The 55073-nt window shown below is 60.8% G+C and carries 58 protein-coding genes, 1 tRNA gene and 1 riboswitch (2 of these 60 cut by a window edge); of the genes, 43 read left to right on the forward strand and 16 right to left on the reverse strand.

Annotated elements, in window-relative coordinates:
* The 3 genes from DCO57_RS14640 to DCO57_RS14650 all read right to left on the reverse strand — a co-directional run.
* A protein-coding gene (locus DCO57_RS14640; RefSeq protein ID WP_116699650.1) for a circularly permuted type 2 ATP-grasp protein crosses the window boundary here: on the reverse strand, positions 1-91 show its 5' end (the start). Its footprint begins 1334 nt before the window's first position; the window shows 91 of its 1425 coding nt (coding positions 1-91); the start codon lies at positions 89-91; its stop codon lies beyond the left edge, outside the window.
* A gap of 65 nt (positions 92-156) precedes the next feature.
* Positions 157-354: a hypothetical protein gene (locus tag DCO57_RS14645; protein ID WP_116699651.1), complete on the reverse strand. Its 198-nt coding sequence runs from the start codon at positions 352-354 to the stop codon at positions 157-159.
* Between the two features lie 319 nt (positions 355-673).
* Complete coding sequence (locus DCO57_RS14650) at positions 674-1624, reverse strand: OmpA family protein (RefSeq protein ID WP_116699652.1); 951 nt, start codon at positions 1622-1624, stop codon at positions 674-676.
* Between the two features lie 311 nt (positions 1625-1935).
* Between DCO57_RS14650 and DCO57_RS14655 the strand changes: the two genes are divergently transcribed.
* A complete protein-coding gene (locus DCO57_RS14655) occupies positions 1936-3468 on the forward strand; it encodes an acyl-CoA carboxylase subunit beta (RefSeq protein ID WP_116699653.1) in 1533 nt (510 codons plus the stop codon).
* 3 nt (positions 3469-3471) lie between these two features.
* Here the strand turns inward: DCO57_RS14655 and DCO57_RS14660 are convergent, their stop codons facing one another.
* Both DCO57_RS14660 and DCO57_RS14665 read right to left on the reverse strand, forming a co-directional pair.
* Complete coding sequence (locus tag DCO57_RS14660; protein ID WP_116699654.1) at positions 3472-3786, reverse strand: hypothetical protein; 315 nt, start codon at positions 3784-3786, stop codon at positions 3472-3474.
* Positions 3787-4042: 256 nt separating this feature from the next.
* Positions 4043-4519 carry a hypothetical protein gene (locus tag DCO57_RS14665; protein ID WP_116699655.1) on the reverse strand — a complete coding sequence of 159 codons (477 nt, stop codon included), beginning with the start codon at positions 4517-4519 and terminating at the stop codon, positions 4043-4045.
* Positions 4520-4741: 222 nt separating this feature from the next.
* Here DCO57_RS14665 and DCO57_RS14670 point away from each other — a divergent pair, with 222 nt between their 5' ends.
* The 7 genes from DCO57_RS14670 to DCO57_RS14700 all read left to right on the forward strand — a co-directional run bounded on the left by DCO57_RS14670 (position 4742) and on the right by DCO57_RS14700 (position 12607).
* Positions 4742-6754, forward strand: a complete 2013-nt coding sequence (locus DCO57_RS14670; RefSeq protein WP_116699656.1) for an acetyl/propionyl/methylcrotonyl-CoA carboxylase subunit alpha — start codon at positions 4742-4744, stop codon at positions 6752-6754.
* Between the two features lie 136 nt (positions 6755-6890).
* Entirely contained in the window at positions 6891-7544 is a 654-nt protein-coding gene (locus DCO57_RS14675; protein WP_116699730.1) for an HAD family hydrolase, read from the forward strand.
* 77 nt (positions 7545-7621) lie between these two features.
* Positions 7622-7804, forward strand: a riboswitch (FMN riboswitch).
* A gap of 79 nt (positions 7805-7883) precedes the next feature.
* A complete protein-coding gene (locus DCO57_RS14680) occupies positions 7884-8798 on the forward strand; it encodes a DMT family transporter (protein ID WP_116699731.1) in 915 nt (304 codons plus the stop codon).
* Between the two features lie 297 nt (positions 8799-9095).
* Positions 9096-9383 carry an acylphosphatase gene (locus tag DCO57_RS14685; RefSeq protein ID WP_116699657.1) on the forward strand — a complete coding sequence of 96 codons (288 nt, stop codon included), beginning with the start codon at positions 9096-9098 and terminating at the stop codon, positions 9381-9383.
* Positions 9384-9619: 236 nt separating this feature from the next.
* The gene (locus DCO57_RS14690; protein ID WP_116699658.1) at positions 9620-10840 is read left to right on the forward strand and encodes an NAD-dependent epimerase/dehydratase family protein; all 1221 of its coding nucleotides are present in this window, start codon (positions 9620-9622) and stop codon (positions 10838-10840) included.
* A gap of 6 nt (positions 10841-10846) precedes the next feature.
* Positions 10847-11713 carry a glycosyltransferase gene (locus DCO57_RS14695; RefSeq protein WP_116699659.1) on the forward strand — a complete coding sequence of 289 codons (867 nt, stop codon included), beginning with the start codon at positions 10847-10849 and terminating at the stop codon, positions 11711-11713.
* The gene (locus DCO57_RS14700; protein ID WP_116699660.1) at positions 11714-12607 is read left to right on the forward strand and encodes an NAD(P)-dependent oxidoreductase; all 894 of its coding nucleotides are present in this window, start codon (positions 11714-11716) and stop codon (positions 12605-12607) included. It begins immediately after the preceding gene.
* Here the strand turns inward: DCO57_RS14700 and lipB are convergent.
* Positions 12592-13308: a lipoyl(octanoyl) transferase LipB gene (lipB, locus tag DCO57_RS14705; RefSeq protein ID WP_116699661.1), complete on the reverse strand. Its 717-nt coding sequence runs from the start codon at positions 13306-13308 to the stop codon at positions 12592-12594. The genes DCO57_RS14700 and lipB overlap by 16 nt on opposite strands.
* Positions 13309-13403: 95 nt before the next feature.
* Here lipB and DCO57_RS14710 point away from each other — a divergent pair, with 95 nt between their 5' ends.
* From DCO57_RS14710 to mgtE, 5 genes are all read left to right on the forward strand, one after another.
* Positions 13404-13670 carry a FliM/FliN family flagellar motor switch protein gene (locus tag DCO57_RS14710; protein ID WP_116699662.1) on the forward strand — a complete coding sequence of 89 codons (267 nt, stop codon included), beginning with the start codon at positions 13404-13406 and terminating at the stop codon, positions 13668-13670.
* Between the two features lie 121 nt (positions 13671-13791).
* Positions 13792-13878, forward strand: a tRNA-Leu gene (locus tag DCO57_RS14715).
* A 198-nt stretch (positions 13879-14076) separates the two neighbouring features.
* On the forward strand, positions 14077-14646 hold the full coding sequence (locus DCO57_RS14720) for a hypothetical protein (RefSeq protein ID WP_116699663.1): 570 nt from the start codon (positions 14077-14079) through the stop codon (positions 14644-14646).
* A gap of 53 nt (positions 14647-14699) precedes the next feature.
* On the forward strand, positions 14700-15032 hold the full coding sequence (locus DCO57_RS14725) for a YARHG domain-containing protein (protein WP_133192685.1): 333 nt from the start codon (positions 14700-14702) through the stop codon (positions 15030-15032).
* A gap of 245 nt (positions 15033-15277) precedes the next feature.
* Complete coding sequence (gene mgtE / locus DCO57_RS14730; protein ID WP_116699665.1) at positions 15278-16693, forward strand: magnesium transporter; 1416 nt, start codon at positions 15278-15280, stop codon at positions 16691-16693.
* 36 nt (positions 16694-16729) lie between these two features.
* Here mgtE and DCO57_RS24070 read toward each other — a convergent pair whose 3' ends face one another.
* Complete coding sequence (locus DCO57_RS24070) at positions 16730-17419, reverse strand: MarR family transcriptional regulator (RefSeq protein WP_116699666.1); 690 nt, start codon at positions 17417-17419, stop codon at positions 16730-16732.
* A gap of 149 nt (positions 17420-17568) precedes the next feature.
* Here DCO57_RS24070 and DCO57_RS14740 point away from each other — a divergent pair, with 149 nt between their 5' ends.
* From DCO57_RS14740 to DCO57_RS14790, 11 genes are all read left to right on the forward strand, one after another.
* Complete coding sequence (locus DCO57_RS14740) at positions 17569-17994, forward strand: organic hydroperoxide resistance protein (RefSeq protein WP_116699667.1); 426 nt, start codon at positions 17569-17571, stop codon at positions 17992-17994.
* Positions 17995-18197: 203 nt separating this feature from the next.
* Positions 18198-18623 (forward strand): VOC family protein, encoded by a 426-nt coding sequence (locus DCO57_RS14745; RefSeq protein ID WP_116699668.1) that lies wholly within the window; start codon positions 18198-18200, stop codon positions 18621-18623.
* Positions 18624-18681: 58 nt separating this feature from the next.
* The gene (locus DCO57_RS14750; RefSeq protein WP_116699669.1) at positions 18682-19395 is read left to right on the forward strand and encodes a GH25 family lysozyme; all 714 of its coding nucleotides are present in this window, start codon (positions 18682-18684) and stop codon (positions 19393-19395) included.
* Between the two features lie 88 nt (positions 19396-19483).
* Positions 19484-19885 (forward strand): MerR family DNA-binding transcriptional regulator, encoded by a 402-nt coding sequence (locus tag DCO57_RS14755; RefSeq protein WP_116699670.1) that lies wholly within the window; start codon positions 19484-19486, stop codon positions 19883-19885.
* Positions 19885-20328 (forward strand): PaaI family thioesterase, encoded by a 444-nt coding sequence (locus tag DCO57_RS14760; protein ID WP_116699671.1) that lies wholly within the window; start codon positions 19885-19887, stop codon positions 20326-20328. The genes DCO57_RS14755 and DCO57_RS14760 overlap by 1 nt, the downstream gene beginning before the upstream one ends.
* Positions 20329-20331: 3 nt before the next feature.
* Positions 20332-20778, forward strand: coding sequence for a GNAT family N-acetyltransferase (locus DCO57_RS14765; RefSeq protein ID WP_116699672.1), 447 nt, complete (start codon positions 20332-20334; stop codon positions 20776-20778).
* Positions 20779-20805: 27 nt separating this feature from the next.
* Positions 20806-21978 (forward strand): isovaleryl-CoA dehydrogenase, encoded by a 1173-nt coding sequence (locus tag DCO57_RS14770; RefSeq protein WP_116699673.1) that lies wholly within the window; start codon positions 20806-20808, stop codon positions 21976-21978.
* Positions 21979-22063: 85 nt separating this feature from the next.
* Entirely contained in the window at positions 22064-22756 is a 693-nt protein-coding gene (locus DCO57_RS14775) for an SDR family NAD(P)-dependent oxidoreductase (protein WP_116699674.1), read from the forward strand.
* 283 nt (positions 22757-23039) lie between these two features.
* Entirely contained in the window at positions 23040-23447 is a 408-nt protein-coding gene (locus DCO57_RS14780) for an ACT domain-containing protein (protein WP_116699675.1), read from the forward strand.
* Positions 23448-23658: 211 nt separating this feature from the next.
* Positions 23659-24516, forward strand: a complete 858-nt coding sequence (locus tag DCO57_RS14785) for an adenylate/guanylate cyclase domain-containing protein (RefSeq protein WP_116699676.1) — start codon at positions 23659-23661, stop codon at positions 24514-24516.
* Between the two features lie 230 nt (positions 24517-24746).
* The gene (locus tag DCO57_RS14790; RefSeq protein ID WP_116699677.1) at positions 24747-25361 is read left to right on the forward strand and encodes an ATP-dependent Clp protease proteolytic subunit; all 615 of its coding nucleotides are present in this window, start codon (positions 24747-24749) and stop codon (positions 25359-25361) included.
* A 132-nt stretch (positions 25362-25493) separates the two neighbouring features.
* On the opposite strand, the gene DCO57_RS14795 is transcribed toward DCO57_RS14790, so the two are convergent.
* The gene (locus DCO57_RS14795; protein ID WP_116699678.1) at positions 25494-25895 is read right to left on the reverse strand and encodes a Clp protease ClpP; all 402 of its coding nucleotides are present in this window, start codon (positions 25893-25895) and stop codon (positions 25494-25496) included.
* A gap of 373 nt (positions 25896-26268) precedes the next feature.
* Between DCO57_RS14795 and DCO57_RS14800 the strand changes: the two genes are divergently transcribed.
* The gene (locus tag DCO57_RS14800; protein ID WP_116699679.1) at positions 26269-27078 is read left to right on the forward strand and encodes a YdcF family protein; all 810 of its coding nucleotides are present in this window, start codon (positions 26269-26271) and stop codon (positions 27076-27078) included.
* Positions 27079-27317: 239 nt separating this feature from the next.
* Positions 27318-28565 (forward strand): adenylate/guanylate cyclase domain-containing protein, encoded by a 1248-nt coding sequence (locus DCO57_RS14805; protein WP_116699680.1) that lies wholly within the window; start codon positions 27318-27320, stop codon positions 28563-28565.
* On the opposite strand, the gene DCO57_RS14810 is transcribed toward DCO57_RS14805, so the two are convergent.
* The 3 genes from DCO57_RS14810 to DCO57_RS14820 all read right to left on the reverse strand — a co-directional run bounded on the left by DCO57_RS14810 (position 28451) and on the right by DCO57_RS14820 (position 31260).
* Positions 28451-29206, reverse strand: a complete 756-nt coding sequence (locus tag DCO57_RS14810; protein ID WP_116699681.1) for a DUF599 family protein — start codon at positions 29204-29206, stop codon at positions 28451-28453. The two genes, DCO57_RS14805 and DCO57_RS14810, sit on opposite strands and share 115 nt — an antisense overlap.
* A 514-nt stretch (positions 29207-29720) precedes the next feature.
* Positions 29721-30263: a hypothetical protein gene (locus DCO57_RS14815; RefSeq protein WP_116699682.1), complete on the reverse strand. Its 543-nt coding sequence runs from the start codon at positions 30261-30263 to the stop codon at positions 29721-29723.
* 112 nt (positions 30264-30375) lie between these two features.
* Entirely contained in the window at positions 30376-31260 is an 885-nt protein-coding gene (locus DCO57_RS14820; protein WP_116699683.1) for an SDR family oxidoreductase, read from the reverse strand.
* A 120-nt stretch (positions 31261-31380) separates the two neighbouring features.
* On the opposite strand from DCO57_RS14820, the gene DCO57_RS14825 reads away from it, so the two are divergent.
* The 3 genes from DCO57_RS14825 (at position 31381) to DCO57_RS14835 (ending at position 33598) form a co-directional block, all read left to right on the forward strand.
* A complete protein-coding gene (locus DCO57_RS14825) occupies positions 31381-31815 on the forward strand; it encodes a DUF1489 family protein (RefSeq protein ID WP_116699684.1) in 435 nt (144 codons plus the stop codon).
* Positions 31816-31938: 123 nt separating this feature from the next.
* A complete protein-coding gene (locus DCO57_RS14830; protein ID WP_116699685.1) occupies positions 31939-32679 on the forward strand; it encodes a VWA domain-containing protein in 741 nt (246 codons plus the stop codon).
* 211 nt (positions 32680-32890) lie between these two features.
* Positions 32891-33598 carry a DnaJ domain-containing protein gene (locus DCO57_RS14835; RefSeq protein ID WP_116699686.1) on the forward strand — a complete coding sequence of 236 codons (708 nt, stop codon included), beginning with the start codon at positions 32891-32893 and terminating at the stop codon, positions 33596-33598.
* Positions 33599-33615: 17 nt separating this feature from the next.
* On the opposite strand, the gene DCO57_RS14840 is transcribed toward DCO57_RS14835, so the two are convergent.
* On the reverse strand, positions 33616-35223 hold the full coding sequence (locus tag DCO57_RS14840; RefSeq protein WP_244287949.1) for a D-alanyl-D-alanine carboxypeptidase: 1608 nt from the start codon (positions 35221-35223) through the stop codon (positions 33616-33618).
* Between the two features lie 643 nt (positions 35224-35866).
* On the opposite strand from DCO57_RS14840, the gene DCO57_RS14845 reads away from it, so the two are divergent.
* The 3 genes from DCO57_RS14845 to clpA all read left to right on the forward strand — a co-directional run bounded on the left by DCO57_RS14845 (position 35867) and on the right by clpA (position 39383).
* Positions 35867-36199, forward strand: a complete 333-nt coding sequence (locus DCO57_RS14845) for a phasin family protein (protein ID WP_116699688.1) — start codon at positions 35867-35869, stop codon at positions 36197-36199.
* Positions 36200-36596: 397 nt separating this feature from the next.
* The gene (gene clpS / locus DCO57_RS14850) at positions 36597-36929 is read left to right on the forward strand and encodes an ATP-dependent Clp protease adapter ClpS (RefSeq protein WP_116699732.1); all 333 of its coding nucleotides are present in this window, start codon (positions 36597-36599) and stop codon (positions 36927-36929) included.
* Between the two features lie 12 nt (positions 36930-36941).
* Positions 36942-39383, forward strand: coding sequence for an ATP-dependent Clp protease ATP-binding subunit ClpA (gene clpA, locus DCO57_RS14855; protein WP_116699689.1), 2442 nt, complete (start codon positions 36942-36944; stop codon positions 39381-39383).
* An 81-nt stretch (positions 39384-39464) separates the two neighbouring features.
* Here the strand turns inward: clpA and DCO57_RS14860 are convergent, their stop codons facing one another.
* Entirely contained in the window at positions 39465-40172 is a 708-nt protein-coding gene (locus tag DCO57_RS14860; RefSeq protein WP_116699690.1) for a hypothetical protein, read from the reverse strand.
* A gap of 317 nt (positions 40173-40489) precedes the next feature.
* Between DCO57_RS14860 and DCO57_RS14865 the strand changes: the two genes are divergently transcribed.
* The 4 genes from DCO57_RS14865 (at position 40490) to DCO57_RS14880 (ending at position 43092) form a co-directional block, all read left to right on the forward strand.
* Positions 40490-41194 carry an SDR family oxidoreductase gene (locus tag DCO57_RS14865; protein ID WP_116699691.1) on the forward strand — a complete coding sequence of 235 codons (705 nt, stop codon included), beginning with the start codon at positions 40490-40492 and terminating at the stop codon, positions 41192-41194.
* Positions 41195-41285: 91 nt separating this feature from the next.
* Positions 41286-42047 carry an AzlC family ABC transporter permease gene (locus tag DCO57_RS14870; protein WP_116699692.1) on the forward strand — a complete coding sequence of 254 codons (762 nt, stop codon included), beginning with the start codon at positions 41286-41288 and terminating at the stop codon, positions 42045-42047.
* Positions 42044-42406 (forward strand): AzlD domain-containing protein, encoded by a 363-nt coding sequence (locus DCO57_RS14875; RefSeq protein ID WP_116699693.1) that lies wholly within the window; start codon positions 42044-42046, stop codon positions 42404-42406. The genes DCO57_RS14870 and DCO57_RS14875 overlap by 4 nt, the downstream gene beginning before the upstream one ends.
* Positions 42407-42441: 35 nt before the next feature.
* A complete protein-coding gene (locus DCO57_RS14880; protein WP_116699694.1) occupies positions 42442-43092 on the forward strand; it encodes a glutathione S-transferase in 651 nt (216 codons plus the stop codon).
* A gap of 17 nt (positions 43093-43109) precedes the next feature.
* On the opposite strand, the gene DCO57_RS14885 is transcribed toward DCO57_RS14880, so the two are convergent.
* Together DCO57_RS14885 and DCO57_RS14890 are read right to left on the reverse strand one after the other, a co-directional pair.
* Positions 43110-43553: an HIT family protein gene (locus DCO57_RS14885; RefSeq protein ID WP_116699695.1), complete on the reverse strand. Its 444-nt coding sequence runs from the start codon at positions 43551-43553 to the stop codon at positions 43110-43112.
* Between the two features lie 178 nt (positions 43554-43731).
* Positions 43732-45213: a protein adenylyltransferase SelO gene (locus tag DCO57_RS14890; RefSeq protein WP_116699696.1), complete on the reverse strand. Its 1482-nt coding sequence runs from the start codon at positions 45211-45213 to the stop codon at positions 43732-43734.
* Between the two features lie 398 nt (positions 45214-45611).
* Between DCO57_RS14890 and DCO57_RS14895 the strand changes: the two genes are divergently transcribed.
* Both DCO57_RS14895 and DCO57_RS14900 read left to right on the forward strand, forming a co-directional pair.
* Entirely contained in the window at positions 45612-47579 is a 1968-nt protein-coding gene (locus DCO57_RS14895; RefSeq protein WP_116699697.1) for a DNA/RNA non-specific endonuclease, read from the forward strand.
* Entirely contained in the window at positions 47563-49644 is a 2082-nt protein-coding gene (locus tag DCO57_RS14900) for a C1 family peptidase (RefSeq protein ID WP_116699698.1), read from the forward strand. Before DCO57_RS14895 ends, DCO57_RS14900 begins: the two co-directional genes overlap by 17 nt.
* 107 nt (positions 49645-49751) lie before the next feature.
* Here DCO57_RS14900 and DCO57_RS14905 read toward each other — a convergent pair whose 3' ends face one another.
* Positions 49752-50669, reverse strand: a complete 918-nt coding sequence (locus DCO57_RS14905) for a hydrogen peroxide-inducible genes activator (protein ID WP_116699699.1) — start codon at positions 50667-50669, stop codon at positions 49752-49754.
* A gap of 111 nt (positions 50670-50780) precedes the next feature.
* Between DCO57_RS14905 and DCO57_RS14910 the strand changes: the two genes are divergently transcribed.
* The 5 genes from DCO57_RS14910 to DCO57_RS14930 form a co-directional block, all read left to right on the forward strand.
* Positions 50781-51425: a peroxiredoxin gene (locus DCO57_RS14910; RefSeq protein ID WP_116699733.1), complete on the forward strand. Its 645-nt coding sequence runs from the start codon at positions 50781-50783 to the stop codon at positions 51423-51425.
* A gap of 332 nt (positions 51426-51757) precedes the next feature.
* Positions 51758-52201, forward strand: a complete 444-nt coding sequence (locus DCO57_RS14915; RefSeq protein ID WP_116699700.1) for a DNA starvation/stationary phase protection protein — start codon at positions 51758-51760, stop codon at positions 52199-52201.
* A gap of 171 nt (positions 52202-52372) precedes the next feature.
* Positions 52373-53245 carry an MBL fold metallo-hydrolase gene (locus DCO57_RS14920; RefSeq protein WP_116699701.1) on the forward strand — a complete coding sequence of 291 codons (873 nt, stop codon included), beginning with the start codon at positions 52373-52375 and terminating at the stop codon, positions 53243-53245.
* Positions 53246-53548: 303 nt separating this feature from the next.
* The gene (locus DCO57_RS14925; protein ID WP_116699734.1) at positions 53549-54367 is read left to right on the forward strand and encodes a PhnD/SsuA/transferrin family substrate-binding protein; all 819 of its coding nucleotides are present in this window, start codon (positions 53549-53551) and stop codon (positions 54365-54367) included.
* Positions 54364-55073 carry the 5' portion of a HAMP domain-containing sensor histidine kinase gene (locus DCO57_RS14930; RefSeq protein WP_116699702.1) on the forward strand. It continues 742 nt past the right edge of the window, so only the first 710 of its 1452 coding nucleotides appear in the window; the start codon lies at positions 54364-54366; the stop codon falls past the right edge of the window. Before DCO57_RS14925 ends, DCO57_RS14930 begins: the two co-directional genes overlap by 4 nt.

Here is a 55073-nt window from a genome sequence, read left to right on the forward strand (position 1 = left end):
CTTCCAGCCATTGGGCCAGTCTGGCATAGGCCTGTCGCGGCTCGCCAGTGTCATCGAGCATTTCGTTGAAGAAAGTACGTTCTTCCGCCATTGCCTCCCCTTCACAGGTGCATGCTTCTTGAGCAATCATCGCAAGAATTCATGCCGTGTCAAAGATCAATATGACGGCGTGCTGCCCTGTATTTGGGCAAATTGCGGAATTTTCACAGATAAACTGTTGTTCTGATTGTGTTTTTCAATTCTGCTATCGCTGTCGACATATGCCGTCATCATGTCATTTTCCGGGGGCGGCAGGATCATTTCATGGAAGAGCATCGGCAGATATACGGTGGGTCCGCCGCCTGTTTGCATCATGCCGGTACATGTCATGCCGACGCGCGAATCTCGCAGCGACCCGAAGCTCTTAGCCGGTGCTGATCGATGCCGGAGAGGCTGTTCCGGCCGGGCAGGGGGAACGCCCGCAGCCAGGGTCTGCACAGTCGATGGGCAGCCCGGCCCGCCTGGATCCGATCCACAGGAGCCAGGTGCTGACGTCGCCGGTTTGGCCGGAAAAGTCACAAGACAAGCATGCCGCGTTGAACTGACTTCAGGAAATGGCCCGAAGGCATTTGCGATGCAAACGCTGCCTCGGGTGTCTTCCTGAAGTCATGAATTCGCCTGAAGGCCGCACGCTTTATTTCATATTCGCTCTGCCGACCGATATAACGGACACATCGCCATATTTGCGCCCGGTCCAGACATGGAGCCCTGTGCCAACTCCCAGCATGGGAATCGTATAGAGGCCCTTTTTCACGAACCCCTTGTTCTTGGTGATTTCGATCGCCGCATGGCTGAGTTCTTCGTATTTGTCCATGGTGGTAACAATTTTGTCGATGCCTCTGATGCCTTTCAGGACATCGCCAAGCTTGCCGCCAATAGCAAGATCCAGGTCCCAGTCGGACCATTCGCCCTTCTTGTTGAATTCGTGTGCTGACTTGACGCCATGGGCCACCACGACGATCGCACCGACGCTGCCGCCAAGTCCGCCGCCAAGCTTCCAGCCCTCAGCCATCAGATCCACATAGTCGACAAATCCGCCATCATCCGCGCTGGCGCGGTAAAGGCGCGCATTCCAGTTGTAGCGCCCGAGCGCGACAAGATCACCGGAGTGGCTCTCCCCGATGCCGACCCACAATGTCGAGGCCGTCCTGGGTTTGGGCTTCATTTTTTTCGGTGTCTTGATGACCTTGGGGTTGGGCGGCGTCGGAATGGCGTGCACGTAAATCATGACGGCACGAAACTGGCCGTCCTCGACACCGTCTTCCTGCCCCATATCCTCTGCCAGGGATTCTCCGAGACCATCGACCAGATCAAATGGAAAACTGGATTGCAGGCATTCCTCGAGAAAGATCCTGACAGCCTCCGCCCGCTTCATTGACAGGGCCTTGTTGAAGGAGGCTTTTCCGCTTCTGCTGGAAAGTCCCACGAGGCTTATGCTGCCATTGCCTTTCAGGAGCGGAACGACGTTCCTCCTGAGCCAGCTCTTGTGTTCCTCCTTGAGGTTTGACTGGCTGACATCAAAAAACTGCAGGCGGGCGAGCGTGACAGCGCCTTCACAGTGGTCAACCACGAATGTTCCGGGCATGAAGCTACTCCGACATGAACGAGGCCTTTGCCTGACCCGATCCTTTCGGGACTCTCAGCCGGCACGGCCTGATGAAATCAATTGGTGCAAATGGAAATTGCATGGTGCGTAATGGAGTGACGCTACGACAGAACTGACGCAAGGCAAAGCGGATCTTGATCGTGATCTGGATGAAAGCGCCACGAATGTGATGGAGGTCACCTTCGAGTTCTTCCCGGACCGAACGTAGTTTTCCCATAAGCCCATGTGCTGACTATGTTCTCGTGGGAAGATCGTGCTAGGCGTCAGAAAGCTAGATTTGGGAGTCCCGCATGAAAGAAGTTCTGGCTGAATTGGAAGAGCGCCGGGCGACGGCACGGCTGGGCGGCGGACAGCGCCGCATTGACGCACAGCATTCCAAAGGGAAGCTGACTGCGCGCGAACGCATTGAAATCCTGCTGGATGAAGGCTCGTTCGAAGAGTTCGACATGTTCAAGCAGCACCGCTGTACCGACTTCGGCATGGAAGAACAGCATATCCCCGGCGACGGTGTGGTGACGGGCTGGGGAACGGTCAACGGCCGCACGGTCTATGTGTTTTCCAAGGACTTTACGGTCTTCGGCGGATCGCTCTCCGAAACCCACGCGGAAAAGATCACCAAGCTGCAGGACATGGCCCTGCAGAACCGCGCGCCGATCATCGGCCTGTTCGATGCGGGCGGTGCCCGCATCCAGGAGGGGGTCGCGGCGCTGGGCGGCTATGGCGAAGTGTTTCAGCGCAATGTGCTGGCCTCCGGTGTCATTCCGCAGATATCGCTGATCATGGGGCCGTGCGCGGGCGGTGACGTCTATTCGCCCGCCATGACCGACTTCATCTTCATGGTGCGGGACACGTCCTACATGTTCGTCACGGGGCCGGATGTGGTGAAGACGGTGACCAACGAGACCGTGACGGCGGAAGAGCTGGGCGGCGCGTCGGTGCATACGACCAAGTCCTCCATCACGGACGGCGCCTTCGACAATGACGTGGAAGCCCTGCAGGAGATGCGCCGGCTGATCGACTTCCTGCCGATGAACAATCTGGCGGATCTGCCGGAACTGACCCATTTCGACGATCCGGAGCGGATGGACATGAGCCTCGATACGCTTATTCCGGACAATCCGAACAAGCCCTACGACATGAAGGAGCTTGTCCTGAAGACGGTCGATGAAGGCGACTTCTTCGAAATCCAGGGAAGCTTCGCGAAGAACATGCTCACCGGTTTCGGACGGGTGGAAGGCCGCACCGTGGGCATCATCGCCAACCAGCCGATGGTTCTTGCCGGCGTTCTGGATTCGGACGCGAGCCGCAAGGCCGCCCGGTTCGTGCGGTTCTGCGACTGTTTCGGCATTCCGATCGTCACCTTCGTGGATGTGCCGGGCTTCCTGCCGGGCACCGCTCAGGAGTACGGCGGGCTCATCAAGCACGGAGCGAAGCTGCTGTTCGCCTATGCGGAGGCAACCGTGCCGAAGATCACGATCATCACCCGCAAGGCCTATGGCGGCGCCTATGACGTGATGAGTTCCAAGCACATCCGCGGCGATATCAACTATGCCTGGCCGACCGCGGAAATCGCGGTGATGGGGGCCAAGGGAGCCGTTGAGATCCTGTACCGGTCTGAACTGGCCGACAAGGACAAGATCGCCAAGCGGACGAAAGACTACGAGGACCGTTTCGCCAATCCCTTCGTGGCCGCCGAGCGCGGTTATATCGATGACGTGATTCGGCCGCATTCGACCCGCCGCAGGGTGGCCCGTGCCCTGGCATTGCTGCGCTCGAAGAAGGTGGAAATGCCTTGGAAGAAGCACGACAACATTCCGCTTTAGGCGTCAGTCCCAGCGATTGAAGCCGCCGCGCGGAAACAGGGGCTCCTTGCACTCATAGGCAACCGGGCATTTGGGATGGTCGCGCGTCGGACCATACTGGACGAAGAGCTGCTGGTTTCGGTCGCAGTAGCTGATGTTCGAGACAAACATCGAATAGGTGTACTGGCCGGTGGTGAACACCACCGCGCCGTGCTGGCGGACCAGAGACTGGGCCTGGGCGCAGGTCATGGTGCGAAGATCGGGACGTTGCTGTGCGGTGCCCGGCTGACAGGTCCCTGCCAGCGCGAGTGCGGCGATGAATAGATGGCTTGTGCGCATGTTGGCCTCTCCTGGCTCCGGGGGCGGGCCGGAAGGCGACTTCCGGTCAAAGCCTTGCGAAAGTCGGATCCGTCGGATCGTTCCCCTGATCTGGCAATATGGAGAGTGTGCGGCAGGTGGTGCGGCGAAAATGTGATCGGAACCACATTCTGCCCGTTTTGACCGGTGAAAAGCGGCCCCTAGCCACTTGCCGGACCGCAATTCCACCGCGCCTTGCCGGCTATCCTGGCCGTTGCTGATCTGGCAGTCCGTCCGTTCAGGACCCGGGGTGTCTCTTGTCCCAGTCGGTCGGACATACGGGGCCCGGCATGATCTCCCGCGCACCGCGCAGAGAAAAACCGGCATAGCGCTCATCCTGGAACTTGACGGCCAGCGAGCGAGCGGACCGGAGCTTGTGCCAGACATAATCGAAGCTGTCGGCGCAGGTCGCGCAGCCGCTGGCGATATAGCCCTGCTTGTTGACCGGCAAATCCAGGATTTCCTGGTCCATGATCAGCTTGACCCGGGTGTCGGGGGGCGGTGTCGAGCCGTCGATCAGGATATGAAGAATCGTTCCATTGACGTTGCGTTCGGGATGACACCAGACAACGAAATTCGACCCCTGATTATTCGTTGTCCAGTAACGGGTGAACCCGTTGATCTCGCCGCTATTCCACTTTTCCACGGTTGCAGCTTGCGCCATTCCGGACAGTAAACTGGCTGCCAAAAGAGAAATTGTAGCAATGTTCTTCATCTTCAAATAATCTCCTTCGGTATTTATAACTATATATTTATTAATAATCAGATAAAAATCGAAGGGGTTTACTCCGTTTCCTGCCGGGTTCGAAGTCGGAAACCTTTGCCGTGCGCGCGTGAACGGCCCTATCCGCATTATCACGTCTCGCCCTTTGGATAAGTTGCGCAGCCGGAACCTCCGTCCTACAACTTTGAAAACGCTCCAGCTGGGTGGAAACGCATGTTCTCGAAAATTCTTATCGCCAACCGCGGTGAAATCGCCTGCCGGGTCATCAAGACCGCACGCCGGATGGGTATCAGGACGGTGGCGGTCTATTCCGATGCCGACCGTGACGCGCTTCATGTCGAGATGGCCGACGAGGCGGTGCATATCGGCCCGGCCGCGGCGGCGGAATCCTATCTCGTGCCTGAGAAGATCATCGCCGCCTGCAAGGAAACCGGGGCGGAGGCCGTGCATCCCGGCTACGGTTTCCTGTCCGAGCGGGCCAGTTTCCCGGAGGCTCTCGCCAGGGAGGGGATTGTCTGGATCGGCCCGCACCCGCGTGCCATCAAGGCAATGGGCGACAAGATCGAGTCCAAGAAATTCGCCAATGCGGCAAACGTCAGCACGGTTCCCGGCTTTCTCGGGGAGATCGACTCTCCTGACCATGCGGTCAGGATTGCCGAGGACATCGGCTATCCGGTGATGATCAAGGCCTCCGCCGGTGGTGGCGGCAAGGGCATGCGGATTGCCTGGAATGCGGAAGAAACGCGCGATGGCTATGTCCGCTCGAAATCCGAGGCGGCATCCTCTTTCGGCGACGACCGGGTGTTCATCGAAAAATTCATCGAAAATCCCCGGCACATCGAAATTCAGGTGCTTGGCGACAAACACGGCAACGCGATCTATCTGGGCGAGCGGGAATGTTCGATCCAGCGGCGCAACCAGAAGGTCATCGAGGAAGCCCCGTCGCCGCTTCTGGACGAGGAGACCCGCCGGAAGATGGGCGAACAGGCCGTGGCCCTGGCCCAGGCCGTCGATTATGACAGCGCCGGGACGGTCGAATTCGTTGCCGGACAGGACAAGAGCTTCTTCTTCCTGGAAATGAACACCCGCCTGCAGGTCGAGCACCCGGTCACGGAACTGATAACCGGCGTCGATCTGGTGGAGCAGATGATCCGCGTGGCCGCCGGGGAAAAGCTCGCCCTGGCGCAGCAGGATGTGAAACTGAACGGCTGGTCCGTTGAAAGCCGCATCTATGCGGAGGATCCCTACCGCAGCTTCCTGCCGTCGATCGGCCGTCTTGTGCGTTACCGCCCGCCGGAGGAAATGTCCGGCGACGGCCTGACGATCCGCAATGACACCGGCGTTGTCGAGGGATCGGAGATCTCGATGTTCTACGATCCGATGATCGCCAAGCTGGTGACCCATGCGCCGACCCGGGAAGAGGCGGTCGATGCCATGAGTTCGGCGCTCGATGCGTTTTACGTGGATGGGATCCAGCACAATGTGCCGTTCCTCACCGCGCTGATGAACCATCCGCGCTGGCGCTCCGGACAATTGTCGACCAGTTTCATCGCCGACGAATACCCGGACGGCTTCTTCCCTGCCGTTCCGGATGCGGCCGCCTATTCGGTGCTTGCCGCAGTGGCGCTTTCCATGGGGGCTCTTGAAAGGGAGCGGCTGGATCATCTTCCCGGGCGCCTGCGGCCGCATTCCGGCGCCCTGCGGGAAGACTGGGTTGTCAAGCTGGACAAGACCTATGTGCCGATCCGCCTGGCGGCCGGTTATCCCGGAACGCCGGTCGAACTGGATGTGGCGATCGGCGACGGTCCCGTGACGACGGTGGAAGCCGACTGGGCGCCGGGCGATCCGCTCTGGTCGGGCAAGGTCGGCGCGCGGCCGGTGACCGTTCAGGTGCGTCCCGTGACCGGCGGGTACCGTCTCGACTGGCAGGGATTTTCGGTGGTCGCCAAGGTGATGACGCCGCGCGTTGCGGAGCTGGATCAGCTGATGCCGGAAATGGTTCCGCCGGACACCTCGAAAATGCTGCTTTGCCCGATGCCGGGCCTTGTGGTCTCCATCGCGGTTTCCGAAGGCCAGGAGGTCAAGGCCGGCGAGCAGCTTGCCGTTGTGGAAGCCATGAAGATGGAAAATGTGCTGCGGGCCGAACGGGACTGCACCGTCACGGCCATCAAGGCCGAGGCCGGCGACAGTCTGGCCGTGGACGCGGTGATCATGGAGTTTTCCTGACCCCTGCCTTCATTGACAGGCAGACGACGGAAAAGATATGGCAACGGCCTGCAGTTTCCCGCTGCGGGCCGTTCGCGCTGGTCGGATCGTCCTGACGTCGCATCGGCATGCCCCCGAGCCTTTTCCAGGAGCCATGATGGCGTTCACGACCCTGCTGTTCGATCTGGACGGCACCCTGACCGATCCCTTCGAGGGCATCACCCGTTCGATCCGCTACGCGCTGGAGAAGATGGGAGCGCCGGTACCTGCAGCCGAAGAGCTGCGCTGGTGCATCGGTCCGCCTCTGCCTGAAAGCTTCCGGGTGTTGCTGGGGACCGACGATCAATCGCGACTGGCTCAGGCCGTCGCCTTCTACAGGGAACGCTACACGGTCACCGGCCTTTTCGAGAATGCGCTGATCGAGGGCATTCCGGAAACGCTCGCCCGGCTGACCGCCGCAGGGTATTGCCTGCATGTGTGTACCTCCAAGCCGCATGTCTATGCGCGACGGATCGTCGAGCATTTCGGACTGATGTCCTATTTCGGCAAGGTGTATGGATCCGAGCTCGACGGTACGCGCTCGGCCAAGTCGGACCTGATTGCCCATATCCTTGAGCAGGAGGCGGTCGGCGCCGCGCAGGCCGTGATGATCGGCGACCGCAAGCATGACCTGATCGGCGCCAACGCCAACGGCGTCGCCGGTATCGGGGTGTTGTGGGGCTATGGCAGCCGCGAAGAGCTGGAAATGGAAAACCCGATGCTGATTGTCGAGGAACCTGAAGAGATTTCGCGCCGGCTGATTGCCGGCTGAACCGATGCGGCCGGAAATGGCCCCTTGAATTTGGAATTGCATTTCAGCATTTTCAGCGATACTGAAAATATTGTGAGAGCAGTTCTCGGGGCGGGGTGAAATTCCCCACCGGCGGTATCAGGGAAACCTGGAGCCCGCGAGCGCCAGAAACCTTTCGGGGGGCATGGGTCAGCAGATCCGGTGAGAGGCCGGAGCCGACGGTTGAGGTGCAATCCTTCACGAAGGAGGGCGCCCGAAAGTCCGGATGAGAGAGAACTTGGCTGCGGCCCCGGCAACGGGATGGCAGGCGCAGAGTCTTTTGAGACTGTTCTGGATGTGCAACTGGAACGGAATCGGGCCATGATCGCTGCCTTGTCGAAATCATCGCAAAGACCCTTGCAGGCCGCTCTGGCCATGATCGGAGCAGGGGCGTCCTTCGCGCTTGTCAACGGTGCCCTTCAGGCCGCCACCATGCAGTTGGGTGTGTCGTCCACCTCCGCCGCCTTCTGGCAATATGCGCTGGGCCTTCTGGTGGCCTTGCCATGGGTGCTGAGGCGCGGGCCGTCGTCATTGAAAACCAGACAGATCGGCTGGCACCTGTTGCGCGCAGTGCTTGCGGTGATCGGCATCCAGATGTGGGTGGCCGGTCTGGCGCGGGTGGAGATCTGGCAGGCCATCGCGCTGGTGATGACCTCACCCTTCTTTGTCATCATCGGTGCGAAACTCTTCTTCGGGGAGCGTGTGGGCGCGGTGCGCTGGCTTGCGACCGTAGCCGGGTTCTCGGGCGGCATGGTCATTCTGGAGCCCTGGAACGAGGGCTTCGCCTGGGGGGCGATGCTGCCGGTGGCCGCGGCGGCCTTCTGGGCGGGAACCTCGCTGGTCACCAAGAAGCTCAGCGAAACCGAAAATGCCGATTCCATCACTGTCTATCTGCTGCTGCTGCTGACACCGGTGAACGCTCTGCTGGCGCTGGGCGAAGGGGGCATCGTGCCGTCCGGCGAAGCCTTCTGGCTGCTCGTCGGAGCCGGTGTTCTGACGGTGATCGCCAATTATCTGCTGACCCTTGCCTACCAGAAGGCCGATGCGGCCTTCGTGCAGCCGTTCGATCATCTGAAATTGCCGCTGAACATCGCCGTCGGCTTCCTGGCTTTCGGATTCGCTCCCTCCGGCGCCTTCTGGCCGGGGGCGCTGGTCATCGTCGGAGCGTCGCTTCTGGTGATGCTGGACGAACAGAAACGGGCGGCTCGCCAGTCGGCGGCCGCCGGCAAGGCCTGAGGGAGCCCTGCGGGAATGCCGGCCGCCCGCCGCGGAAAGATTTGAAAAGCAACCGCATTTCCGGCACTTTCGCATTCCGGTGCATGTCGCGTTGAATTGAATTCAGGAAATGGCCCGAAGGCATATGCGATGCAGAGGCTGCCTCGGGCGTCTTCCTGAAGCCATGAAACCGTTCAAACGCGACACGCTCCAGATGCCGTGCCACAGGCCTCAAGCCGTTTCATCCACATTCATGAGGCTGTACCCTGTGGTCATGCTTATAGCTTTCGCTTCGGCGATCCGTGACAGGAGATCGCGATGACAACAGATCCATTGACCGTTCACGTGGCGATTGAAGGTCGCGTGCAGGGGGTCGGCTATCGCGCCTGGTGCGCGGATGAAGCGGCGGCGCGCGATCTTTCCGGCTGGGTCCGGAACGTGACTGGCGGGGCAGTGGAGGCGGTGTTTACCGGCCCGTCCGATTCGGTGGTCGACATGCTGGATGCGCTCTGGCACGGCCCGCCTTTTGCCCGGGTGAGCCTGATCAGGGATCTCGAGGCGGCCGAACCTGCAAGCGGGGCCTTCGCGGTCCGGGAGTCGGCATGAGGCTGGAGATTTTCCCGATGCTGAGCATCGCGCATCCGGGCGGGAAATTCCCGAGTTGTTGAAATGGCCGGCCGTCAAGCTGCGCAGAATTTGCGGGTTCCGGCTGCCTTTTGTGTAACAATTGCCTTGTTCTGCTGTTGTGTTGTCATTGAATTATCGCAATATTCTGTTCTGACACATGGAACAATCCAGGCTGTTTCATCTGTCATCCGCAGCGTAATTCAAGGAGAATTCTGGTGAAGATTGCGATTCTCGGTGGCGACGGTTTTGTCGGTTGGCCAACCTCCCTGCACCTGTCCGACAAAGGCCACGAAGTTCACATCATCGACAATCTCAGCCGCCGATGGATCGATGCCGAGCTCGGGGTGCAGTCGCTGACGCCGATGGATTCCATTCAGGAACGCACGCGGATCTGGAAACAGGAAACGGGAAACACGATCCGGTTCCACCTGATCGACATCGCCCGGGATTACGAGATTTTCAAAGGCTGGCTGGCGGAAAACCGGCCGGATGCGATCATTCATTTCGCCGAGCAGCGCGCCGCGCCCTATTCGATGAAATCGGACCAGCACAAGAACTACACCGTCAACAACAACGTCAACGCCACTCATCATCTGCTGAACGCCATGGTGGAGCTCGGTCTGGACGCGCATCTGGTCCATCTGGGCACGATGGGGGTCTACGGATATTCCAGCGTCGGCGCCGCCATTCCGGAAGGCTATCTGAGTGTCGATGTCGAGACACTGAATGGTGACAAGGCGGCGCAGGAAATTCTCTATCCGGCAAATCCGGGCTCGATCTATCACATGACCAAATGCCTGGATCAGCTCCTGTTCCAGTTCTACGCGAAGAATGACGGTCTCAGGGTCACCGATCTGCATCAGGGGATTGTCTGGGGCACACACACGCAGCAGACCCGCCGTCACGAACAGCTGATCAACCGCTTCGACTATGATGGCGACTACGGAACGGTTCTCAACCGCTTCCTCATTCAGGCGGCAATCGGTTATCCGCTCACGGTGCATGGAACCGGCGGCCAGACACGCGCCTTCATCCACATTCAGGATTCGGTGCGCTGCATCGAGCTTGCACTGGAAAATCCGCCGGAAAAGGGCGACCGGGTCAAGGTGTTCAACCAGATGACGGAAACCCACAGGGTGCGCGATCTGGCGGAACTGATCTCGGGATTGACCGGGGCGAAGATCGCCTATTTGCCGAACCCGCGCAAGGAAGCGCCCGAAAACGATCTGGTGGTCGAAAACCGGCAGTTCCTGGAGCTCGGGCTCGATCCGACAACCCTGAAGGATGGTCTCCTGAGCGAAGTGGTGGATGTGGCCAGGACATTCGCCTACCGGGTCGACCGCAGCCGGGTGCCGGCGGTATCCGCCTGGACCAAGGAGATCGCGGAAGAGATCGAGCGCGATCCGGAGCATCCGCGGCTCAAGTCGGTCTCCTGAAGACTCATGAGCGACACCCCCGAGTTCGACAGGCCCCCGGCCAGCGCATTCGCCTATGTGACGCTGGTGACCAATCGGGATTACGTTCTGGGCGCCAGCGCGCTTCTGCGCTCGCTCCTGCGCTCAGGCACCGGCGCGGATCTCGTTGTTCTCTACACGCCGGGTGTCGATGAGCAGGATCTGGCGATCCTGAAGCCGTTCGGACCGCGGCTCGGCCGTTGCGACCGGCTGCCGACTTCCGCCGGCTTCAACGAACGCCACGAACGCGGTCGCCTGCATGCGGCGGCCCCGTTCACCAAGGGCGGCAAGCCGGTGTTTCACACGCCGCTGGACAATTTCGTGAAACTGCGTCTCTGGCAGCTCTCCGAATACGAGAAGGTCGTGTTCATTGATGCGGACGCCCTCGTTCTGAAAAATTGCGACAAGCTCTTCGGATATCCGGAATTCTGCGCGGCGCCGAATGTCTATGAAAGCCTGGCCGATTTTCACCGCATGAACAGCGGCGTCTTCACGGCTCGCCCCGACGCTGCGACTTTCGATGTCATGCTGGACCGGCTGGACCGGCCGGACGCCTTCTGGCGGCGCACCGACCAGAGTTTTCTGGAGAGCTTTTTCCCCGACTGGCACGGGCTGCCGGTCTTTTACAACATGCTGCAATATGTCTGGTTCAACCTGCCGGATCTCTGGGACTGGAGCCAGATCCATGTGCTGCACTACCAGTATGAAAAACCCTGGCAGGATGGTCATGATAAATCGCACCGGTTGGGACCGCTGATCGATCTCTGGCAGGCCTTTGCCACCGGCGAGCAGATACCGGACGATCTGTCGGAGCTTCCCGGCCCGGTGGCGCCAGCGGACAAGCGGGTCTGCTGAATGCATGTCCTGATAACAGGGGCGGGCGGTACGGTCGGCCGTTTCGTCACCCGGCGGATGCTGGACGAGGGGCATCAGGTTACCGTTCTGGGTCGACGGCCTCTGCAGGGCTGGCAGACGGCATTCTGTCCCCATGACCTTGCCGATACAGCCCCGGATCTGCCGTCGGCGGATGCGCTGGTCCACTGTGCGCTGGCGCATGAACCGGGAAAGTTCCGGGGAGGAGAGGGCAACGACCCGGACCGCTTCCGGCGCCTGAACGGCGAGGGAACCCGGGCGCTGTTCAGCGCGGCGCGGGATGCAGGCTGCAGGCAGGCGGTTTTCCTGTCGAGCCGCGCGGTTTACGGCGACCATCGGCAAGGCGAGCTGTTGACGGAAACCGACAGGCCGGCACCCGACACGCTGTACGGTCAGGTCAAGGTGGCAGGCGAGGCGATGCTGGAGGACATGACCGGTCCGACCTTCCGGGGTGCCGTGCTGCGGGCAACCGGCATCTACGGGCGTGTTCCGGAGCGTGCGGGCCACAAGTGGAGCGATCTCTTCCGGGCCTTTGCCTGCGGGGAAGCGGTCGCCTCCCGCAAGGCGAGCGAAGTGCACGGAGAGGATCTCGCGCGCGCGGTTGCCCTCGTTCTGGACGAAGGCGTCTGGCAGGCGGTCCTACTGGCGCATTTCGAGGTGTTCAACGTCTCCGATCTGGTGATCGACCGCCACGACCTGCTGGCTGAGCTCAAGGACCTGTGCGGATGTGCCGGAACGCCGCCTAAGCCGGCAACGTCCCAGCCCGGGGTCATGGATACGGCGAAACTCGAGGCGCTCGGGTGGCGGCCGGGCGGGCAGGAGCGTCTGACGGACTTTCTCCAGACCTGCTGCGCGGAGCTTCAGGCTTCGGCATAGGTCGCGACCGGCCCGAAAATCTTCTCGAATTCCGCGCGCAGGACAGTGTCGTTTTCGGCCATCGTCACCGGAATGCCGAGATCCACGAGGCTGGTGACGCCGTGGTCGCTCACGCCGCAGGGAACGATGCCGGAAAAATGTTCCAGCTCCGGTTCCACGTTGAAGCTGATGCCGTGAAAGGTCACCCATTTGCGCAAGCGAATGCCGATCGCGGCGATCTTGTCTTCCACATCGGCTCCGCGATCCGGCCGCCGGACCCATACGCCGACCCGGTCCTCCCGGCGCTCGCCACGGATGTGATAGTGCCAAAGCGCGTTGATCAGCCAGGCTTCCAGGGCCGAAACGAAGGCGCGCACGTCCTGTTGGCGCCGCTTCAGATCCAGCATGACATAGGCAACCCGCTGGCCGGGGCCGTGATAGGTGTGCTGTCCGCCGCGTCCGGTGCGGTGGACCGGAAACCTGCCCGGTGCGACGAGATCGGCGTCGCTGGCGCTCGTGCCTGCCGTGTAGAGCGGCGGGTGCTCCAGCAACCAGACCTGCTCGGGCGCGTCGCCGGCGATGATTCTTCCGACCCGCTCGTCCATTTCCGCAAGAGCGGTCTCATAATCGACCGGGGCGTCGGAAATGCGCCATTCGACCGGTTGAGACCCCGGTTCCGGCAGAAAACTTATGTTCAGGGTGTCCCGATCGGCAGGTGACATGTGGATGACACTTCTTTGTTTTTTGAGTCGGCTTGCCATGCCGTGGTATGGTCAGGGCTGGCGGTTTCCGCCTTATTTAAGGATTTCGGCCTGTGATGACCACCTTTGATGAGATCAATGTCGACATTTCCGTGGTGCTGGGCGAATCCGAAATGCCTATTCACCAGCTGCTGCGCATGGGCCGCGGCGCGGTGATCGATCTTGATGTTTCCGAAGATGACGACGTGAAAATCTACGCCAACAACACGCTTGTCGCCAAGGGGCAGGTGGTGCTGCTGGGCGAGCGGATCGGAATCTCCGTCACCGAGGTTCTGTTGCGTCCGCCGGAAATCCGCCCGATGCGCACCGAAGGCCCGCTGTAACGGCCGGGCGAAGAAAAAGCATGTGCCTGTGCATTATTGCAAATTCGGCTCTTGCGCCCCCAAAATCCTTTTGCTACACGGGGCGCCTCGACGCTGACAGGCGCCGGGAACAATCGAATATGCGGTCGTGGCGGAATTGGTAGACGCGCAGCGTTGAGGTCGCTGTGGGGTAAAACCCGTGGAAGTTCGAGTCTTCTCGACCGCACCATTCGAACGGCAACTCAGTTGCTTCAAAAGGCCACCTTCGGGTGGCCTTTTTGATTCTCGGGGTTGCATGCGGGCCATGCTCGCGATTGTCGCATGTGTCGGAAGCAGCTTTTCCGATCAGCCGGTCTGTGGTTACCTGAGCATCATGAGGCGGCCGCCGGATCGGGTCCGGCCACGCGTATTGCGGAGAAAGTATCAGGTGTTCAAACCCCAGTCAGTTCTTGCCGGTTGTGTTTTCTCCCTCCTGATTTCGGGCGCTGCACTCGCCCAGGACGCCATGATTGCGGCGCAGTCGGTGGCCGGATCGGCAACTGTTCCGGTTGACGGCGACATCAACCGCTTCCGGGCGGTTCTCGCCGAAACGGAAGAGGGGGCCGACCTGTTTATCTACACCGATGCGGGCAACGGCTGGGAGCAGACCGTCCATGCCCGTGACATCGTCTGGCGCGGCGGGTCGTACGGGCAGGAGCCCTGGCTCGAGGCGACAGAACATGGCTCGCTGAAGCTCTATTCCGAAAACTCAGCCATCGGCCGGGACCGCTGGGAGCAGGTCCTGACCATTGCCTATCGCGGCGGCAGGTTCGTGATCGCCGGATACACCTATTCCCATTACGATACCCTCGATCCGGACAACTCCGGGCAGTGTGACGTCAATCTTCTGACCGGCAAGGGCATCCTGGACGGCAAGAGCTTCAGGACATCACTGAAAACGCCGGCGGTGGGCGACTGGACCATGGACATGGGCCCGCCGGAATGTGTGTCTGACTAATCGGTCTTCCCATCGCACAACATGAAAATCGTTCACTCCGGTCAGACAGGTCCATGAAACCATTCGGACACAGATACAGGCGGCGGACATTGTGCCTTGCGGGCGCGGGGCTGACTGTCGTGCTGACGGCTTTTCCGGCGCTGGCCCTGTCGCAGTCCACGAACCCGGCCAACTTTCCCGGCATGACCTGCCAGCAGCTCTGGTATATCGAGCAGCAGGTTCTGGCCGAGGGCAGGGTGTGTCTTCAGAGTGAACGGGCGCGGCGGGCCTTCCGGCGGGCAAAGCGCTGCATTTCTTCCGATGAGACCATCCTGTCCGCAAAGGCGCGCGCCTATCTGCAGCAGCTGCGAAGCGCTGCCAGAGACAAGGGATGCGCAGGGTTCTAGACCCTGTCTCGGGCCTCTTTCCGATTCTGGTAACCGCTTGAACGCCACCTGCTGCAGGCATCTGTTTTCGTGCGCCGGCAATCGCCAGGCGCGGGGCGCCCCTCGCACGCAATTTCCATTGCAAGTCTTGTGGACCGGAACCGCTTTTCCTGTGGCGCTTTGGCCTGCCAGAGGCTAGTTCTGGTGCCGGGATGCCGGGACCTGTTTACCGGTGAAGATCAACGCGCAAGGAAGGGGAGTGCCGGATGAGTGAAGCAGCCGAACTTGATGTTGCAGCCTCTCCCGAACCGGCGATCCCGGTGCGCGATGAAGAGGGTCATCTCAACCCGGACTTCATTGCGGCGGTCGAGACCGCCATCCGGGCGAATGACCCGTCCGGCCTGAGGGCGCTGGCCGCAAACCTGCATGAGGCGGACACCGGGGACCTTCTGGAGACCATCAATCCGGAGGAACGGGCTGCCTTCATCCGGCTCCTGGGCGAGGATTTCGACTATACCGCCCTGACCGAGATGGACGAGGCCATCCGCCTGCAGGTTCTGGAAGACCTGCCGACGGAAGCCATCGCGGAAGGTCTCGGCGAACTCGATTCCGATGATGCCGTCTACATCCTGGAGGATATGGACGAAGACGACCAGGCCGCGATTCTGGGCGAGCTGTCCTATGCGGACCGGGCGCAGCTGCAGAAGGCGCTGGATTATCCGGAAGAAAGCGCCGGCCGGCGCATGCAGAGCGAATTCATCGCCGTGGCACAGTTCTGGACGGTCGGCCAGACGATCGACTACATGCGCGAAGCGCGCGATCTGCCGGACAGTTTCTACGAGATTTATGTTGTCGATCCCGCTTTCAAGCTGCTCGGATCGGTACATCTGAACAAGATCCTGCGGACCAAGCGGGACGAAAAGGTCACCTCCATCATGGAGGAAACCCGGCAGGCGGTGCTGGCGACGGAAGACCAGGAAGAGGTGGCGCGCCGCTTCGAGCGCTACAATCTGGTTTCCTCCGCCGTGGTCGACGAGAATGAGCGCCTGGTCGGTGTGCTGACCGTGGATGACATCGTCGATGTCATTCAGGAAGAGGCGGAAGAGGACCTGCGCGCGCTGGCCGGGGTCGGCGACGAGGAAATTTCCGATACGGTCATGACCATCGCGCGCTCGCGCTTCGCCTGGCTCGTGGTCAATCTGGGCACGGCGATCCTGGCATCCGTCGTGATTGCTCTCTTCGAGGAAACCATCGAGGCGATGGTCGCGCTTGCGGTCCTGATGCCGATCGTGGCGTCGATGGGGGGAAACGCGGGCACGCAGACGATGACTGTTGCCGTTCGCGGGATCGCGACCCAGGAGCTGGGGACCCGCAACATGATGCGGGTGCTGAACCGCGAAATCCTGGTGAGTGCGCTTAACGGTGTCGCGCTGGCCATCCTGATCGGGGTGACCTCCTGGATGTGGTTCGGCAATCCCGGCCTGGGCGTGGTGATCGGCGGGTCGATCATCGTCAACATGCTCTTTGCCGGTATTTCCGGCCTGCTGATCCCGATCGCGCTCGACCGGCTCCATGTGGATCCGGCGATCGCCTCGAGCGTCTTCGTGACGACGGTCACCGACGTGGTCGGCTTCTTCGCCTTTCTCGGCATCGCAGCGCTCTGGTTCGGCCTGCCGCTGTGACGGATCCGTCCTTCGCCACGGGGCGAAGGACCCGGTTCATGACCCTGTTTCGGCTTTCCGCAGATTGTCACGCAGTTTCATGATCCTGTCCTGAAGCGCCATGGCCTCTTCGAACGCCAGTCCGGTGGACGACAGGATACAGCTGCTGAACCGCTCGGTCTTTTTCTGCAATGCGCGGCCCTTGCGGGTGAGCTTGAGGATGACCTGACGCTCGTCCTTCGGGTTGCGGGTGCGTGTGACCAGCTCCATCGTTTCAAGACGCTTGAGCAGCGGTGTCAGGGTGTTGGTGTCGAGCTGCAGCTTCGACGTGATGGTGCCGACCGGAACATTGTTGGTCTCCCAGAGCACGGTCATCGCCAGATATTGCGGATAGGTGAGGCCGATCTCTCTCAGGAGGGGCTTGTAGACACCGTTCATGGCATGGTTGGCGGAATAGAGGGCGAAGCAAAGGAACCGGTCGAGCTGCAGACGCTCGTGAGCGGCATCGGAAGGCTCCGGCGTCGGGCTTTGCGGATCGGGCTCCTGGGGCGGACCGAAGTCCGGCGAAGGCGCTCGGTCCTGCTTCGCGGCGGCCTTGGCGCTGCCTTTGGCCGTGGCCTTCCTGCGCGGCTTTTTCCCGTCGGGGTCAGCCTTGGCCGGTTTGTCTTTTTTCGGTTTTTCGGTCTCCTCGGGCGCGGAAAAGCCTATCGCGTCCAGAAGAGACATCTGATCTGTCGTCTGGTTCATTCCCCGCTTATAAATCGTGCGCGATATGGTCGCAAGCACTTGACCATTTTCTCGGGTGTATTATGTTGCAGAAATAATATCGTGTGCGATTAAATCCTATAAGATGTAAATGATCCTGTTCATACACCATGAGATGAAGGAATGACCCGATGACTGTCGATGTAAAATACCAGGCAAGAGCCCGAGCAACCGGCGGGCGGGATGGCGCCGCGGAGACCCTGAACGGGTCCTTCAAGGTCAAGCTGGCGACGCCGAAGGAACTCGGCGGCGCCGGGGGAGAGGGCAACAACCCGGAAGAGTTGTTCGCCGCCGGTTACGCGGCCTGCTTCATCGGGGCTTTGAAATTTGTCGGGGGCCAGGAAAAGGTTGCCATTCCGACCGATACCTCGATCACGTCGACCGTCGGCATCGGGCCGCGTTCGGAAGGCGGTTTCGGTCTGGAGATCGCTCTGGAGATTTCCCTGCCCGGTCTCGACAGGGCGGTTGCGGAGGATCTTGTCGCCAAGGCGCATCAGGTCTGCCCGTATTCCAACGCCACGCGCAACAATGTCGATGTGAAGCTGACCGTGGTCTGACACCTTCCGGTGTGACGACAATGTGAGAGGGGCAAGTCCTGCTTCTGGTTTGTATTCGCCCCGCACTTTGCGGGGCGAATTCGTTTTGGCCGGGGGCGCCTGATACGGTCAGGGGCTGCCCTGGCGGCTTGTCGTTCGCCCTTGGTTCGTGATCGGATAGGGTGAACAATCCGACACGCATCGTTACGGGGAGCTTTGAGGAAATGCATGCACCGCGGATCGACGGCATTCTGGAAACGGCCGTCTATGTCGATGACATGGAGGCCGCGCATGCCTTTTATTCCGGCATCCTGGGGCTCGAGCGCATGGTCGCGGGCGAGCGCCTTCACGCCTATGATGCCGGGCCTGCGCAGACCCTGCTGGTTTTTCATCGCGGGCATACGGGAGAGGATGTCGAAACCGGCGGTGGAACGGTTCCCGGCCACGATACCACCGGTCACAGTCACTTCGCGTTCAGGATTTCCGCGAACCAGCTTCAGCCCTGGCGCGAGTATCTGGCGGCAAAGGGTGTCGCGATCATCAGCGAGGTGACCTGGCCGGCCGGCGGGTGCAGTCTTTATTTCAACGATCCGGACCGAAATGTCCTGGAACTGGCAGTTGCGCCGCTCTGGCCGAACTTTCTATCCTGAATTTTAACCGCTTGAGGGCAAATTCAGGAAAATTCGGGGACTGTACGGGTGCGATGGTATGAATTTGTTGCAGGCGGGATTGCGGACGCTGTTCTACATAGCGGTCGGCGTGGTGATTTCGGTTGCCGGAGCAGCGTATTTTTTCATGAACTGGGAACCTGACCGGGACGACTATCCGCTTCGTGGCATCGATGTGTCCCATCATCAGGGAGAGATCGACTGGAGCCTGGTTGCGGCGGATGACGTCACCTTCGTCTACATGAAGGCCAGCGAGGGCGCGGACTTCAAGGACGGTGCCTTTGCCCGGAACTGGGCCGGTGCGGGCGCTGCGGGTCTTGCCCGTGGTGCCTATCATTATTTCAGCCTGTGCCAGCCGGGACGAAAGCAGGCGGAAAATTTTCTCTCTGTTCTTCCGCGGGATCAGGACATGCTGGCGCCGATGGTGGATCTCGAATTCACCGGCAATTGCGCGCGCCGGCCGGCCGTTGAAGAGGTGCTGCGCGAGATCAGCGACTTTACGGCTCTGGTGGAGCAGGCAAGCGGCAAGCGGATCATCTTCTATTCGCCCCGGGACTTCTATTTCGCCTATCTCAAGGACAGTGGGCTGAACCGGGGTCTCTGGGCCCGCTCGGTCTGGCATTCCCCCGATTATGCCGATGAGTGGACCGGCTGGCAGTATCACGACCGGGGCACGGTGAAAGGAATTTCGGGGACTGTGGACCTCAATGTGCTGAACAGGGACATGAGCCTTGACAAGCTTAGGTCAAGATAGATAACTGACTGTAATTTAATATCAAAAATCAACATATTGACTTTAACGTAAAAAGCCTGAATTGTGCCCCGATCAGGAAGGGTTGGGCATGCAACGCTATTTTACGATCACCCAGCTGACGCAGGAATTCGACATCACCACCCGCACATTGCGCTTCTACGAGGCGCAGGGACTGGTGTCTCCGACCCGTCGCGGGCGTCAGCGTCTTTATACCCACGGCGACCGGACGCGGATCAAGCTGATCCTGCGCGGCAAACGCCTCGGTTTTTCCCTGAACGATATCCGGGAGATCATCGAGATGTATGCCAGCGACCCGGGAGAAACCGGGCAGTTGCGGCTGTTGCTCGACAGGATTTCAGCGCGGCGCGAGGAGCTTCTGGAAAAGCAGCGGGACATCGAGCTGACCTTGCTGGAACTCGACGAAGTGGAATCCGGCGCGCGCACGCGCATCTCCGAACTTGAGGCCGGTCTGTCGCGGGAAAAGGTCTGATGGAATTCACACCGAGAGATCCGGACTGGGAAAGCCGTGTCCGCACCAGCTTCGCGGCGCAGGCCTTCATGACCAGCCTGGGCGCGGAACTGGTTCACCTGTCGCCGGGGGTGGTGGATCTTGAGCTGAACATGCGCGCAGATCTGACCCAGCAGCACGGCTATTTCCATGCCGGGGTGACCTCCTCGATTGCCGATTCCGCTGCCGGTTATGCCGCCCTGTCGCTTTTCGCGCCCGGTTTCGGCGTCCTGACGAGTGAATACAAGATCAACCTTCTCAATCCGGCCGGTCAGAAGGTGCTGCTGGCGCGCGGCAGGGTGGTGAAACCCGGCCGTACGCTGACCATCGCGAAAGCCGATGTCTACGGTCTTGACGAGGGCGTTCAGGTGCATGTGGCGACCGGATTGTTCACGCTGATGAGCGTGGCCGGGGTAAAGGACTGAACCATGGGTGGTACCCTCATACGGGCACTTCGGCGGGAAGACCGGCCAGCCTGGCAGACCCTCTGGAATGCCTATCTCGACTTCTACCGCCAGGATCTGCCTGCGGGTGTCTCCGACGACCTGTTCGAACGGCTGCTCTCGCCGAATGGCCATGAGGCCCTTGTGGCTGTCAGGGAGGAGAGCCTTGTCGGTTTAGTTCACTATCTTTTCCATGACAGCACGTGGTCGACGGGGTCGACCTGCTATCTGGAGGATCTGTTCGTCAGCGAAACAGGCCGTGGGTCCGGAGCGGGACGCGCACTGATCGAAGCCGTTTATGCGGCCGCCGACGCCAGGGCCGGAACCGACGGCGCCGTCTACTGGCACACGCATCACCACAACGAGGCCGCCCGGAAACTTTATGACCGGGTCGGTGTCCTGAGCGACTTTGTACGATATGAGCGCTCCTGATTTCAGGAGCTTTGGGAGGAAACCAAAATGATCCGCAATGATTTTCCGGGCTTTAATTTCGATCTCGGCGAAACCGCAGACATGCTGCGCGACACCGTACGCTCCTACAGCCAGGACCGCATCGCGCCGCTGGCCGAGAAGATCGACCGCGAGGACTGGTTCCCGCGCGAACTCTGGCCGGAAATGGGGGAACTCGGCCTCCACGGCATTACGGTCGAGGAAGACTGGGGCGGCTCCGGCCTTGGCTATCTGGAACATTGCATCGCCATGGAGGAGGTCAGCCGGGCCTCTGCGTCCATCGGGCTCAGCTACGGCGCCCATTCCAACCTGTGCGTCAATCAGCTGCGCCGCTGGGGCAGTGACGAGCAGAAGAAACGCTATCTGGGGAAACTGGTGACAGGGGAGCACCTGGGCGCCCTGGCCATGTCGGAAACGGGGGCCGGTTCGGACGTGGTTTCCATGAAACTGCGGGCCGAGAAAAAGGGAGACCGCTACATCCTGAACGGCTCCAAGATGTGGATCACCAACGGACCGTCCGCCGACACGATGATCATCTATGCCAAGACCGATCCGGATGCGGGGCCCAAGGGCATAACGGCCTTTCTTGTCGAGAAGGATTTTCCGGGCTTTTCCGTTGCCCAGAAACTCGACAAGCTCGGCATGCGCGGGTCCGAAACCGGCGAGCTGGTCTTCCGCGACTGTGAAGTGCCGGAGGAAAACGTGCTCGGTTCGGTCGGCAAGGGCGTCAATGTGCTGATGTCCGGCCTCGACTACGAACGGGCCGTTCTGGCGGCGGGCGCGGTCGGCATCATGCAGGCGGCGATGGATGTCGTCGTTCCCTATATCCACGAGCGCGAGCAGTTCGGCCAGGCGATCGGCACCTTTCAGCTGGTGCAGGGCAAGGTCGCCGACATGTATGTCACCATGAACGCCACCAAGGCCTACGTCTATGCGGTCGCAAAAGCGTGCGATCGTGGGGAAACGACCCGAGAGGACGCGGCCGGCGCCATTTTGTATGCGGCGGAAAACGCCACGAAGATCGCCCTGGATGCCATCCAGCTCCTCGGCGGCAACGGCTACATCAACGAATATCCGACCGGCCGCCTGCTGCGCGATGCCAAGCTCTACGAGATCGGCGCGGGCACCTCCGAAATCCGGCGCATGCTGATCGGGCGGGAGATCTTCAACAAGACCGCCTGAGGTTCCGGCGGAATTGCCGGGCGGGGATTGATCCTTCCCCGGCGCGAATGCGTATGCGCCCGAATGGATGTTTCAGGGGGCACCAATGGCGCAAGATCTCGCGGTCGTTGTCGGAGCAGGCGGGGGCATCGGCGCGGCTCTCGTTCAGGCGCTTTCCCGAGAGGGAGGATTTGATGAGGTCGTGGGTCTCGGCCGGGCCTCCGATCCGCCTCTGGATCTTCTGGACGAGGAAACGGTGGAGGCATGTGCCAACCGCCTGAGGGCGCGCGGTGACGCATGCCGGTTGATCCTGGATGCGACCGGTGTTCTCTCCGTCGAGGGATCCCGCCCGGAAAAAAGCCTGCGGGAACTCGACCCGGCTGCAATGGCGCGGAATTTCGCGATCAATGCCATCGGGCCGGCGCTGCTGATGAAACATTTCCTGCCCCTGTTGCCGCCAACGGAACGCTGCGTGTTCGCGACGCTTTCCGCCCGGGTGGGGTCGATCGGGGATAACCGGCTCGGCGGCTGGTATTCCTATCGGGCCTCGAAGGCGGCGCTCAACCAGCTGGTGCGTACGGCCTCGGTCGAGCTGAGGCGCAGGGCCCCGGAAGCCATTTGCGTGGCGCTGCATCCCGGAACGGTTCACACATCCCTGAGCGACGGGTTTGCCAAAACCGGGCTGGATGTTCAGTCTGCCGAACTTGCCGCCAGCCGGCTTGTCTCTCTTGCAGGCCGGCTTACCCCCGAACAGTCCGGTGGATTTTACGACCAGTTCGGCAAGACCATTCCCTGGTGACCCCACTGCCTTTCTTCCAGCATGTCCGCCATTGAAGAGAACCGTGCTTCCGTGTTCTTCTGTCTGCGGGAGGAGTTTCAGGTGATGACCAGCGAAGCCGAACAGATCCATCCGCTGACGCCGGGGTGCCGCGGGACCGCGTCTGATTTCGCCGGGCCGGAAACGCCGTGGCATCGGGGGCAGGGATGACGTTCATTTTCCATCGTGTCGAGTTTGACGACATTATGCGCCGTTGCCCGCCTTCGCCGCCGACGGGACGGATGCTGCAACGGGGAAGACGCGGATGACGGGCGAAACGGATCTTGTCACCCTGATTTCAAACATGCGGCCGATGCTGGATCCGGAGCCGTATGTCTTTTGCACCTTCGTTTCCCGGAGCATTGCGGAGCTGGCGGCTTACGATCCGATTTGCCTGTTTTCCGAGACGGAAGGCGTGACGGCCATTCTTCCGGCCGAGCGGGCGCGGGAGCTGGGACTGGCTGAGGCCGAATGGTTCCGGCGCATCACCCTGACGGTGCATTCGTCACTGGAGGCGGTCGGACTCACGGCCGCGGTTGCCACCGCTCTGGCCGCAAAAGGCATATCGGCAAATGTTGTCGCGGCGTTTTTTCACGATCATGTCTTCGTTCCGGAAGAACGTGCCGAGGAGGCGCTGCAGGAGCTGAGAAACCTGACGGATGCGGCGGGATGAACAGTGGACAGGCCGGGCAAAGACCCGCCGGAAACGGAATTCGAACCGAATTCTCCTTGCAATTTCCGGTCCGGCTTACCATTCCTAAGCTAGGGTGCGAAAGCGGAGCATCGATGGCAACGAGCGGTTCGAAGAACCGGTCTGGAGTCGGGTCCATAGCGTTCACGCCGATCGTGTGAACGGATCGCAAGGGCCAGTCAGAGGTAGCAGCATGCAACGGGTCAAGCGCCGTCTCGCGGCGATCATGTGCGCGGACGTCGCGGGGTATTCGGCGCTCATGGAGCGCGACGAAGACGGCACCCTGGACAGGCTGAAGGCCTACCGTGAAGTGATGTCCTCCCTGACGGAAAGCCACAACGGCCGGATCGTCAACACTTGGGGCGATGCCGTCATCATCGAATTTTCATCGGTAGTTGAGGCCGTCCAGTGCGCTGTCGACATCCAGAACGAATTGTCGCTGCGCAATGCGGATGTTCCCGATTCCAGCCGGATGGAGTTCCGTATCGGGATAAATCTCGGTGACATCATGGTGGAAGGCGACGACATCTACGGCGACGGCGTCAATGTTGCCGCGCGCCTGCAGGAACTGGCCCCGACCGGCGGCATCATGCTGTCTCAATCCGTATATGAACAGGTCAAGGCCAAGATGGCGATCGGCTTCGATGCGCAGGGGGCCCGTCAGGTGAAGAATGTGACGGATCCCGTCGAAACCTTCCTGGTGCGTATGGGCGGGCGCAATGCACCGCAGGAGAGCTTCTCTCTTCCCGGTGAGGAGGAGGCCGCGACGCCGGCGGGCGAAAGCGACGGGCCTCATGATTTGGAGAAAGATACGCAGGCGGTGGCAAACGGCTTTGAACAGGCCAGGCGCTGGCTTCGCGCACAGCCGCAGCGCGTGCGTGGCAGCGTGTTCATGATCGGTTTTTTCTTCGTTCTCAACCTGCTGACATCCGGCCTGTCCGAGCTCTGGTTCGTCTGGCCGTCCCTGCCTTTCGCCATGATGCTGATCTGGCACGTGATCGTCGGACGCGGGGAAAAGCCTGTGGAAGGGAATATCCAGCGTGGCGACTGAAGCCGGTGGTGAGGACCGCGTTGCCGATCTGATAACTCTTTTCGCGCTATTGACTGTCTCACCGTTTGCGAGAGCTCGCCACTTCGCTTACACATGGATCAATGCAAGAAGGGCTGAATCGCCCGCCTGAACCTGAAAACGCAAGAGCATCGCGCATTCACCCGAACACGGGATGCCTTAGAGAACGCCGGTATCACCGGCACAGCAGCCAAGGGAGCTTAATCCTGCGCATGAAAAACTATTCGACCACGGTGCCTGCACGCCTCGACGAAGACGATGAGGACAAAGCCAAGAGCCAGCCGTCGATTCAGGTCGACAAGCATCTGTTCGAAGCGCGGACAGTGCTGATCACCGGTCCGGTGAGCCAGGAGATGGCCCGCGATGTCTGCGCCCGTCTTCTTGCGCTGGCGCAGGTTTCCAACGATCCGATCACGGTCATCGTCTCGTCTCCGGGCGGTCATGTCGAATCCGGTGACATGATCCACGACACCATCAAGTTCATCGCGCCTGAAGTGCGGATCCTTGGCATGGGATGGGTCGCCAGCGCCGGCGCGCTGATCTATGTCTCCGTGCCCAAGGACAAGCGCTTCTGCACCCCCAACACCCGCTTCCTGTTGCACCAGCCGTCGGGCGGAGCCGGCGGCATGGCCACGGATATCGAAATCCAGGCACGGGAAATCATCAAGATGCGGGATCGGTTGAACCAGATCTTCGCCGATGCGACCGGCCAGCCCATCGAGCGGATCGAGAAAGATACCGATCGGGACTACTGGATGAGCCCCTCCGAGGGGATCGAATACGGTCTTGTCGGCAAGGTCGTCACCAGCGTGGACGAGCTGGGCTGATCATCTGCCGGAAAGCTGGAGCTGTCTGCCCGTCAGCTTGTTGAAATCCGAACGCCGGAGGGTCCCCTCCGGCGTTTTTTATTCCGCAGATTGCCGCCTGTCCGAAAGCGGACAGGCATGCGCGGGCGCTGCCTATGCGCTCAATGTTTCCCGTTTGGCGGAATACACCAGCACCGGAGCCACGGGTTTCGGGTTCAGCACCTGGGGGCGGAGCCGTTCCATCACGTCGCGGAGTACGCTTTCCTCACCGGAAGCGCTGCCGTCGAAGAGCACCGCCACCAGGTGATCGACAAAGCGTTGATAGGTCTCCTGGGAAGGACAGACAGGCGTCAGCAGTTCCGCGACGGGTTTGCCGTCATAGAACGGGGCGCCTCCGGACAGGAAGGTCAGAAATTCGCACAGATCGTCCGAAGTCTCGAACTCCTGGCGGAATTTCGACAGGTCGAAACAGGAATCCTGTTCCAGGCGGGTCCGAAGGCGTGGCATGGCCTGCATGATTGCCTTGCGTCCACCGAGTTTCATATAGAGTGTCATCTGCCTACCCTCGATTACAGTCGAAACGATGCCTGTTAAGTGCCGTAATTTTGCCAGTGGTCCTGTGATGCGGATCACGATTGTTTTCTTTGCGAAGGAACCGCGGAGTTTGCAGGGCAGGTATCCGGCCGCCCGGACTCGGGCCGTTGTGACGTGCGGCGCAAGACGGGGATAAAATGTGTCAGGCAGGTCACAGATTTATTACAGTGCCGAAGTGCGAAAACGCTCCGGTGACGCGGATGGCGGGGGGGCGTGTCTGAAAACTGTCGACAGAGCGGACGCCCGTTCCCGGCGACCTTGCCAATGACCTCATAAAAGCCGGATTGTCGCGATCCTGTCCCGCTTTAGGGGTATCGGCCGGTGGAGCCTGAAGATGTTTTTTTACCTGGCCAAGATCGGCTATTTTTTCATACAGCCTTCCAATTTCCTGATCGCGCTGGTTCTGGCCGGGTTGATATCGAGTGCTTGGACCCGCGGTCGCCGAACCGGCCGCCTGGTTGCCTGGGCAGGTGTGCTGGGGCTTGCGGTCTGCGGGTTTTCCCCGGCCGCCAACTGGCTGATCCTGCCGCTGGAGGAACGGTTTGCAAGGCCCGCGCAGGTGGATGGATTTGACGGAATCATTGTGCTGGGGGGCGCTGTCGACACGGTGGTGACCGGCGGGCGCGGCGATACGGCCCTGACCACTTCAGGCGAGCGCATCACGATCGCGGCGCGCCTTGCAGGCCAGCTTCCCGCGGCCAAGGTCATTCATACCGGCGGGAAGGGTGTTGTCATCTCCTCCCAGTCGACCGAAGCGGAGGGGGCGGCCCGTCTTTTCGAGGATTTCGGTATCCCGGCACACAGGGTGATTCTGGAAGATGCCTCGCGCAACACCTGGGAAAACGCGGTCTTCACCAGAGAGCTCATCGATCCCCGGCCCGGACAAAGATGGCTCCTTGTAACGTCCGCCTATCACATGCCCCGGTCGATGGGGGTGTTCGAGAAGGCGGGCTGGACCGGCGTCACGGCTTATCCGGTCGATTACCGCACCCGGGGCAAAGAGGATCTGTCACTCGGCTTTTCCGGTGCGTCGAAGGGGTTACGGCGGTTCGACATCGCCTTTCGGGAATGGCTCGGGCTGATCGTCTATCGGGCCACCGGGCGCAGCACCGCTTTCTTTCCCGCTCCGCCCGACCCCCAGTAACCGGATAAAATTCAGGGCGGGAATTCCCGGTCAGACCCTTTTACAGGCCCCGTCATGGCACCATATAGTGGCGGCAGGGCAGACTGGCTGCAGGACAACAGGGCGCGCTCCGACATGAATTGATGTCGGAATGGGTGGAAAGCTCAGCGATTATAATATGTCAGATCCATGCGCGTTCGGGTGAACGCCAATGCGATGTGCCGTCAGTGTAATCACGGAATTTGAAAGGATGTGGGCGGATGGTGTTAGAATCGCCGATTGTTGCGGCGGACATTGTTCAGTGGCTCTACAGCGATGCGTCTCATCTGAAAGATACCCTGGAGATTGTCAGCGAGCTTGGCCGCCGTCTGCGCAACGGCAAGGTGCCGGTGGACCGGGTGACGACGGGCATCTGGGTCGTCCATCCGAACGTGCGCGCGGAATCTTCCATTTGGACCAGTGACGGAACCAAGGAACTGCTGCTCTACAAGGCGGATCGGTCTGAGGAAGAGGCCTATGCGGCCAGTCCGATCAAGCGCGTTCACGAGACACGGGAGCCCGTACGAGTCAAAATCTCACCGGAGCGTGCAGGGGAGCCGGACTATCCGATCATCAGCGAACTGCGCGCGGAAGGCTACGCGGACTATATCGCACTGCCGATGCCCTTCTCCGACGGGTCGGTCAAGGTTGTCTCTTTCGCGACGAAGGAACCTGCCGGTTTTTCCGGCTCTCATCTCAGTGTGTTCGACTCCCTCATCCGGCCGCTGGCGCTTGTCTGCGAGCTGAAAACGCTTCGCAGAACCGCGGAAACGGTTCTGGAAACCTATGTCGGGCGGCGGGCCGGACTGAAGGTTCTGGACGGCACCACCCGCAGGGGCGACGGCGAGTGGATCAAGGCGGTGGTCAGCTTTGCCGATATCCGCGGTTTCACGCGATTGTCGAACACGCTGCCGGCGGACAAGATCGTTGTATTCCTGAACAAGTATTTCGGCGCGATGACGGCGGCCGTGGAAGCCCATGGCGGCGAGGTTCTGAAGTTCATCGGCGACGAGGTGATGGCGATCTTCCCGTTCGAAACGCAGGAGGAAGCCAGGGAGGCCGCCCTTCAGGCACTGCTTGCCGCCCGGGAAACGCTTGAGCGGATCGCCGAGATCAACAGGTCCAACACCTGTACCGCCACGCCGGACCTGAGTGTCGGCATCGCCCTGCATGCGGGAGATGTCTTCTATGGCAACGTGGGCAGCGAGACCCGTCTGGATTTCACGGTTGTCGGGCCGGCGGTCAATCTGGCTGCGCGCATCGCGGAACTGGCCAAGGACCTGAAGCGCCAGGTGCTGGTCTCCGATGCGCTGGCGGAGATCATGGGGTGCCGCTCGGGTCTCTACGGCCGGTATCAGGTGAAGGGATTCGACGAGCCCGTGGCGGTATATTCTCCCGACTTTTCCGAAAAGGCGGTGACCGGGTATTGCCCGGACACGACCGCCTTGCGCGCAAGCGAGCCGAACTGACGGCGAAGCAGCACCAGCAGGACCGCGAAGGTCGTTGCAACAAAGATATAGGGCCCCGCGAACCAGCCCAGAAAGGCGATCGCGAAGAACAGGGCCCGCTGGCCGCGGTTGAAGTGACGCCCTGCCAGTACATTGAGTTTCCCGGCCTGAAGCGCCATTTGGTGGATCTCTTCTTCGCTCGCCTTGCTCCGCTCCGGGACGGCCCCCATGATGATGCTTGAATAATTGAAGAGACGGTAGGCCCAGCCGAACTTGAAAAAGCTGTAGGCGAATATGGTCATCAGGCCCAGCACCTTGACTTCCCACAGGGCCCGGCTGTGCTCAACGGGAAATGAAAGGTCGCCGGCGACCTCAAGGATCCTGTCGGTCGAATCCAGCAGCGCGAATCCGCCACCGATGGCCAGAAGCGCGGTCGAGGCGAAAAAGGCGGTTCCCTGCTGCAGCCCGGTCATGATCGACGTGTCCATGATGCGCACATCCCGCGAGCACATCGTCGTCATCCAGCCGAGACGGTACTGATCCATCGCATTCGACAGGGTTTTTCCGCGCAGCGGGCTCATATCGATCAGCAAATTGAATCCGAACCAGGCGCAGAGAAACCAGGCAGCGGCAGCCATGTCCAATTGTGAGAGCGGATTCATGGAGAACCTTTCAGTCGTTCAGTTGGAAGCGGACAGCGAACTCATAGCAGAGTTTTCCCGGTGTCTCCAAAGGGCTGGTGATAAACTATAAGCACATGGAAAATATGAGAAATCGCAGCTCCGCGTAAATGTCATTGCTGATGTACTTTTTTTGCACTTGCGAAATGGTAAGGGATCGTTTACCTCGTCGCCTCAAAGGTGCCACATTTACGGCCGCAGGGGGCCAGGCATCAGACAACAAAGTGTAGGGCTTTAATGGACGAAAACGTGCAGAAATCTTGTTGGAGCGTCACTCTCTGGACTGTCGCTGCAGTCGGGGTAGCATTGACGATGGTACTTCTGTTCAACGATGTGGAGAGTGCACAACAAGCCGTCGCCGTGGCCGGATAGGTCAACGGGACGTTTTCAGAACAAGGGCGCAGCGGCAGGCTGCGCCTTTTTCGTTTTGGGGGGCGTGAAACGGCCGATAGGCGTTCGGCGGAGCGGACCAGACTAGACCAGGGCAATCGCTCTTCTAGGGAGTGCCATTGGAATTGGCTGAAAACTGCGGCCGGCCGGCCGGGCCGAATACCTGGCGGAATTCCATTTCCCTGACCACGGTCCTGTTGTCCGGGTGGCTGATCAGAAAACCGGTATAGGCGGAAAATCCGAACGGCAGGAGAACCATCTGGACCGGTCCCAGGGCCGGCCAGGCAAGCTCGGCGCCCCAGACCGGGATTTGGGCCGGTGCCCGTTCTTCCAGCAGCGACACGATATCGCTCTTGTGCAACATGGCCGTTCCCCGGGCATTCCATTCAAGCGCGGCGAGACCGTTTTTCAGCGGATGAAGCCGGATTGTCGACCCGTTGATTGCAACGATCACGCTGTCGTCGGAGTCCCGGGCAATGCTTGCGATCGCCACGGTACGATCTGCGGGAAGGTCCCGGCGGACACCGTCCGTCTCGACAAAGCCGGACGAATTGATCACGCGAAATTCGCCAAGCGGATAGTCGTTTGCGGCCTGGATCGGCGCGGAAAGAAAAACAAAAGCCAGAAATACGGCAACTCGTCTGAGCATCGCAGGGTCCCTTTATTTGGGTGCATGCGATTATAACTGGATAAAAATTTAAAAAGTTTTGATCGGATTTCCGATCGTCAGGCACTGGCTGCAAATATCGAAAGTGATCTTGTCATCTGGACAGGGCGACGACCAGGTCCTCGATCGTGGAATGCTCCGGTTGCCAGCCGGTGGCGCGGCGGGCATGCTGAAAATCGACCGATTGCGACAGGGCGTAACCCGCCTGCCAATCCGTATCCGGATCGGCATCCTCGGGAACCGGCAGTGTTTCGATCTCCAGCGGCAATCCGTGTCTTGCGGAAATGTGCGAGGCGAGATGGGCGACGGAAATACCCTGGATGCAACTCGCGATGAGCGACATCCTGAAGCGGGGCTGCCTGAGAGCCAGCACGTATAGCGCGGCAAGGTCATCCGCCTCCACCAGTGGCCAGAGCGTGTCCGCAGTGGCACGCGTTTCGAAAGGAAGGCCTTTCTCGAGTGCTCGGGTCATTTCCGCGATCGGACCGGCGGTGCGGCTGCACACGAGGGCCGGATGGATGACGGCCAGGTTGAGGTCGGTGCCGTTGGAAAGAGTCCGGATGGTCTCGGTCATGTAGCGAAAGGCAGGCAGGGGCGAAAAGGGCGTTTTCTCGGTGATGGGGTTTGTGCCCGTTACAGCCGGGTAGAGCCAGGTGCCGCCGGTATAGACGACCTTGAGTGGCTGCTTGCGATGTTTGGCGGCCTGTTTGAGAGCCAGCATGGATTGGCGGTCGACCCGTCCCATGTCGTTGGTGAAGGTTGCTCCGGTGTGTATGACCGCATCGCAGGAGGCGGCCCTGCCGACCCAGCTTTCAGGACTGCGCAGGTCTCCCGGGTAAGCGCTGGCACCCGATGCCCTCAGCTTTTCCGCGGCCGCATCGGAGCGGGCCAGACCGATGATCCTGACGTCTTCGTCTTTCAGTCTTTTCACTACGGCGGCGCCAATCCGGCCGGTGCCGCCCGTCACAAAAACATCCATGGGCAAAGAGAACTCCTTTCGGCAGTGCGGTGCAAGATCAACCTGTCGAGCCTGTGCAAAATCCACCGCTGGATTCATGGCGCTGCTTGACCTTGTCTGCAGGCCTGTTACGTCAGGATCATGACCTTGCATCTGGTGAAACTGTGCGTGGGCGCAGACAGTGTCGAGACCCTGCAGGCCTGGATCGATTTCCGGGTGGAGCAGGCCCGCATGGCCGGGCTTGCCGAGGAGACGACCCACACGACGCGCATGGTACCGACGCGCAGGGATGAGTTGCTGGACGGCGGCTCGCTCTACTGGGTGATCAAGGGCAAGATACAGGCACGCCAGCATCTTCTCGATATCCGGCCCTTCACGGACGATTCCGGCGTCAAGCGGTGCGATCTGGTGCTGGAACCGCGGCTGGTGCTGACGCAGTATCAGCCCAGACGGCCGTTCCAGGGCTGGCGGTATCTGAAAGCGACAGATGCACCGGCGGATCTCAGGATCGGCGGCACGGGGCAGTCCATGCCGGAGGCCATGCGCCGGGATCTCACGGAACTTTGTCTGCTTTGAACGATCCGTGTGCCGTCTGTGTCCGGATGGCCCTGCGGTGCGCTGGCGCGAAAGAAGTCTTGCCGGGGCGCTCTGCCGGCCCCAGTTTCAAGGACAGGACTTCGGCATGAGGGACGGACGGGAATGGTGAAAAACCGGGACAAGGAAAAAGAGGCGGTTGTCCGGCAGGAAAACGCGGCGCTGTCCGCGGCGCCCGACATCACCCGATTTCTGGAGAAAGCGAAACAGGCCGAGCCCCGGTCCGACACCGGCGGACGGTTGATCTTTGCCCTGGATGCGACGATGAGCCGGCAGCCCACCTGGGACCGGGCCTGTCAGATCCAGGCGGAAATGTTCAAGGAGGCGGACAAGGTCGGCGGCCTGAAGATCAAGCTTGTCTATTTCCGCGGCTTTGGGGAGTGCCGGGCGTCGCGCTGGTTCGAAAGCGGGGAGGCCCTGGCCCGGGCTATGGGCGCAATCGCCTGCCAGGGCGGCCAGACGCAAATCCGCAAGGTCCTGTCGGCGGCTCTGGCCGCGGCGGACAGGGAGAAGATTGCAGCGCTGGTCTATGTCGGCGACTGCATGGAAGAGGATGTCGATCTGCTGTGCGACAAGGCGGGGCAATTGGGACTGCTGGGTGTTCCGATGTTTCTCTTCCAGGAAGGGCGGGACGCAGTTGCCGAGCGGGCGTTTCGGGAAATGGCGCGCCTGACCAACGGCGTCTATTGTCCGTTCGACGCAGGGTCGGCGAAGCAACTGGCCGATCTTCTCAAGGCCGTTGCCGTGTTCGCCAGTGGCGGCCACACGGCCCTTAGGACCCTGGAGCGGCAGGGCGGACAAGGGGCGCGCCTGCTTCTGGAGCAGCTGAAGCCCGGTCGGGGGTAGTCTTGCTGCTGCGACGGGATCCGGTCGTCATTCGCCATGCCGGTTGCCTTTTTCGGCGAATTGCCGCAAGCCGGGGATGGTTTCCAAAGCGGGCGCCTGACAGATCCTAAATGTCTTGCGTTCCACCCGGTTCGACCGGAGAGCGTTGCCAGGGAGGCATGGGCATGGCAGGACGTCGGCGGTATTCACCACTCCGGACCGGGACTGTCGGATGATCTATCTCTTGATCAGCATTATCCTGCTGGCAGTGCTTCTTGCCGCAGGTCAGAGTTTCATCAACGCCAATCCGAAGGCGCTCGCGCGCAAACTTCGGCTCATTGGCGGTCTTTTCCTGATCGGCCTTGCAGCCCTGTTCGCGTTCGGAGGGCGCTTTGTCTTTGCGGTCCCGCTCTTTGGGCTCGGGCTTTCTGTATTGGGAATTTCAGGCCTGCGCGGCCTTGCGGGCGGCTACAAGCCGACCAAAACATCCGGACAGAAATCGCGGGTGCGGACCGCGATGGTCGAGATGGAACTGGATCACGATAGCGGGGCGATGACGGGAACCGTTCTCACCGGCCGCTATGAGGGCCGCGGACTGGACGATCTGGGCGACGAAGACCTGGAAGCCTTCTGGCGCGAGACATCCCGGGACGACCAGAGCCGGAAACTAGTCGAAGCTTATCTCGACCGCCGGCTTGCCGGTTGGCGTGAAAACTTCCAGCCGGATGGAGCAGAGCGGCAGGGAAGCCCGGCGAGCCCGGGCGCCATGACAGATGAGGAGGCCTACCAGATCCTGGGGCTTTCTCCCGATGCCGGGGACGCGGAAATTCGAGCCGCGCACCGCCGGCTTATGATGAAGGTCCATCCCGACCAGGGAGGCTCCGGTTTCCTCGCGGCGAAAATCAACGAGGCTAAAGACACGCTTCTCAGAGGACATTGACGGCATCCGTTACGCGGTTACTGATAGATGGCGAAGCAGGCATATTTGGCATTTTTCAAGCTCTTGCAGGCATTCCAGGCTGCGGATTTGCTTTCAAAGCCGACAAAACGCGCCCGGTAGAGGGTCTGTCCATTGGCTTCAACCGGTTCCGTGTAGGGCGAGCGTCCACGCAGGGCGGCGCCCGTCCGGGCCTTGGCCTTCTTGAGCATGGTGATGGCCTGACCTTCTGTTTCGGCGGCGGCAATCTGAACCTGCCAGCCCGGCTCGATGTCGCGGGTATCGCTGGTGGCGACGGTGACGGATTCGTCTTCCGCTTCCGACGGGCTTGCAGCGGCTTCTGCGATTTCCGCGCTGATGGTTTCGACCGGCGTTGTGTCGACCCGTATGGTTTCCACATTGACGGTCTTGAGCGGTTGCGCCGAGGCTGAGGCGACCTGGCGGTTGCCGTTGCCGATGATTTTCTTGCGGGCGGCCTGGCTCAATGCGGCAGCCGAAATCGAATTCGTGGTTAGCGGCGTGTCCGGGCTTTCCGGCGGGATCGGGGGCAGGGACGTTGCCACGGCGAAGGTGCTGTCAAAGCGCCGTTCGATCATTTTCGGAGGAAGCGGCACCTGGTCGCCGAAACCGGGGACCGGTGCGGGCGGCGGTGCGGGGACGACGGAGGCCGTTACAGGCGCGTTGAAGGCGAGCACCATCGGCTGACCGGTCGCAGGGGCCGGTTTGCTGCCCGGCTTGGCTGTCGGCAAGGGCGGGTTCTTGAGCGAGGCGGCGACAAAGGTCGGCGCGATTGTCCGTTGAACGATCGCCGGTGCCGTCTTCGGTCCGCGACTGGCCTTGGGAAGATAGCGGCTGATCAGCTTCTTCATCTGGGCATCGCGCGAGGCTCCCGTCCTTCCACCCATGACCACCGCGACTATATGGCGTCCGTCGCGCTTGACCGAGGTGACGAGGTTGAAGCCCGAGGCGCGGGTGTAGCCGGTCTTGATACCGTCCACGCCCTTGACCCGGCCCAGGAGCTTGTTGTGGTTCCCGTAGGTCCGGCCCTTGTATTTGTAGGCGCGGGTTTTGAAATAGCCGTAATAGCTGGGAAAGCGTTCCTGGATCGCGCGGCCGAGGGTCGCCATGTCGCGCGCCGTGGTCCGCTGAGCGGAATTCGGCAGGCCGTGCGGGTTCTTGAATGTGGTCTTGCTCATGCCGAGCTGGCGTGCAGTGCGGGTCATGCGCTCGGCGAAGGCTCGCTCGGAGCCGCCGATGTTCTCGGCGATGACCGTGGAGGCATCGTTGGCGGACTTGGTGACCAGTGCCAGAATGGCGTCTTTCACCTTGATGGTCTCGCCCGGACGCAGTCCCAGTTTCGTTGGCGGACGTCCCGAGGCATATTTCGAGACCTTCAGTTTGGAATTCAGAGACAGCCGTCCGGCTTCCAGCTCTTCGAAGACCAGGTAAAGCGTCATGATCTTGGTGAGCGAAGCCGGGTAGCGATAGGCATCGGCGGAGGAGGCGTACAGCGTCTTGCCGGTCTTCGCATCGACAACGATACCGGCATATTTCGAGTTGGCCAGTGCCGCAGCCGGGACGCTGAAGAGAAGGACGCCGAGGGTCAGGATTTTTGCCGTCCGGGTCATCACCCGTGCATTTCGGAGAAAACGCATACCAAACACAATTACTATCCCATTCCGGGTCAGGTGGTTCGTGTCTGGAGCGGCCGGGGTCGGATCTTAACCCCCAAGCGATTCAAACCCGCCACTCCATCGATCTCGGGTCATTTGAGGGAAACACGGTTACGAATGTGTAAATAGTCATCATAAAAACCACATTAAAAAATAGTTTTTGGATAGGGTTAATCCTTGGTTAAATTTTATCTAAAGTTATAATTGCGAAGATTTGAAATGAATAATGTAATTTATTCTTCTTTTTCGAGTAAACAAGATTGAGTCATTCTCTGTTTTTGGGGAGGGGCTATACTATTACAGTACATATCGAATTTTTGCTTTGATTTTTTTGCATTGCGATAAAATTCCGTGCTTTTCTCATGTCCGGAGGCGAAGGGTGAAGACCGGTTCCGGAGTGTCTAAGCCCATGAATACCAAACGTTATTCAGTACGTATTTTCTCGTATGGGTTGTTGTTGCGCTGCAAAATCGCCTTGACAGTAATTGTGCGGTGCATTACGACAAATGCCTGCAGGTAACGCGATATGTGTGCATCGGAGAAGGGCTGGGCCAAAGTGCCGTTCCCGGATCCGGTTCGCCAGAAATAAGGGCAAGGTATGATGAGCAACTTTGAAGAAATGCAGAAGCTGAGCAAAGAGAACATGGACGTGGCCATGGCGACCTTCGGCTCCATGAGCAAGGGCTTTCAGGCGATCGCTGCCGAGGTTGCCGACTACCAGAAAAAGTCCTTCGAGGATGGAAGCGCAGCGGTTGAGAAACTGGTTGCCTCCAAGTCCCTCGACAAGGCGTTCGAGGCTCAGGCCGACTATTTCAAGACCGCCTATGAGGGTTTTGTCGGTGAGATGACCAAGATCGGCGAAATGATGACCGACCTGTCCAAGGATGCCTACAAGCCTTACGAAGGCGTGCTGGGTAAAATGGCGAAATAACTGCCATTCACATTCGCCGCCAAATGGCGACTGACAGAAACCCGGCTGTAACGAGCCGGGTTTTTTTGTATATGCACAGTTTTGCCTGTGCTCCACCGGTTCCGGCGCCCCATGCGCGGCCGGATCGGAAATGCCTTTCCCACCCATCTTTTAATTCCATTCCGGACACCTACATTCAGGTTCAGCGATGAGGTGTCATCCTCAAATGCGCCGAATACCGGTATGTAGTTGAAATCGACCATTGCGCGAGCGCGACTTGCGCGGCAGGATTAACGTCAAAGAATGTCGACCGGCGGCGCGGGGTGCGTTGCGGGACTGAACTGCGGACCGGCGGGTTGAAGCTGAGCCGGAGCAGGGATTGGTGATGGCCGGAAAGTTAGAGGCGGAAGAAACGGCGATGTCGGCGGGCTCTGATTATGACAATGACGGTGGTGACGCCGGAACGGTTGTTGTCACCCGAACCAAAACGGTAACCAAGCGGCCAAATCTCTATCGTGTGCTGCTTTTGAACGATGACTACACTCCGATGGAGTTTGTCATTCACGTCGTGGAGAGTTTTTTCCAGAAGAACCGGGAAGAAGCGACCCGCATCATGCTGCATGTTCACCATCACGGCGTCGGGGAATGCGGAATATTCTCCTACGAGGTCGCAGAGACGAAAGTGACCCAGGTGATGGACTTCGCGCGCAAGCATCAGCATCCTTTGCAATGCGTCATGGAAAAAAAGTGAGGACTATCGCAAGTGCCTTCTTTCTCACGCAGTCTTGAAAAAGCCCTGCATCAGGCCCTGGCTTTCGCCAATGAGCGCCAGCAGGAATACGCGACGCTCGAACATCTTCTTCTGGCATTGCTGGACGATCAGGATGCCGCCGCGGTCATGCGCGCGTGCAATGTCGATCTGGACATGATCCGCAGGAACCTCGTTGAATATATCGAGACCGAGCTGGACAATCTGGTCACGGACAGTGACGACGATTCCAAACCCACGGCCGGGTTCCAGCGGGTCATCCAGCGTGCGGTCATTCATGTCCAGTCATCCGGGCGCGAAGAGGTGACCGGGGCCAATGTGCTGGTGGCCATCTTTGCGGAGCGTGAAAGCCACGCGGCCTATTTCCTCCAGGACCAGGACATGACCCGCTACGATGCGGTCAATTACATCTCGCACGGGATCGCCAAGCGTCCCGGCATGTCCGAGGCCCGTCCGGTGGACGGGGCGGACGAGGAAGATGTGCTGCCGGGCGCCGAGGCCGAGAAAAAGGCCACCCAGAAGACCGACGCCCTGGAAGCCTATTGCGTCAATCTCAACGAGAAGGCGATCAACGGCAAGATCGATCCGCTGATCGGTCGCGATCGCGAGATCCAGCGCACGATCCAGATCCTGTGCCGGCGGTCCAAGAACAACCCGTTGTTTGTGGGCGATCCGGGGGTCGGCAAGACCGCGATTGCCGAAGGACTGGCACATCGTATCGTCAACGGCGACGTTCCGGTTGTCCTGAAGGATGCGACCATCTTTTCGCTCGACATGGGCTCGCTCCTGGCCGGCACCCGCTACCGGGGCGATTTCGAGGAACGCCTGAAGCAGGTGGTCAAGGAAATCGAGGACTACCCCGGTGCTGTGATGTTCATTGACGAGATCCACACGGTGATCGGTGCGGGGGCCACTTCGGGCGGCGCTATGGATGCCTCCAACCTGCTGAAGCCGGCGCTGGCATCGGGGGCTATCCGCTGCATCGGCTCGACGACCTACAAGGAGTACCGGCAGTTCTTCGAGAAGGACCGGGCGCTTGTCCGCCGCTTCCAGAAGATCGACGTCAACGAACCGTCGATCCCCGATGCGATCGATATTCTCAAGGGTCTGAAGCCCTATTTCGAGGACTTTCACAAGGTCCGCTACACCAATGACGCCATCAAGACCGCGGTCGAACTGTCGGCGAAATACATTTCCGACCGGAAGCTGCCGGACAAGGCCATTGATGTGCTCGACGAGACCGGTGCGTCGCAGATGCTCGTGCCTGAAGCCCGGCGGCGCAAGACCATCGGCGTGAAGGAAATCGAGAACACCATCGCCACCATGGCCCGGATCCCGCCGAAATCCGTGTCCAAGGACGATGCCGAAGTTCTGGAAAATCTCGGCAAGGATCTGAAGCGGGTCGTCTATGGCCAGGATGCGGCCATCGGCACGCTGGCGTCGGCGATCAAGCTCGCCCGCGCCGGACTGCGCGAGCCGGACAAGCCGATCGGCAGCTACCTGTTCTCCGGCCCGACCGGCGTCGGCAAGACCGAAGTCGCGCGCCAGCTTGCCCTGTCTCTCGGGGTGGAGCTGATCCGGTTCGACATGTCCGAATATATGGAGCGGCACACGGTGTCCCGCCTGATCGGCGCGCCTCCGGGATATGTGGGCTTCGATCAGGGCGGTCTGCTCACCGACGGCATCGACCAGCATCCGCACAGCGTGCTGCTGCTCGACGAGATCGAAAAGGCCCATCCGGATCTGTTCAATATCCTGCTGCAGGTGATGGATCACGGCAAGCTGACCGACCACAACGGCAAGCAGGTCGATTTCCGCAACGTCATCCTGATCATGACCACCAACGCAGGCGCGGCGGACATGGAAAAGATGCCGGTCGGCTTCAACCGCATGAAGCGGGAAGGCGACGATACGGAGGCGATCAACAAGCTGTTCACGCCGGAATTCCGCAACCGCCTCGATGCGATCATTCCGTTCGGCAATCTGCCGATGGAAGTCGTCTACAAGGTCGTAGAGAAATTCGTCATGCAGCTTGAAGTTCAGCTGGCGGACCGCGGCGTGACCTTCGAGCTCACGGAAGATGCGATCAAATGGCTGGCGGACAAGGGATATGACAACCAGATGGGCGCCCGGCCGCTTGGCCGGGTCATCCAGGAGCATATCAAGCGGCCGCTCGCGGACGAGGTCCTGTTCGGCAAGCTGAAAAAGGGCGGCATGGTCAAGGTGTCCGTTTCCGAGGACAGCAAGGGCCTGTTGCTGGAAAGCATCGAGGAGCGGGCGACGCCGTCCAAATCCAAGGCGAGCGCCAAGCCGAAGCCGAAACGCAAGCGCAAGCCCGCGACCAAGGCCGTGGCCGCAAAGGCCACCAAGCCGCCGGCCGCCAAAGGCGGGCCGGCGAAGAAAAGCCTGGTTCCCAAAGTGCCCCTGGCAGACTGACGTCGGCGAAACTCCAGAAAGCCCCGGATATCTTCCGGGGCTTTCTGTTTGTCCGGGGCCGTCTTTCCGTCCCCGCATTCCTCAGGCCGAGGCGCGTTCCGGCTTGCTGGCGAGCGTCTTACCCATGCTGCCTTCCAGCCGTTCTCTGTGATCGGCGACAAAGTTCCTGCCGGTTTCGTAGCCGATGTCGAACAGCGTCGACATGTTCGAATGGCTCCAGTCGAGAATGTTCGGCCAATGCGCGTCCGGGATATGCCGGCGGAAGGGCATTCTGAGCAGTTCCGATCGGCTGCTGTGGGTTTTCGCGCAAAGGGATTTGCCGCCGAGCGCCGTTTCCCGCTTTTTCAGGAAGGCTTCACGCTGCAGGACGAAGGCCCTGTAGTCGGTAAGCGCCAGGCTGACGAAGTCGGCCAGTTCCGGATCCGGATTTCTGTCGAGATAGGCCTGGGCGCGATTGTCGAAGGCCGCCAGATCGACATCCGCGCTGCCGAGCAGGTCGACAAGCTCATAAAGCTCCCGGTCGTGGCGCAGCTGGATGCGTTGCTTCCCGAAGGCCTCCGGGTCGCTTTCCGCGAATTCCATGATCCTGTCCGTTTCGGCCAGGAACCGGTCTTTTGCATGCAGCGCGCGTTTCGACTTGAAGGCCGCAAGGCTGTTCTCGGCGAGTCTGGTGAGGGGCGCGATGATCGACTGAACCCAGGCATCGGTGAGGTCGTGTGGCTCGTCGATCAGCTTGCGGTGCCCCAGGATGTCGAAAAAGATGAGGGTGTCGATATCGTGTTCGACCATCACGTCATCCGGAATTCGAGACCCGCTTCCTCCAGCGCCAGCAAAGCGCCGCTCATCAGCGGCAGATTGGGGGCGCCGCCGCCCTGTACAAGTCCGATCGGCATGTCAGTTCCCTTGAAAAAGTGATGAATTCAATCAGGGGTATATGCTATCAGAATTCACGCTTCCTGTGATCGCGATTGCGCCAGCGACGCCAGGAAAACCTGTGCGGTGACACGGGGAATTCATTCGCATCCCTGATCGATTCCATTCGTTCAAATCATTTGCGGATCAGGTGCGGCGTCCCTAACTTTCCTACACAAACAAGGGGAGACCAGATGAGCGAGCGTAAAGTTGCACTGATCACGGCCGGGGGATCCGGCATGGGAGCTGACGCTGCCAGACGGCTGGCGGCCGACGGCTTCAAGGTTGCGATCCTGTCATCTTCCGGCAAGGGAGAGGTGCTGGCTAAGGAACTGGGCGGTATCGGTTTTACGGGCTCCAACCTTGTCGCCGATGACCTAAATCAGTTTGTCAGCAAATCACTGGAAGCATATGGAAAAATAGATGTACTGGTGAATTCCGCCGGGCATGGCCCAAAGGGGGATATCCTGGAAATCTCCGACGACGACTGGCACCTGGGCATGGACGTCTATCTGATGAATGTCATTCGCCCGAGCCGGCTCGTGGCACCGGTGATGGCTGAACGGGGGGGTGGGGCCATCATCAACATATCCACTTTCGCTGCCTTCGAGCCCGATCCCCTGTTTCCGACGTCCGGCGTCTTCCGGGCAGGACTGGCGGCTTTTACCAAGCTGTTTTCCGACAAGTTCGCGGCGCAAAATGTCCGCATGAACAATGTCCTGCCGGGTTTCATCGACAGCCTGCCGGAGACGGAAGACCGCAAGGCCCGCATTCCCATGGGCCGATATGGCCGCTCGGAAGAGGTGTCCGGGCTGATTTCCTATCTCGCTGGAGAGCAGGCGGCCTATATCTCCGGTCAGAATATCCGTATCGACGGCGGGCTCACCCGATCGGTCTGAGATTGACGGTCTTTCCACCGTTCGGGCTGGACAGTATTGCGGGAAGAAGGTAAGGCACCCTTACTATCTACCTTGTTTCGAGACCTGTGACATGACTGTCCCTGAAAGGCCCGAGCGGCCGGAATTTCTGACGGACACGCCGGTTCCCGGCCGTATCTGGATGCTGCGCGGCGCACGCGCAGCCATCTCCATTCCGGCTTTCATTCTCACCGCCGCCTTTGTCGGCTATGCGGGGCTTGCGCGCGAGACCGGCCTGACGCTGGCCGAAACGCTTGCCCTGACCGGTCTTGTCTGGGCGCTGCCGTCGGTGGTGGTGCTCACTGGGGCGCTGTCTTCCGGCATGGGGCTGCTGCCGACCGCAATAGCTGTCGCGCTGGCATCCGTGCGGCTGATGCCGATGACCATGGCGCTGATGCCGCTCATCAAGGTTCCGGGCAAGACCCGCAACTGGCAGCTTCTGATCGCCTCCCATTTCGTTGCGGTGACGGCCTGGGTCTATGCGATGAAACACCTGCCGGACCTGCCGAGGGAGGCGCGCCTGCCGTTCTTCGTCGGCTTCGGCTGCTCGGTCTCCAGCTTCGTTTTCTGCATGACGGCGATTGCCTATCTTCTGGTCGAACGTCTGCCGGATATGGTGGCCGGCGCGCTGGTCCTGCTGACACCGGTATATTTCCTGTGTTCGCTGTGGGGGGCGGCGCGGTTGAATGCGGACAGGGTGGCCATGATCACCGGGCTCGCCTTCGGGCCGCTGTTCTTCATCTATCTGCCCGGCCTTGACCTGCTGTGGACGGGGCTTGCCGGTGGAACGCTCGCCTATATCGGTACACGGATCCACCGCAGGGGGCTGCTATGACGGACGTGCCGATTTCACAGACCTGGTGGTGGCCCTTCGTCATGATTCTCGTGGCGGGCTGGTTTGCCACCGATGTCTGGCGCTGGCTGGGTGTTTTCGCCGGCGGGCGGCTGCGCGAAGACGGTGAGTTGCTCATCTGGGTCCGTTGTGTCGCCACGGCTCTGGTTGCCGGAGTGATTTCCAAACTGATTCTGTTTCCGCAGGGCGTCCTGGCCGAGACGCCGATCTGGCTTCGGCTGGCCGCTGCCGGGTTCGGCTTTTCCGCATTTTTCGTGGCGCGGCAGAAAGTTCTTGTCGGCGTTCTGTCAGCAGAAGCCTTCCTCCTGTGTGGCTGGCTGGCCCTCGACAAGCTAGGCTGATTTGCGGAGAGACACTTCAAACCGCAGAGGCCAGCATGTCCGATCCACTGGAACTTTTTTACGCCCCGCAGAGCCGCGCGACAGGCGTTCGCGTGCTCCTGGAAGAACTTGACGCTCCCTACAATCTCAAGATTTTCAATCTCAAGCTGGGAGAAAACCGCCGCCCGGACTATCTTGCCATCAATCCTGTCGGCAAGGTTCCGGTCCTGCGCCATGGGGAGGCGGTCGTTACCGAGCAGGTGGCGATCTATCTCTATCTCGCGGATCTCTTTCCCGAAAAGGGGCTGGCGCCGGCCTTGGACGATCCGCTGCGCGGGCCGTATCTGCGCTGGTTCGTGTATATGGCGTCCTGTTTCGAACCGGCTCTCATCGACCGGGCGATGAAACGGGAGGAAGCTCCACAGATGGTGTCGGCCTATGGCAGCTTCGACACGGTGATGGAGACGATGCGCGCCCAGCTCACCAAGGGGCCTTATGTGCTCGGCGAAACGGTGAGCGCCGTCGATGTCTGCTGGGCGATGGGCCTCAGGTGGGGTATGGGGGTCGGCCTCGTGCCCGAATTCGATGAATTCAAGGCCTTTACGGAGCTGTATTTCCAGCGCCCGGCACCGCAATTCGTGCTTCAGGAAGACCGGAAGCTTGCAGCCGAGCAGCAGGATGCTGCCGAAAAGGCGGGCGCCGCCTGACGCCTGAAAGCGGGATTTTAGGAGTCCGTACCCTGGTCCAGCGCCGCCCGGATCTTTTCCGCCTGGGCGGCGAGCAGGTCATTGTCGGCCATCTCGCCCGTATGGGGTTTGAGCGGCACACCGTCGAAGCGCGGGATGACATGCACATGGGTGTGAAAGACCACCTGTCCGCCCGCCGGTTCGGAGAACTGCTGGATGGTCGTGCCGTCCGCGTCAAATGCCCTGATGACGGTGCGGGCCATCTTCTGCACCGTGGCCATGACGGCGTTGAGGTCGTCCGTGGCAATGTCCAGAATGTTGCGCGAAGGCGCCTTCGGCACCACGAGGACATGTCCGTCACCGCGCGGCATGATGTCCATGATCACCAGCGTCCTGGCATCCTCATAGACCTTGTGGCACGGCAGCTCGCCGCGCAGGATTTTGGCGAAGACATTCTGGTCGTCATAAGCGGGCGTGGACATATCTGGAAATTCCCGTCTCGAAGGCATGGTCGCTCAGCGTGCGCTGTTGGCCGGAGACTAGTCGGACAGACGGGAAGGGGGCAAGAGGCAAGTGCCTGCTTCCGGTTCTCCGCCGCCTCCGGCGCTGGATAATTCTCAGGCGCCGGATGCGGGGCCGGCGCCGGAATTGCGCGATGTATCAGGTACCGCAGAAGGTCCGGTAGGGACCGAAGGACGCCGGGGCGGGGCGGGTATAGGCCTCGCAATCGGGTCTTTCGGTGAAGGGGGTCTTCAGAACCTCCAGAAGTTTCCTGACAGGGCCAAAGTCTCCCGTTTCGGCCGCCGCCAGGGCTTCTTCCACCTTGTGGTTTCTGGGGATGTAGAGCGGGTTGACCCGGTCCATCCGGGTTCTGACGACGTCCGGGGCAAGGCCTTCTCCGGCCAGTCTTTGCCGCCATTGGGCAAACCAGGGATCGAATGCTGCCGGATCGGCAAAGAGGGCGCGCAGCTCGTCGGGCGAACCGGTTGCCGCCGTGCCGAGGCTGCGGAAGAACAGGGTGTAGTCGACATTCTGTTCGGCCATGGCCGCAAGCAGCGTTTCGACAAGCGCCTGATCGCCTTCCTCTTCCGTTTCAAGTCCGAGTTTGGCGCGCATGCCGCCGCGCCAATAGGCGGTGTAGACCTCCGGAAACCGGGCCAGTTCGGTGCTGGCCAGATCCACAGCCTTGTCCTGGTCGTCCGGCGCGATCAGGGGGAGCAATGCTTCCGCGAGGCGGGCAAGATTCCACTGGGCGATCCGGGGCTGGCGGGCGAAGGCATACCGCCCGCCGTGATCGATGGAGCTGAACACCGCTTCCGGGTCGTAGGCGTCGATGAAGGCGCAGGGGCCGTAGTCTATGGTTTCGCCGGAGATCGTCGTGTTGTCGGTGTTCATGACGCCATGGACGAAGCCGACGAGCAGCCATCGGGCAACGAGTTCCGCCTGGCGTTCCGTGATCCGGCGGAAAAGCTTCAGAAAACGGTCCGGGGCTCCGGCAAGATCCGGATCGTGCCTGGAGATGGCATAGTCGGCCAGCTGGCGGACCTTGTCGGTTTCGCCACGCGCCGCGAAATACTGGAACGTCCCGACGCGCAGATGGCTTGCGGCAACGCGGGTGAGGACCGCGCCGGGCTTCGGACCTTCCCTGTAGACCATTTCGCCTGTTGTCACGGCGGCCAGGGCACGGGTGGTGGGGATGCCCAGAGCGTTCATGGCTTCGCCGATGATATACTCACGCAGCACCGGCCCTATGACCGCCTTGCCGTCGCCGCCGCGGGAAAACGGCGTCGGGCCCGAGCCCTTGAGCTGGATATCGCGCCGCCGTCCATGGGTGTCTATCACCTCGCCGAGCAACAGGGCCCTGCCGTCTCCAAGCTGCGGGGAAAAGCCGCCGAACTGATGACCGGCATAGACCTGAGCGAGAGGTGAGGCGCCCTCCGGATGTGTCACGCCGGCAAAGATCGCCGCTCCGTCAGCCGTTTCAAGGGTGTCCGGATCGAGACCGAGATCCTCCGCCAGGGGGCGGTTGAAGAGCACCAGTTCAGGCTCGGGAACCTTCGTCCCTTCCCAGGCGACGTAGAACCCGGGCAATTCCCGGGCATAGGAATTGTCGAACCGGAAGGAGGAGGGTGTGGCGGTCATCGGGGTATCCGTTGGCTGGTCTGGCTGACTATGAGGGAAATATAGGTGCGGCAGATACCAATTCCGCCCCGCCTGCAAATTTTAGACCCGGACATCCCGGATTTCGTTCACTGATCCCCGGTCGTTTCGGTCTTCATCCAGCAATCTGATCCGGCAGTCTGGCGTCCCATGCCGGGGGGCGCGAAAGGCGATGCCGAAGCAAATGGATGCCGGAACCTTGCGCACAGCACCCTCGTTACATGGCTCGATTCCGCGGTTCTGCAAGGGAAACGACGGCGATGCTTTGAATTTTGACCTGTAAGTCGGATCGTTATTGGTGTATGATTTGATTTTTTCGTCTTCCGGTCGAGTTGTTCGATCAATTCTTTCTTTTTTGTTCAGGCATTTGGATATCCGTCATGAAAACTGTTTTCCAGTCGCAGCTTGAAAACCGTCAGGCAATTGAAAATCTTCTCGACAACGAGCGCCGGATCGTCGCCGAAGCGCCGTTCCCGCAGGACGGGATGCTCGAAGGTGTCACCGCCAGAAGCGGTCCGGCAACGCTCGAGGAAGCGGTCGACCGCATGCGCAAGGGTCAAACCGATCTGAGCGCACCCACTTACACCGAAGCGATCGTGATGCGCACCGGGTACCCGTCGCTGCTGGTCAGGAACGGCACTTTCGAAGACCCCAAGCTGCAATACTGGAAAGATACGCTTGTTCCCAGACGCGCAGTTATCGACCGGGCCATCGCCAATGTCGGCCGGGTGGATCTGGTCAATGATCCTCACAACAAGTGGATCGGCACCGGCTGGCGGGTCAATGAAGACACTTTCGTCACCAACCGGCACGTTGCCGTCTATTTCGCCCAGCTGCGTCAAGGTGGATGGGGCTTCGCGCGCGGTCTCAAGGTCTATATGGATCTTCGGGAGGAGCATGAGTCCGACGAGCAGCTCGAGATGCTGGTGTCCTCGATCCTCCATATCGAGCCGACCGGCCTGCCGGACGTGGCGATCCTCAGGATCGACAAGAACGCCCTGCGGACCACCGCCGATCCCGTTTCCCTGCAGCTTGGCGGGCGTCGGCCCGATACGATCGGCGTCATCGGCTATCCGGCAAAAGCCGTCCGAGACAATCCGCTTGATGCGATGGATCGCTATTTCGACGACATCTACAATGTGAAGCGGTTCGCGCCCGGTCAGATCATGGACGACAACCATTCTTCGACCGAATTCACCCACAATGCGACGACCCTGGGCGGCAATTCCGGCTCGATGATCATCGATGTCGACACGGGAGGCGCCGTGGGCCTTCATTTCGCCGGTAGCGCGCTGACCCAGAACTATGCGGTCAAGATCGATGCCGTTGCCGATATCCTGACCCGTCAGTCGGTCTATTTCGATACCGGCGCCGGGCAGGACAACGGGAAGGCGGCGGACGGGGCGAACGGTTCCGGCACCGACGAGGAGGCGACCGGCTTCGAAGACCGGCAAGGTTATCAGCCCGACTTCCTCGGAGACGGCCCCCTGTGGGTGCCGCTGCCGGAACTGAACAGTGTGCAATTGCGCAAGCTCGCGCGTACGAAATCCGGCGAGACCGAGCTGAAGTACACCCATTATTCCGTCGTGATAAACGGAGAACGGCGGCTGGCCTTCTACGCGGCTGCCAATATCGACGGCAACGAGCTTCGCCGGCCCAGGAGGAAAAATTCCTTCAAGCTGGATCCCAGACTCGCGGAAGACAAGCAGGCCGGGGAGGATCTCTATTCGAGAAACGACCTGGACCGGGGCCATCTGATCCGTCGGCTGGACCCCTGTTGGGGCAGCAAGGCGGAAGCCGATCTGGCCAATCTGGATTCGATGTATTTTCCGAATATCGCGCCCCAGCACAAGAAGCTGAACCAGAAGATATGGCTCAGGCTCGAGGAGCATGTCCTCGACAGGACGGACGATGCGGATGCCAGGATCTCGGTTTTCGTCGGCTGTCTGTTCGATGACGGCGATCCGGTGCAGAAGCGCTCCGGTGTCCAGGTGCCGATGCGTTTCTGGAAGGTTGTCGCCTCGATCGGCAGGATGCGGCGCGGGCGCTCGAACCGGCGCGTGCTACAGGCGCAGGCCTTCATTCTTTCCCAGGAACATCTGGTGAAGCCGGGAGATCTGGAGCTGGTCTTCGGGCAGGGGTTCGAGGAGTTCCAGGTGACCATCGAGGAACTGGAGCGGCTGACGGGACATGATTTCGGGCCGCTACGGGACGCGGACACATTCGCGCTTACCTCCGAGATGCGGGCCGAGCACAGGGAAAAACTGGAATCGGTGACGGGGCTCCTCACGGATGTCTCGGACCACGTCAAACCGCTCGGATCACTTGCGGATGTGGAAGCCGGATAGGGCAGACAACCTGTCGGAGGGAGCCGTCGTGGTGAAGCCGTTTTCCAGTCTGCGCTTCGGGGGGGAGCGCCTTCTGGCGGCCAGCGCCGACGTCGGCGATGTGCGCGACTATGTCTATCAGCCCACGCTGGCCGGTCTGGCGCCGCGCATCGATCCGCGTGAGGGGCCGGCGCCCTGGTGGTGCGACGGGCGCATCCGCGACCAGGGAACCGAGAGCAGCTGCACCGCTCATGCGCTGGCCGGCATAATCGATCATTTGCGCGCGCGGGACCGTATGCTCAACCTGCCCGCCGACGCGGAGCTTGCCGCAGAGGACCGGCATCCCTGGGCTTCGGCGGAGATGCTTTACAACATCGCCAGGTTTCACGATGAGTTTCCCGGCGAATCCTATTCCGGATCGTCGATCCGGGGCGCGCTGAAAGCCTTCTATTTCAACGGCGCCTGTGCCGAGACGGTCACCAGGGGACTGTCGGGTCAGCAATGGCACATGACGCGTGAAATCCTGGAAAGCGCGCGCCGGGTTCAGCTGGGTGCCTATTACCGCGTACGCCCGCGGCTGTCGGATGTGCATGCGGCGCTCAACGAGGCCGGTCTGGTGCTTGCCTCGGCCGAATTGCATCCCGGCTGGGCGACCGGCAGCGGCCGCATTCCCTTCGGCAAGGAAAGGGTGACCACGCAGAGCCTGCATGCCTTCATCCTGATCGGCTACACGCAGGAGGGGTTCCTTGTCCAGAACTCCTGGGGCGCCGAATGGGGCGACAAGGGGGTGGCCCTTTGGAGTTACGAGGACTGGTCCGCCAATGTGGTCGACATGTGGGTGCTCAGACTGGCGGTGCAGGTCGCCAGCCAGGCGACGGCGGTCAACCCGCAGTCTTCCCGCAGCCGGGGCCTGCGGATGGGGGAAGGCGCCTTCGACGCGGATGCGCTGCAGCCGGCGACACCACCGACACGGTTCGACGTGCTGGGACATATCGCCTCGACATCGCGCGGCCGACTGGACCGTTACGGACCCTATCATGTGGATCCCAGAACGCTTCAGGAAACGGTCAGGATCCTGCACGACAGCCCGAAGTACAAACATGTCCTGGTCCATTTCATGGGGCTGCAGCGCCATGAAAATGCAACGATGTCCGCCATTCGCGATGCGGTGCCGGTCTTCAAGGCCAACGGAATCTATCCGTTCTTCGTGACCGTCGAAAACGAGCTGTCCTCCACCGTGCACGACATGGTCGAGGCCGAGGTGGAACGGGCCAACCGGATCGCCGGGCTGCGGCAAAGTCGCGAGAAGGACAGGCGCATCGAGGGCCGGCTCTCGGCGGCGGCGCTGAGGATCGTCGAGGAAATACAACGCAGCTCGATGTCGGTTGTCTACGGGCACGGCGACGGGCGGCTCGGTGAAGGGCTGGACATCCTGAACGACCTGTTCAGTGCCCTTGACGAGCGTCATCGCCGCGGCGAGGTGTCCTACCACCTGTCGGCACATGGATTCGGGGCCTCGCTGCTGGCCGCGCTGTTGTCCCATACCCGGCACTGGAGCCGGCATCCGGTCCTGTCTTCCGTCAGTCTCTACGCCCCCATGCTGCCCGCAGAGACGGTGCGCCGGTCCTTTGTGGACAGGCTGGTTCATCCCCATGACCTGCCGCTCAGCCGCAGGGCGCAGGGCGAGGATGCGGTCATCGAACATCTCGACCTCTATCTGCAGAGCAGGGAAGCCATGGGCAGCGACCGGCCTCTGCCCGGATACGGCGGCAACTGGCCGCAGTTGTGGACACGGGTCATGGCGATCGCGACCAGGCGCGCCGGTGACGGGTATACCGGGCTGGCAACGGGAGGGACGAGCTATTTCGACGAGGCATGGCATGCAAACCTTCTGGCGCTCGGCGAGCCGGCTCGGGATCTGGCGCATGAGCCCGGCGTGAGGATCAACCTGCTGGACACGCCGCACAGGGATTTCGATCTGCGCACGAAGGTGCTCGACTGTCTGCTCGAACGCATTCTCGGCAAAGCGCCTGCGACAGGGTTCAGTGCCGTCTACAAGGATCGGGACAGTCTGCTCGTGGAATAGGCCGGTGTTGTCGTTCTGGCGGGCGGGCGACGGGAGCCGGCTGGTCCTGGCCGACGAGCTTTATCCCCTGGAACGGACCTCATCGGACAGCTGAGTTGCCGGGGCGGTCACGGATGCTCCGGGCCCCGGTGAATTTGTGTCCGCGTTTCCCGCAGGATCTCGCCGAGTTTCCTGAACAGATCGGCACGGGAACTGGTCGTGCGCCAGGCCAGCACGACGCGGCGCGGGCAGGCGTCGGGAAGCGGCGCGATGTCGATTTTCTGACCGCTCAGCACACCGGCGTCGATGGCGAGGTCCGGCAGGAGGGTGATGCCCACGCCCTCGCTGACCATCGAGATCAGCGTCGACAGCGACGTGGCGGAGAAACTGTCGTCCTGCTGAATATTCCTGTCGGGAAAGGCGCTGAGCGCATGGCGCTGAAGGCAATGACCGCGTTCCAGCAGCATCAGACGGGTTCCGTCGAGTTCGGATCCCTTCACCGGGGTTTTCGAGAGACTGCCGGGCATGGCGGCAAGATGATAGCCGTCGTCGAAAAGAGGCATGGTTTCAATGCCGGTTGCTTCGAACGGCAGGGCGAAGAGGATCAGGTCGAGGTGACCGTCATGAAGACCCTCCAGAAGCTTTTCGGTCATCTCCTCGCGCAGCAGCAGCCGCAGGTCGGGGAAGGCTTTCCGGATTGCGGGCAGGGCGCGCGGGACCAGAAAGGGGCCGATGGTCGGGATGGCGCCAAGCCGCAGATCGCCCACATCGGATCCGGCGCGTCTGGCGGCAAGATCCTCGATTTCACGCACCGACAGCAGGACAGCGCGGGCTCGGGCGGCAATTTCCGCTCCTGCCGGCGTGAGAATGACCGACCGCTTGGTGCGCTCCGCAAGGATCACACCCAGCCGGTCTTCCAGCTCCTTCAGGCCGGTGCTGAGTGTCGGCTGGGTCACGGAGCAGACTTTCGCTGCGCGGGAGAAATTGAGCTCGTCGGCGACGGCAACGAGGAAACGCATCTGGCGGAGCGTGATGGCTGGCAACATATTGAAAAAACCTATCAGAGAATTTCTAATTATCAATTTCACAAATGAAGAGCCAGATCTTATTTTCAAATCATCGAAACAACGAAGACAGCTTACACCGAGGATTTGATCATGAGCGAAGCGATCCAGCCCCCCATGCCGCGTCTGAACGAACCGGCGCCTGCTTTTGACGCCCCGACCACCCAGGGCCGGAAAACGCTGTCCGACTACAAGGGCAAGTGGCTGGTGCTCTTTTCCCATCCGGCTGATTTCACGCCCGTGTGCACGACGGAATTCATCGGGTTCGCCCGGCGTCAGGACGACTTTGCCGCGCGCAACACGGAATTGCTCGGCCTGTCGATCGACAGTCACTATGCGCATATTGCCTGGCTTCTCAACATCAGGGAAAAGTTCAGCGTCGATGTGGGCTTTCCGGTTATCGCCGACCTGAACATGAAGGTCGCCCGGGACTATGGAATGATACAGCCGGGTGCGTCGGACACGGCGACCGTCCGGGCAACCTTCATCATCGATCCCGAGGGTATCCTGCGTGCCATGGTCTACTATCCGATGGTCGCGGGCCGGTCGGTGGATGAGATCCACCGTCTCCTGGTCGCCCTGCAGACGGCGGACGAGAACAAATGCGCCGTCCCGGAAAACTGGCAACCCGGTGATGCGGTCATCGTGCCCACGCCGGCAACCTTCGACGCGGCGGTGGCCCGGACTTCGGAAGGATACGATACCGTGGACTGGTATTTCTCGACCCGCAGTCTTTGAAACGGGCTTGCATTCAAAAGAATGAAGACAGGATGATCCAGATCACGGCTCCAACGATGAGGTCGAAATATCATGAGGATGGTGGATCCGGGTCGGAAAGGATCCGCAGAGCGGGCTTCCTGCCCGGTCGTGCGGGGTCTCCCCTGTCCGGAGAAGCCGGTGCCTTGTTTCCCGGATTTGACCGGATTGCTCCGTTTCAATGCAACTCATTCTCCCTCATGAGACCGTGACCCAGGGCCGTTATTCACCTACATGGAAAGACTCGGGCCATCGGCACGGGAGCTTTTCGGGTTCAGTCCAGAACAACAGACATACTATCAGGAAGACAGATCATGACCGACACATCGCAAGACCACACCGGCAGCCTCAGCAAGGTTCTGGCATCGACGTTCCGTCTTTATGTACAGACCCATGGCTATCACTGGAATGTCGAGGGCCCGAGTTTCCGCCAGCTGCATCTCATGTTCGAGGAGCAATATCAGAACCTCTGGAATGCACTCGATTCGATCGCCGAACGCATCCGGTCCCTGGGTGCCTATGCTCCGGGCTCCGTTGCCGAGCTGATGAAACTGGCCGGTGAGGAAGCCGCTCCCGCGCAATCCGCCGAGGCCATGGTCGATGCGCTCATCAAATCCCATGATGCCCTGGCAGGCCAGTTGCGCGCAGCCATCGTGACGGCGCAGGAAGCCGGTGACGAGCCGTCTGCGGGCATGCTGTCGGACCGTCTCGAATGGCACGAGCAGCAACTGTGGATGATGAAAGCCTCGCGGAAATAGGGGCAGGCCCTTTGTCCGGGAGCATCCGGCGCTCACCCGAAAACCGGATGCTCCGCTCTTCAGCCCCCTTCAGGCTCCCCGCTTTCATGTGATTTCCGATCAGGCGGTCGATCTTGCGCTGCGCTTTCTTTTCGCGGCGGGATCGGTCGCGGTGTCACCAAGGAGAAAACAATGTCCCGTCCCGTCGTCAAACCCTTCTGGGATCAGCCAACCGGAAGCTGGCAGTATGTCTTTCACGATCCAGAGACCATGGAAGGCGCGATTGTCGATCCGGTACTCAACTTCGACCCGCTTTCCGGCAGCACTTTCACCGACAGTGCCGAAGAGATTCTTGCCCATGTGCGCGAGGCGGGAATCGAGATCGTCCGGATCCTCGACACCCATCCCCATGCGGATCACTTTTCCGCCGCCCCCTGGTTCAAGGAAAAGCTCGGCGCACCGACCGCGATCGGGGAACATGTGGTGAAAGTGCAGAAGCTCTGGAAGGAGATCTACAATCTGCCGGAGGACTTTCCGACGGACGGCAGCCAGTGGGACCATCTGTTCGCCGACGGAGAGGAATTCATGGTCGGCCGGATTCCGGTGCGGGTGATCTTCTCGCCCGGACATACGCTGGCTTCGGTCACCTATGTCGCCGGCGATGCGGCTTTCGTGCATGACACGCTGATGATGCCCGACAGCGGCACGTCGCGCGCCGATTTCCCCAGCGGGTCTTCCAGCGAGCTTTATCAAAGCCTCCAGCGCATCCTCGCCCTGCCGGACGAAACCCGCGTCTTTGTCGGTCACGATTACGCTCCCGAGGGGCGCGAGGCCGAATGCATGTCGACGGTCGGCACGCAGAAGGCGCAGAACATCCATCTTGCCGGCGCGCCGTCGCAAGCCGAATTCTGTGCGGTGCGCGACGCGCGGGATGCCACCCTGGCGCTGCCGAAACTCATGCTGGCCGCACTGCAGATCAATATTCGCGGTGGACGCAAGCCGCAGCCCGAGAACAACGGGCGCTCCTACCTGAAAATTCCGCTCGACTATTTCGAACGACGGTAAAGCGGAAAAAGGCGGTAAAGTCCTGGGTCCGGGTCCCTCCGGACCTGGGCGCCGTGCCGTTCCCGGCGCACAGATCCGCCTACAGCTGCAGAGACCGGGCGGCCAGCACCGGAACAGGACTGGCTGCGCTTCGGGCTCGCTGCCCTGCCGTGGGTGCGCTGCACAATCCTCTCTATTGGAAAGCCTTCTCCGTTTCAGCTAGACTCCCGACCGAAAAAGGGAGGAGAGCTTTTGAGTGCTGCATTTGAGCGTGGCACCAATGGAGATCTGTCGCGCCGGTCGTTATTGGGACTGGCGGGTGGCATGGCGTGCGCCCTTGCGGCAGACAGGGCGCATGCGCAGCCGGGGACGATCCGATTCGGTCTGACGCCGGTTTTCCTGACCAACGATCTCGAACTGCTCGATGCCTTCAGGGCATATCTGGAAAGCGAAACCGGCTACCAGGTCGAACTCATCACGCGGAGAACCTATCAGGAGGTCACGGCGCTTCTGGTTTCCGGGCAACTCGATGCCGCCTGGATCTGCGGTTATCCCTTTGTCCGGTACCGGAACGAACTGGAGCTTGTCGCCGTTCCGCAATGGCACGGCAAACCGCTCTATCAGTCCTATCTCATCGTGTCGGAAGAAAGGGAGGCGTCGTCGCTGGCGGATCTGCAGGATGACATCCATGCCTTCTCCGATCCCGACTCCAATTCCGGATATCTGGTCACGCGGGCGCTTCTGTTCGAGAAGGGGCTCAACCCGGATTATTTCTTTCGAAGGACGATCTACACATACGGGCATCGCAACGTGATCCGGGCGGTCGCTTCCGGACTGGCGCAATCGGGCAGCGTCGACGGTTATGTCTGGGAAGTGATGCGGGATATCGAACCGGAGCTGGTCGCCGGGACGAGACCGCTGCGCAAGTCGGAATGGCTCGGGTTTCCTCCCGTGGCGACGAACAAGTCGCTTGCCGGGTCGGATCGCATCGCCGCGCTGTCCGGCGCGCTTCTGACAATCCCGGAAAAGGAGCAGGGCCGCCGCGTGCTGGAGATGCTGAAGCTGACCGGGTTCACATCATCGGGGCCGGAGATCTTCGACGGGATCGCCTCCAAGGTCGCGATGCTGCGGGGTGTGCTGTGAACCCGGCGGTCCACTTCCGCAGGCTGCCTTCGGCCATCCGGGTCCCGGTGCTGGTGGTGGTGCTCATGGTGATCATCTCCGCGGTGATCTCCGAGCGGGTTCTCGATCAGCTTTCGAAAACCCAGGCGACCTACCTTCAGGGGCTGGCTTCGGCCTATCTGGATGGTCTGGTTGCCTCCGTCACGCCGTCGGTTCTGCGGGAAGACAGCTGGGAGATCTTCGACAGCATCGAGCGGTTGCGGCCGACCACCGACGACATCCTGCCGAGCGAGACGGTGGTTACCGACAGGAACGACATCGTGCTGGCGTCGAGCAATCCCAGGACACGCGAAACGCTGCGGCCGCTCGATGCGGCCTTCTCGGGAAAATTCGCAGGGCCGGGTGTCTCGATCGATCCGGAGACGAGGAGCGGCTATGTACGCCGGGCGATCATTTACCAGAACATGCATGTGGGATCGATCTACGCGGTCTTCGACGTGACTTCTCTGCTGAAGGAACGGCGGCGGATACTTGCGACCCTGCTTGCCACGAATTCACTGGTGACCGCGCTTCTCGGCTTTGTCGGTTTCATGACCGTGCGGCGGATGATACGTCCGATGCAGGTTCTGGAGACTCATCTTGTCGAGGCTGCCGGCGGATCGGCCACGCTGATCGGCGAGCAGGAATTTCCGTCTGCGGACGGCGAGGCGGCGAGTGTCTACCGGGC

The sequence above is a fragment of the Labrenzia sp. 011 genome (assembly GCF_003075075.1).
GTDB lineage: Bacteria > Pseudomonadota > Alphaproteobacteria > Rhizobiales > Stappiaceae > Roseibium.

Bases quoted from the DNA above. Each gene is read 5' to 3' on its own strand.
- DCO57_RS14645 (WP_116699651.1), bottom strand. From the start codon at position 354: ATGATGCAAACAGGCGGCGGACCCACCGTATATCTGCCGATGCTCTTC.
- DCO57_RS14880 (WP_116699694.1), top strand. From the start codon at position 42,442: ATGTCCGATCCACTGGAACTTTTTTACGCCCCGCAGAGCCGCGCGACA.
- DCO57_RS14910 (WP_116699733.1), top strand. From the start codon at position 50,781: ATGAGCGAAGCGATCCAGCCCCCCATGCCGCGTCTGAACGAACCGGCG.
- DCO57_RS14745 (WP_116699668.1), top strand. From the start codon at position 18,198: ATGCATGCACCGCGGATCGACGGCATTCTGGAAACGGCCGTCTATGTC.
- DCO57_RS14765 (WP_116699672.1), top strand. From the start codon at position 20,332: ATGGGTGGTACCCTCATACGGGCACTTCGGCGGGAAGACCGGCCAGCC.
- DCO57_RS14900 (WP_116699698.1), top strand. From the start codon at position 47,563: ATGTGGAAGCCGGATAGGGCAGACAACCTGTCGGAGGGAGCCGTCGTG.
- DCO57_RS14670 (WP_116699656.1), top strand. From the start codon at position 4,742: ATGTTCTCGAAAATTCTTATCGCCAACCGCGGTGAAATCGCCTGCCGG.
- DCO57_RS14695 (WP_116699659.1), top strand. From the start codon at position 10,847: ATGAGCGACACCCCCGAGTTCGACAGGCCCCCGGCCAGCGCATTCGCC.
- DCO57_RS14810 (WP_116699681.1), bottom strand. From the start codon at position 29,206: ATGAATCCGCTCTCACAATTGGACATGGCTGCCGCTGCCTGGTTTCTC.
- DCO57_RS14750 (WP_116699669.1), top strand. From the start codon at position 18,682: ATGAATTTGTTGCAGGCGGGATTGCGGACGCTGTTCTACATAGCGGTC.
- DCO57_RS14650 (WP_116699652.1), bottom strand. From the start codon at position 1,624: ATGCCCGGAACATTCGTGGTTGACCACTGTGAAGGCGCTGTCACGCTC.
- DCO57_RS14885 (WP_116699695.1), bottom strand. From the start codon at position 43,553: ATGTCCACGCCCGCTTATGACGACCAGAATGTCTTCGCCAAAATCCTG.
- DCO57_RS14795 (WP_116699678.1), bottom strand. From the start codon at position 25,895: ATGACACTCTATATGAAACTCGGTGGACGCAAGGCAATCATGCAGGCC.
- clpS (WP_116699732.1), top strand. From the start codon at position 36,597: ATGTCGGCGGGCTCTGATTATGACAATGACGGTGGTGACGCCGGAACG.
- DCO57_RS14655 (WP_116699653.1), top strand. From the start codon at position 1,936: ATGAAAGAAGTTCTGGCTGAATTGGAAGAGCGCCGGGCGACGGCACGG.
- DCO57_RS14740 (WP_116699667.1), top strand. From the start codon at position 17,569: ATGACTGTCGATGTAAAATACCAGGCAAGAGCCCGAGCAACCGGCGGG.
- DCO57_RS14760 (WP_116699671.1), top strand. From the start codon at position 19,885: ATGGAATTCACACCGAGAGATCCGGACTGGGAAAGCCGTGTCCGCACC.
- DCO57_RS24070 (WP_116699666.1), bottom strand. From the start codon at position 17,419: ATGAACCAGACGACAGATCAGATGTCTCTTCTGGACGCGATAGGCTTT.
- DCO57_RS14865 (WP_116699691.1), top strand. From the start codon at position 40,490: ATGAGCGAGCGTAAAGTTGCACTGATCACGGCCGGGGGATCCGGCATG.
- DCO57_RS14925 (WP_116699734.1), top strand. From the start codon at position 53,549: ATGGCGTGCGCCCTTGCGGCAGACAGGGCGCATGCGCAGCCGGGGACG.
- DCO57_RS14710 (WP_116699662.1), top strand. From the start codon at position 13,404: ATGACCACCTTTGATGAGATCAATGTCGACATTTCCGTGGTGCTGGGC.
- DCO57_RS14915 (WP_116699700.1), top strand. From the start codon at position 51,758: ATGACCGACACATCGCAAGACCACACCGGCAGCCTCAGCAAGGTTCTG.
- DCO57_RS14700 (WP_116699660.1), top strand. From the start codon at position 11,714: ATGCATGTCCTGATAACAGGGGCGGGCGGTACGGTCGGCCGTTTCGTC.
- DCO57_RS14675 (WP_116699730.1), top strand. From the start codon at position 6,891: ATGGCGTTCACGACCCTGCTGTTCGATCTGGACGGCACCCTGACCGAT.
- DCO57_RS14790 (WP_116699677.1), top strand. From the start codon at position 24,747: ATGAAAAACTATTCGACCACGGTGCCTGCACGCCTCGACGAAGACGAT.
- DCO57_RS14665 (WP_116699655.1), bottom strand. From the start codon at position 4,519: ATGAAGAACATTGCTACAATTTCTCTTTTGGCAGCCAGTTTACTGTCC.
- DCO57_RS14800 (WP_116699679.1), top strand. From the start codon at position 26,269: ATGTTTTTTTACCTGGCCAAGATCGGCTATTTTTTCATACAGCCTTCC.
- DCO57_RS14835 (WP_116699686.1), top strand. From the start codon at position 32,891: ATGATCTATCTCTTGATCAGCATTATCCTGCTGGCAGTGCTTCTTGCC.
- DCO57_RS14920 (WP_116699701.1), top strand. From the start codon at position 52,373: ATGTCCCGTCCCGTCGTCAAACCCTTCTGGGATCAGCCAACCGGAAGC.
- DCO57_RS14860 (WP_116699690.1), bottom strand. From the start codon at position 40,172: ATGGTCGAACACGATATCGACACCCTCATCTTTTTCGACATCCTGGGG.
- DCO57_RS14815 (WP_116699682.1), bottom strand. From the start codon at position 30,263: ATGCTCAGACGAGTTGCCGTATTTCTGGCTTTTGTTTTTCTTTCCGCG.
- lipB (WP_116699661.1), bottom strand. From the start codon at position 13,308: ATGTCACCTGCCGATCGGGACACCCTGAACATAAGTTTTCTGCCGGAA.
- DCO57_RS14685 (WP_116699657.1), top strand. From the start codon at position 9,096: ATGACAACAGATCCATTGACCGTTCACGTGGCGATTGAAGGTCGCGTG.
- DCO57_RS14820 (WP_116699683.1), bottom strand. From the start codon at position 31,260: ATGGATGTTTTTGTGACGGGCGGCACCGGCCGGATTGGCGCCGCCGTA.
- DCO57_RS14775 (WP_116699674.1), top strand. From the start codon at position 22,064: ATGGCGCAAGATCTCGCGGTCGTTGTCGGAGCAGGCGGGGGCATCGGC.
- DCO57_RS14830 (WP_116699685.1), top strand. From the start codon at position 31,939: ATGGTGAAAAACCGGGACAAGGAAAAAGAGGCGGTTGTCCGGCAGGAA.
- DCO57_RS14755 (WP_116699670.1), top strand. From the start codon at position 19,484: ATGCAACGCTATTTTACGATCACCCAGCTGACGCAGGAATTCGACATC.
- DCO57_RS14660 (WP_116699654.1), bottom strand. From the start codon at position 3,786: ATGCGCACAAGCCATCTATTCATCGCCGCACTCGCGCTGGCAGGGACC.
- DCO57_RS14870 (WP_116699692.1), top strand. From the start codon at position 41,286: ATGACTGTCCCTGAAAGGCCCGAGCGGCCGGAATTTCTGACGGACACG.
- DCO57_RS14845 (WP_116699688.1), top strand. From the start codon at position 35,867: ATGATGAGCAACTTTGAAGAAATGCAGAAGCTGAGCAAAGAGAACATG.
- DCO57_RS14780 (WP_116699675.1), top strand. From the start codon at position 23,040: ATGACGGGCGAAACGGATCTTGTCACCCTGATTTCAAACATGCGGCCG.
- DCO57_RS14770 (WP_116699673.1), top strand. From the start codon at position 20,806: ATGATCCGCAATGATTTTCCGGGCTTTAATTTCGATCTCGGCGAAACC.
- DCO57_RS14825 (WP_116699684.1), top strand. From the start codon at position 31,381: ATGACCTTGCATCTGGTGAAACTGTGCGTGGGCGCAGACAGTGTCGAG.
- DCO57_RS14890 (WP_116699696.1), bottom strand. From the start codon at position 45,213: ATGACCGCCACACCCTCCTCCTTCCGGTTCGACAATTCCTATGCCCGG.
- DCO57_RS14875 (WP_116699693.1), top strand. From the start codon at position 42,044: ATGACGGACGTGCCGATTTCACAGACCTGGTGGTGGCCCTTCGTCATG.
- DCO57_RS14805 (WP_116699680.1), top strand. From the start codon at position 27,318: ATGGTGTTAGAATCGCCGATTGTTGCGGCGGACATTGTTCAGTGGCTC.
- DCO57_RS14725 (WP_133192685.1), top strand. From the start codon at position 14,700: ATGAAACCATTCGGACACAGATACAGGCGGCGGACATTGTGCCTTGCG.
- DCO57_RS14840 (WP_244287949.1), bottom strand. From the start codon at position 35,223: ATGACCCGGACGGCAAAAATCCTGACCCTCGGCGTCCTTCTCTTCAGC.
- mgtE (WP_116699665.1), top strand. From the start codon at position 15,278: ATGAGTGAAGCAGCCGAACTTGATGTTGCAGCCTCTCCCGAACCGGCG.
- DCO57_RS14785 (WP_116699676.1), top strand. From the start codon at position 23,659: ATGCAACGGGTCAAGCGCCGTCTCGCGGCGATCATGTGCGCGGACGTC.
- DCO57_RS14680 (WP_116699731.1), top strand. From the start codon at position 7,884: ATGATCGCTGCCTTGTCGAAATCATCGCAAAGACCCTTGCAGGCCGCT.
- DCO57_RS14895 (WP_116699697.1), top strand. From the start codon at position 45,612: ATGAAAACTGTTTTCCAGTCGCAGCTTGAAAACCGTCAGGCAATTGAA.
- DCO57_RS14905 (WP_116699699.1), bottom strand. From the start codon at position 50,669: ATGTTGCCAGCCATCACGCTCCGCCAGATGCGTTTCCTCGTTGCCGTC.